Origin of the sequence: Xanthomonas hortorum (assembly GCF_040279205.1) — a bacterium.
Classification (GTDB): Bacteria; Pseudomonadota; Gammaproteobacteria; order Xanthomonadales; family Xanthomonadaceae; genus Xanthomonas; species Xanthomonas hortorum_F.
The window spans coordinates 1-56,674 of record NZ_JBEOLS010000010.1; the positions used below are offsets into that span (position 1 = coordinate 1).

The following is a 56,674-nucleotide window of genomic DNA, read 5'->3' on the forward strand; positions in this document are numbered from 1 at the left end:
GCAGGTTGGTCATGCTGACATTGCCGCGCTGCGCCGGCAGGCAGTGTTCGATCAGAGAAAATTGTGCTGGCGTGATCTCCATGCACGATAGTTTAATCGCTCGGGCCATTAGTGTTAACAGGCCCTAGGAAGGAATGGAGCGTTGAGGTGTGCTCAAGGCATGGCAAAGCCGTCGTTGCGCGCGTCGGCGCAATCGGGCGATGTGCTGCGTTGTCGTGATGCGTTGCGTTGAAGGGTTACGGCGACAACGCGCGTGTTGTGGCGTGTCGCCGCACCTGCTCGATCAATCGATCAATCGGTACGCCGGCACGGTGAGGAAGTCGGCCAGTTCATCGGCGCGGCTGAGTGTTTCCAGTAAGGCAATGGCGTCGTCGATGCGCGCAGCGCCAGGCAGTGCGTTGGTCGCGCCCAGGCGTGCCGGCAGCGCACGCAACGCGGTCTGCAATAACTGCTGATCGATGGCAGTGCCGTCGTCCAGATGCTGGCCGTGATGCAGCCACTGCCATAGCTGCGCGCGGCTGATTTCTGCAGTGGCGGCGTCTTCCATCAGGTTGTGGATCGGCACGCAGCCATTGCCGTCCAGCCAGGCGGCCAGGTAGCGCACGCACACTTCCACATTGCCTTCGAACCCTGCGCGAGTGACGTTGCCCGGCGAGGGGGCGATCAACATGTCGCGCGTCACCTGCACATCGTTGCGCAAGACGTGATGTTGATGCGCGGTGGGCATGTGCTCGTCGAACAATTTCATCGCCACCGGAATCAAGGCCGGATGCGCTACCCAGGTGCCATCGTGGCCTGCGGTGACTTCGCGCAGCTTGTCGGCGCGCACGCGGGCCATCGCCTGCTCGTTGGCGGCTTCGTCGTGATTGATCGGAATCTGCGCGGCCATGCCGCCCATCGCATGCGCGCCACGGCGATGGCAGGTCTTGATCAACAGTTCCGAATACGCCTTCAAAAACGGCTGGGTCATGGTGACCTGACCACGCTCAGGCAGTACGCGGTCGCGATGCCCGCGGAAGGTTTTCAGATACGAAAAGATGTAATCCCAGCGCCCGCAGTTCAGCCCGACAATGCGATCGCGCAGCGCGTGCAGGATCTCGTCCATCTCGAACACCGCCGGCAGCGTTTCGATCAGCACGGTCACCTTGATCTGCCCATGCGGCAGGCCGAGCATCGCTTCGATATGCGCCAGCGCGGTCTCCCACAGCGCTGCTTCTTCCATGCTCTGCAGCTTGGGCAGATACAGATACGGGCCGCGGTCCTTGGCCAGCAGCGCACGGCCGTTATGGAAGGCGAACACCGCAGCATCGAACAAGCCGCCGGCCAGCGGCTGGCCATCGATGAGCACGTGCTTCTCGTCCAGATGCCAGCCGCGCGGGCGCACGATCAACACCGCACGCTCGGCTTCCGGGCGCAGCGCGTAGTGCTTGCCGTTGGGCGCATCGAAGCTGAGATCGCCGCGCACCGCAGCGGCTAGCGTGCGCTGGCCGGCCAGCAGGTTGCGCCAGGTCGGCGCGGTGGAATCTTCGAAGTCGGCCATGAACACCTTGGCGCCGGAATTCAGCGCGTTGATGACCATCTTCGGATCGGTGGGGCCAGTGATCTCGACGCGGCGGTCCTGCAGCGCCGCCGGCAGCGCGGCCACGCGCCAGTCGCCGGCGCGGATGGCGCGGGTGTCGGGGCGGAAGTCCGGCAACTGGCCGGCGTCGAACTCGGCCTGGCGCACCCGCCGCTGGGCGAGGCGCTGCTGGCGACCGGGTTCGATCGCCCGGTGCAGCGATACCAACAGTGCCAGCGCAGCGGCCGGCAGCAGTTCCGCCTGGCCGGCCACCTGCATGGTCAGCGACAGACCGGGAGTGGCGCGTTCGGTGGAGCGTGGAGCGAAAGCGGTGGCAGACATGGCGTAAGTCCTTTGCATCCGGACCTGCACCGTGCGCCGCCAGCAACTATTTGACAAAGCAGTTTTATCAATGCTGTAAATAAGCTGAGCTTATAGTGGACTGTCGTACACACTCAAATGGCGCCAACCCCTCGATTTTCCTACAAATCCGACCGACTCAAGCCGCTGCGTGCGTTCTGCCAGACGGTTAGATTAGGCTCGGTCTCACGGGCGGCTGAGGCGCTTTATGTCAGCCAGCCGGCGGTGACGCTGCAATTGCAGGCGCTGGAACGCGACCTGGGCGTGGCCTTGTTCGAGCGCTCCGGGCGACGGATGACACCCAGCCGCGAGGGCCAGCTGCTCTACGACATGGCACTGCCGCTGGTGGAAAGCCTGGACGGCCTGGAGGCGAGCTTTCGCGAGAAGGTGCGCGGGCTGGATGCGGGCGAGCTCAATATCGCCGCCAACAGTTCCACCATCCTGTATCTGCTGCCGCGCATCGTGGCGAACTTTCGCGCGCGCCATCCGGACGTGCGGCTGACCCTGCACAACGCCATCAGCGCCGACGGCACCGACCTGTTGCGCGAAGATGCGGTGGACCTGGCAGTCGGCTCGATGCTGGACGTGCCGGCCGACCTCAACTACGCGCCGGTGTATCGCTTCGAACAACTGTTGATCACTCCGCCCGATCACCCGCTGGCCAGCAAGCCCACCGTCACGTTGCAGGATCTGTCGCCGTATCCGCTGATCCTGCCGCCGCGCCGGCAGGTGACCTATCGGCTGGTCGATCTGGTCTTCCAGCAGGCACGCGTGCCCTACACCGTGGCCTTGGAAGTGGGCGGTTGGGAGGTGATCAAGCAATACGTGGCGATGGGCATGGGCATTTCCATCGTCACCGCAATCTGCGTCACCGATGCCGACCGCGACAAACTCGCCACGCGCTCGCTCAAGGATTATTTCCCCACCCGCAGCTACGGTGTTGTGGTGCGCAAGGGCAAATATCTCTCGCCGCAGGCGCGCGCGTTTATCGAGTTGATCCAACCGGATCTGTTCACGCCGCGCGGGTATGACGAAAGTGGCGATTCGGAGCGGTGAGTTTCTGCGGCCTGCTGCGTGCTGATCTGCTTGCATCGCAACAATGCCTGGTCTGACAACCACTGTGCATGCGATAGCCACATGCAATATCGACAACGGTTCGTGCAGCCTGTTGCGGTAACGGCACGGGAATGCAGAATTGCGTTGATTCCTGCAGCGAACATGCCACGCGAAAAGACGGCAGATGGCAGGCAGGTCCAGGCAGATGCCGCAGCATGCATGCGTGCACTCATTCGCGCCCGTACAACCCCAAAAACATCGCCACGGCCGATTCGGCAACCTGGGTCTGTTGCTCCGGCGACAACGGCGGCTGGCCCATGGTGAGCTGCGGCCAGAACGCGAAGCCTTTGATCAGTGCCTGCAGCTGCTGTGAGGCGAAGTCCGCCTCCACGCCGGCCAGACGGCCGTCGGCCAGTGCGGCGCGCAGCCAGGTGGTGGTGCCTTCTTCCTTGCTGCCCAGCTGCGATATCAGTTCGCGGGCCCTCGCCGGCGAGTGGATGCCCTCGGCGAGGGCCACACGCGACAGATCGATAAACGCCGGGTCGTCGAGCAGGCGCAGCTTCTGCTGCAGCAACGTTATCAACTGCGCGCGCAATGGCTGGTCGGGCCGGTAGACCAGATTCACCGCATCGGCGCTGCGTTGCCACAGCCCACGCAGGATCTCGCCGAACAGCGCGTCCTTGCTGGGGAAATGGTTGTAGACGGTGCGCTTGGACACCCCGGCGGTGGCCGCCACGCGGTCCATGCTGGTGGCCTCGAAACCGTGCTGGCGGAACTCGGCAATGGCCGCTTCCACGATGGCGTGACGCTTGCGGTCGGTCAGCCGCTGCGGCACGGCTGGAGGAGAAGAGGCAGTCGACATTTGCCGATTTTACACCCAGCAGTTTACTTTCACAGAAATAAAACTACACTGTGTAGTGTAATCTCGGCAGTCAGCAGCGCGACACGCTAGTGTCACGCGGGCGCAGCCGGCGCGTAGGAACCGCAGCGTACGAACGGTCTCTGCAGATCCTCAGCGCCGAGCACAGCCCATCTGGCGGTCGCGCAGTCCTGTTTGGGTCGCTCGTATTCCTTATCGCTATTCCCACGTCTCGGTCGGACTCTCCTATGGCTTCTCCTCGCCCTTCCCCCTATGCCGCCTCGCCGCAGTTCCGCGGTGGCCGGTTTCGCAATGTGCTGCCGCTGCCGACTGTCACGCTGAGCCTACGCGAGCAGATCGGCCTGCTGTGGAGAGTCTTCTTCGCCAAGCCCAGCACCACGGTGCCGTCCGCGCCGCTGCCGGTGCAGCCGCTGACGCGCGCGCAGTTGCTTGCCGCGCCCGATCGCAGTTTGTATCGCCTGGGCCATTCCACCGTGCTGATGAAGCTGGCCGGCGGGTGGTGGCTGACCGACCCGGTGTTCTCCAAGCGCGCCTCGCCGGTGCCGTTCGCCGGGCCCAAGCGTTTCCACGCGCCGCCGATCGCGCTGGACGATGTGCCGCCGCTGGCCGGGGTGATCCTGTCGCACAACCATTACGACCATCTCGACCGCGCCTCCATCCGCGTGCTGGCCGACCGCGTGGGCGTGTTCGTCGCACCGCTGGGTGTGGGCGATCTGCTGGTGCGCTGGGGCGTGGACCCGGCCAAGGTGCGTCAGCTGGATTGGTGGGACTCCATCACCGTCGGTGGCGTGCAACTCACTGCTACTCCATCGCAGCATTTTTCCGGGCGCGGGCTGTTCGATAGCGGGCGGTCGCTGTGGTGTTCCTGGGCGATCCAGGACCGGGACCTGCGCGTGTTCTTCAGCGGCGACGGCGGCTATGGCCCGCATTTCAAGACCATCGGCGAGCAGCTCGGCCCGTTCGACGTGGCGCTGATCGAAAACGGCGCCTACGACCAGCAGTGGCCGCATGTGCACATGCAACCGGAGCAGAGTCTGCAGGCGTATCTGGACGTGGGCGGGCAGACGCTGCTGCCGATCCACAACGGCACCTTCGATCTGGCCATGCACGCGTGGCAGGAGCCGCTGGACCGGATCGTGGCGTTGGCCGATAGCGCTGGCGTTGCGCTGGTGACGCCATGCATGGGCGAGCGGGTGGATCTGAAGGCGCCGGCCAATCGCGTGCGTTGGTGGCGGCAGGATGCCGGCGCGACGGCTGCGGATGGGTTGGTGGTGACGCGGTAACTGGCCTGAGGCATGCCGACGCGTTGCCATGACGTTTTGATGGCACACCTCGCACGCGGATGCGCGCGGCACCCGTCGCCGCGTGACGCTTCACCAACCCTGCACTAGCAAGTGGCGCACCCGACCTCGGCGCCCACACCACCGGGGGATTCGGGCGCAGCGACGTCGGTTCTGCTATCCGGCAAAGATGCCCCCTGTAGAGTGGTTCAATCCCCGAGCAATGCGATCCGCAGTTTGGATATTTCATCTCGGCAACGGTTTCGTCGCGTGCTTGAACTCGATGCTCTTTTCGAGCAATGGCAACCACGACGCCCGTCGACAATGCGCCCAGCTCCGGGCTGCGCGGAGATCGCATTCCTCGGCACCGGCCATTGATCGATGCCGCCACTGCATCAAGCGCCAGGAGAAATCTGATGAAACCTGCTGCATCCGCCCATCCGCCCAGTCGCACTGGGTCAGCGTCGAGTGCGCACATCCATGAGATCGAAAAAGAAACGTCCCCGGGTGCCTCGACCAGCCATTTGGATGCCCAGCCCGGTGGCCCATTGACCAAGCTATCCGGCCGCCCGAGCAAGCGCGGCAAGGACACCGCAGACGCCACTGCGCACGCATCTCATACGGCTAGCCACCTAGACCCGGTTGGTCTGCAGATTTCGCAGCCTGTAATGCCGTCGCATCCTGGCGGAGCGTCGCTGGTGCGACTCAAAGAGAAACTGGCTGCCGACAACCACCGTGCCGTCGAGCCGCAACTGGCCGCCGAATTGATCAACAAGGTCAGGCCGATGAAACTGCCGGACACCACCGGCGTGCAGGAACGCGCAGCGACACACACAGATTTGTTGAACCGCATAAACGAAACGGATGCGATGGCTTGGTACAAAGCGCAGGGATTGAGCGAAGTCGAGGTTTCCGACTTGCGACGCACCGCGCTGTTGTCCGGCATGCCCAATCCCACCGGTAGTTTTCTAAACAATGCGATGCAGTTCATCGTTTCGCCGTGGATCAACTACGCAACCCGTCAGCCATGGGCAGGCGCAGGGTTCGGCTTTGCAACAGCGGCCATCGCCGCACCGATGAATGCGGTCCAGCAGTCGGCGGTGGTCAGTCTATGCGAATCCATCCGCGAGCATGGCGGTCATGTCATCGTGCCGGACAAGAATCAGATCAACGATAAGCATTGGCTACCGGACCTCGCGAAGGCGCTGGAACGCCACATCGAAGAATTCAGTGGGTGCTGCGACAGGTTCCGAGAACTCAAGCACGCCGCAGACCAGCGACCAACGGCGACGTCAGCTGAACAGCTTACCGAGGCCGCTGACCACTTGCTGCAAGCCGAAGCGCGCCTGCATCAGGCGCAGCACAACTTTGTCATGACCCAGGGCGCGCACGACCGGCAATGGATGGGCAATCGCTGGCAGGCCGTCCCGCGCATCCTGCGTTCGCCATTGGCGGGCACGCTGGGCCTGCTGAGCAAAACCGGCGCAATGCGGGCGCTGTCGCCGACCGCGCAGACCGTCGGTGCCCTGTTGATGACAGCTGCGCAGCATGTGGCCGCCGGCTTCGACGAACAGGCAAAACAGGACTACAACAACAAGCTCAATCTGCTGTACGCCGATGTATTGACCGACACAGGTAAATTGAAACTTGCACGTGGCGAGCCGGTTGCGGCAGAGGAGATCGATCAGATCAAACTGCGCAAACTGATCCAGTCGCCCACGCAGGCTCTGGTGAAACGCGTCATCAACGGACTGGTGTCGATGGAAAAAGCGCTCAACGCGGAACTAGCCGCGTCGCCCTCGCCGCAGGGGACGGCGGACGCCGACAACCTGGATCTGGAAGCGGGCCACGGCGCCGGCCCGGCGAAGGCACTGAAACGGCTGAGCCAGGATCTGCAAGCCTTGCGCGAAGGCAAGTTGGACGAACTCGATCCAGACGGTGTCGCTGCAGCGGTGCTGCTCGGCGCCAAGAAGTCGGTGGTGTCGGAGCAACTGATCAACGATATCGCCAAGAAGTACACCTCGCGCGAGTTCTCCGCACAGACCGCCCAACGCATTGGCCAGATGTTCCATCTCGGCGTGCTGGGCAGCGCGGCATCCTCGGTGATCGGCAAGGCCAGCTCTGCGGCGCAGGGTGGAACGCGCAACGTGCCGGCCGCACAGACCCTGGCGATCTCTGCCCTGTCCGGAACCATGGCTACGGTCGGCGCGCTGAATCAGCACACCGCCATCACCGTCAAGAACAATCGCCGCGAGGGTGATACCGACATCGGATTGAAGCAGCAAGTCTTACGTGGCGTGATGGGGGGGGCCAACGAAGCGCTGTCCCAGCGTCGGGCGACCAAGGCGAGCCGAGCGATCAACGCGCTACTGCAAGGCAACGATGTGGAACAGCTGTTGGACCAGGCCAAGGCACTCACCCAACCGCCCGGTGCCACGTCCTCCGCAGCGCAGGCCGCGCCGTCGCTGACCCTGCCGCAGGCAGTGGAGCGGCTGCGTCCGGGAGCAGCGTCCACATCGCAGTCGCACGAAGTGATCGTGCAGATCGGGGACGATCAGGCGCCGCAACCGGCATGATGCGGCGCCGACCGCGGCGCATCAAAAGCGACGCAACAAAAACGGGATGGCCTTGCGGCCATCCCGTTTCGATTGCTAACCGCATGCACTACACGCGCATACGTCAACGACCCACGCGCATCACTTACTCGGTCAACCCGCGGTTTTCCAGCAGCGCCTTGACGCTGGGATCCTTGCCGCGGAAATCGCGGTACAGCGTGGCAAGGTCCACCGTGTTGCCGCGCGAAAGGATCTTGGCGCGGAAGATATCGCCGTTCTTGCGATCCAGGCCGCCGTTTTCCTTGAACCATTCGAATGCGTCGTCGTCGAGCACTTCCGACCAGAAGTAGGCGTAGTAACCGGCCGAATAACCGCCGCCCCAGATGTGGTCGAAATAGCTGCTGCGATAACGTGGCGGCACCTCGGCCAGGTCGACCTTGAAGCGCTTCAACGCGTCGGCTTCGAACTTGCTCACGTCCTGCAGCGGCGCGTCGGCAGGCTGGGTGTGCCAGGCCAGATCGAGCAACGCGGCCGACAGGTACTCGGTGGTGGCGTAGCCGCTGTTGAAGGTCTTGGCCTTCTTGATCTTCTCCACCAGCTCGGCCGGCATCGCCGCCCCGGTCTGGTAGTGCTTGGCGTAGTTGGCGAAGACCTTGGGATCGGACGCCCAGTGCTCGTTGAACTGCGAGGGGAACTCGACAAAGTCGCGCGAGGTGCTGGTGCCGGCGATCGAGGGGTACTTCACCTTGGAGAACATGCCGTGCAGCGCGTGGCCGAACTCATGGAACAGCGTGGTGACGTCGTCGAAGCTCAGCAGCGCCGGCTGGCCGGCGGCCGGCTTGGTGAAGTTGCAGACGTTGTAGACCACCGGCTTGGCACCGGTGAGACCATCCTGCTCGACGAACACGTCCATCCAGGCGCCGCCGGACTTGCTGTCGCGCTTGAAGTAGTCGGTGTAGAACAGCGCCATCGAGGTGCCGTCCGCGTCGAACACTTCATACACCTTCATGTCCGCGTGATAGGTCGGGATGTCGGTGCGCTGCTTGAAGGTGATGCCGTACAACTGCGTGGCCGCGTAGAAGACGCCGTTCTGCAGCACGTTGTCCAGCTCGAAGTACGGCTTGATCTGCGCCTCGTCCAGGTCGTACTTGGCCTTGCGCACCTGCTCGGCGTAGACGTCCCAATCGGAGGCGGCGAGTTTGAAACCACCCTTCTGTGCATCGATCACCTTCTGCATTTCGGCCACTTCGCGGCGCGCCTTGGCGGTGGCCGCCGGCACGGTGTCGGTCAGCAGCTTGAGCGCGGCGTCCGGGCTCTTGGCCATCTGGTCGCCCAGGCTGTAGGCGGCGTAGTTGTCGAAGCCGAGCAGCTTGGCCTTCTGTGCGCGCAGCTGCGCCAGGCGCTGGATGGTCTGGCGGGTGTCGTTGGCATCGCCCTTTTCCGCGCGCGTCTCCGAAGCCTTGAGTACCTCGGCGCGCAGCTGGCGGTCCTTCAGCGAGGCCAGCACCGGTTGCTGGGTGGTGTTCTGCAAGGTGAGCAGGTACTTGCCATCGAGCTTGCGCGCCTTGGCGGCATCGGCGGCGGCGGCGATATCGCCTTCGCTCAGGCCATCGAGTTTGGCCTTGTCGTCCACCACCACCGCAGCGGCGGCCGAGGCGGCCACCAGACGGGTGTGAAACTGGGTGGAGAGCGTGGTCTCTTCGATATTGAGCTTGCGCAGGCTGGCCTTGTCGGCCTCCGACAGCTGCGCACCGGCGCGCACGAGTTCTTCGTAATCGCGCTCGACCAGGCGCTTCTGCTCCGGCTCCAGGTTCAGCGTGTCGCGCTGGTCGTAGAGGGTTTTAACGCGTGCAAAGAGCTTGGGATCGAGATTGATCTCGTCCTGATGCGCAGCCAGCTTGGGCGCGATCTCTTCCTGGATCTTCTGGCGTGCGTCGCTGGTATCGGCCTGCACCAGTCCGAAGAAAATGCGCGACACGCGCGTGAGCGTTTCGCCGCTGCGCTCCATCGCCTCGATGGTGTTGTCGAAGCTGGGCGGCTCGGGGTTGTCGGCGATTTTGCGGATGTCGGCCAGGTGCAGGCGCATGCCTTCTTCGAAGGCCGGCAGGTAATCGGCGTCCTTGATCTTGTCGAACGGCGGCGCCTGGAACGGCAGCGTGCTGGCGGTCAGCAGCGGGTTCGGCGCAGCATCCGCGGCCGGGGTGGTGGCGGTCTTTTCGGGCACGGTGGTGGACTCCTTACCGGACGAATCGTTTCCAGAACAAGCAGCCAGTGCCAGGGTGATGGCAGCGGCCAGAACGACGGTACGCGACATGGCGTGTGATTCCTGAGTGGGTAGCGCAGCCAGTCACGCTAGCGGGTTTGCGCAGCGTCGGCATGTGCCGTTGGATTGGGAAGATGGGTGCGGTTGAGGATGCGCGCGCTACAGCGTCTCGTCCTTGAAGATCGCCACGTGCGGGCTGCCGTCGGCGCCGATCCAGCCGCGGTACATGCCTTCGGTATTGAACGGGAATGCGGCGTTGCCCTGCGCATCCAGCGCGATGGCACCGCCGTCGCCGCCGGCCTTGGGAATCTCCTGGTCGATCACCGTGTCGGCGGCCTGTTGCAACGACTGCCCGGCGTATTTCATGCGTGCACAGATGTCGTAGGCGGCCACCGCGCGGATGTAGAACTCGCCCCAGCCGGTGCCGGACACCGCACACTGGCTGTTGGCATAGGTGCCGGCGCCGATGATCGGCGCATCGCCGACGCGGCCATAGCGCTTGTTGGTCATGCCGCCGGTGGAGGTGCCGGCGGCCAGGTGTCCCGCGCGATCCAGCGCCAGCGCGCCCACGGTGCCGAAATGCTTGGCGGTTTCCAGGTCCAGTTCGGCCTGCGCCTGACGGTCGCCGGCTTCGGCCTTGCGCGCTTTCTGCAGCTGCTGCCAGCGCTTGTCGGTGCGGAAATAGCTCGGGTCGACCAGAGTCACGCCCTGCTCGCGCGCGAACTGTTCGGCGCCGTCGCCGGCCAGCATCACGTGCTTGGAATGATCCATGACGCTGCGTGCCAGCTGGATCGGGTTCTTGACCGTGTGCACGCCGGCAATCGCGCCGGCCTTGCCGGTGGCGCCGTCCATGATTGCGGCATCCAGTTCGTTCTTGCCGTCATGGGTGAACACCGCACCGCGCCCGGCGTTGAACTGCGGCGCATCCTCCAGCACGGTGATGGTGGCCGCCACCGCATCCACCGCGGTGCCGCCACCTTGCAGCACCGCATGCCCGGCGCGCAGCGCGCGTTGCATCGCCTCGCGCGCCTGCGCCTGTTCCTCGCTGGAAAGGCTGGATTTTTCCACCCCGGCGCCGCCGTGGATCACCAGCATCGGCGTGGCCGCCAGCACCGGGCCAGCAGCAAGCAGGAGCGAGAGCGACAAACACAGTGCGCGTGCGGACAAGCCCATCATGATGTTTCCTCGGTGGAGGCAGCGAGGTGCCCGGCGGCGCCGGTCATGAATGCAGGCGACCGGCAGCGACAAAACCTTTCAAGCGCGCGGCCGCATTCTCACAACGTATCGCGATGCTTGCCGCGCCACGGCCGGTACCAGGTGCGGATGGCGGCGATATCGGAGGCCATGTCGGTACCGGTCCAGAATGGCTCACCGATGCCCACGGTCTTGCTGGGGTAGTCGAAATACACCGGCAGGATCGGCACCTTGGAATCGGAGGCAATCTTCCAGAAGCCGGCCTTCCAGTGCTCCACCCGCTTGCGGGTACCCTCGGGGGTAATCACGTACCACATCTGTTCGGAATTGCGGATCAGCCGCACCGCCTGGCCGATGGTGCCCTGCGGCGAGCTGCGGTCCAGCGGGATGGCGCCGAGCTTGCGCAGCAGCGGACCCAGCGGCCACCAGAACAGCTGCGCCTTGCCCAGCACGCGCACGTCGAAGCCCAGCGCGAACTTGGCCGCAAAGCCCAGGAAGCCGTCCCAGTTGGACGAATGCGGGGCGACGATCATCACCAGCTTGGGTTCGTCGGGCAGCCGCCCGAGCAGGCGCCAGCCGGTCAGGCGCAGTGCCGTGCGCCCCAGCCAGCGGCCGAAGCGGCCATGGGCGCGTGGCATTCTGGGGGGAGAGGGCTGCAGCAGGATGTTGGCCTGTGTTACCGGTGGCAACGACGGGTCGGTGTGACTCACGCTTACTCCCAGTGGGACGCAGAGCGTCCACGCTTGATATGGCTGCGCTCACGCTTGGCATCCAGCCGCCGCAGCTTGGCACCATGACTCGGTTTGGTGGCGACCCGGCGCTTGGGCACCGACAGGCAGGCACTGATGATCTCGACCAGCCGCTCGCGCGCATCCTCGCGGTTGCGGTCCTGGGTGCGGAAGCGCTGCGCGTCGATCACCAGCACGCCCTCGGCGGTCATGCGGCGGTCGCGCCGCGACAGCAGCCGTGCGCGCAGGGGTTCGGGCAGCGAGGGCGATCCGGCCACGTCGAAACGCAGCTCCACCGCAGTGGAGACCTTGTTGACGTTCTGCCCGCCCGCGCCGCTGGCGCGCACGAAGCGTTCGACGATCTCGCTGGGCGGGATCGTCAGGCTGGGGGTGATCTGGATCGGGTCGCTGGCCATCGGGCCGATTGTATCGGCACCGGCATGGACGCGCGCGCGAACGCCGGCTTCCCGTATGCTGCGGCCGGTTCCCCCGACTGTGCAGGATGCTCCGATGACACCACCTCGTTCCGTTGCCACCGTCCGCGCCTTCGCGCGCCGTCTGATCGTGCTGGCCGCGCTGGCGCTGGCCACGCCCGCCGCGTTTGCGCAGGCGCCCAGCGATGCCGACATCAACCGCCTGCTGGCCGCCTCGCGCGCGCAGACCATGCTGGACACGATGCTGCCGCAGATCGAAGCGATGCAGCAGCAGCAATTCGCCCAGCTCACCGCGCAGCGCCAACTCGACGCCGCCCAACAGGCGCAGTTGCAGCGCATCCAGGACCGCACCCACCAGACCGTACGCAAGGCGCTGTCGTGGTCGGAGCTGCGCCCGATGTATGTGGACATCTACAAGCGCTCGTTCTCGCGCGAGGACGTGCTGGCCATGGCCGAGTTCTACGAGAGCTCGGCTGGCCAGAGCCTGCTCGACAAGACCCCGGCACTGACCCAGAACCTGATGGGCGCGATCCAGCAGAAGATGCTGCCGCTGTTTGCCGATCTGCAGAAGGATCTGGAGAAGATCGTCAATGAGCCGGCGGCGGCGCAGAAGCCCTGAAGGGCTGGGATTGGGGAATCGGGAATCGGGATTGGGGATTCGTAACAGCGTGGTTCCTGCAACGGATGCGGATGCTAGGTCGATTGCGTTGACGATTCCGGCGGTGCCCCAGCTTTCCTCCAGTGGGAGAAGCCTGCTCCAGCCCCTCTCCGACAGGAGAGGGAGTTGGGGTGATGAGGGTAAGAGGCGAAGCCGCGCGTGCATCCAAACTCCACCAGGCTTCGCTCGCACCCTCATCCGCCCCTACGGGCACCTTCTCCCGATGGGAGAAGGACAGCAGTCGCCCCTCTCCCGCCGGGCGAGGGGTTGGGGTGAGGGTACGGCTGCCTGAAAACGTTGCCGCTCGACGTTGGTGCACTGACAGATCGACGTTGATGCACTGACACATCCATGACCACGCCGCATCACTGCACGTGTGTCGTGCCTTGCAACCCCGCCACGTCCCACCCGAACAATGCACACGCTTTCGCAAACTCCAGATCCAACGGCGCCACCACGCTGAGACGCCGCCCATCGGCCGGATGCGGAAACCCCAAGCGCTCGGCGTGCAGCAACATACGGTGGATCCCCAGCATGCGAAAACTCCGGTTATGCCGGCCATCGCCATGGCTGGTGTCGCCGATCATGTGATGCGACAGGTGCTTCATGTGCCGGCGGATCTGCCGGAAACGCCCGGTCTGCGGCTGGCAGCGCAGCAGCGCATAGCGCGAGGTGGCGAAGCCGGTGGAGGGAATCTCCAGCTCGCCGGTGGCCAGCCGCTGGAAATGGGTCACCGCCGGCTTCTTGACCGGCTTGCCGGGGCCACCGTCCAGATCGTGATCGACGATGAAGCGCTGCTCGGCCGGCCAGCCGCGGCACACCGTCAGATAGTCCTTCTCCAATTCGCCGGCCATCAAGGCCTTGCCCAGCGCACTGGCGCTCTCGCGATCGAACGCAAGCAGCAAGCAACCGCTGGTGGCGCGATCGAGCCGGTGCACCAGAAAGATCGGCCGGCCCAGCTGCTCGCGCAGGCGGTCGGCCAGAAAGTCGTCCTCACCGCGCGCCAGCTTGCTGTCGTGGACCATCAGGCCCGCGGGTTTATTGACGACGGCCAGGACATCGTCCTGGTAGAGAATCTGCAGATGCTTGGGGGATGTGCTCACCGGCGGATTATCCGCATCGCTGACAGCGCATGCCACTGCGTTGCCGCGCCACGACGCGAAGGCCGCGCTGGTGCCCCGCTGCACTGCCGAAATGCAGCCGCATGCAGCGGGCCACCTATCGCAATGTGTCAGCGACGCAGCCAGGCGATCAGCAAGGCCACCGAGCCGGCTGTGCCACTGACCCAGCTCCACACCGGCACAGTGCCCAGATACCAGCCGTTCGGGTGCAGGCCATACAGCACGGCGGCGACCACCAGCAGGCCGCTGCCGGTGATGGCAGTGACCACGCGCGTCTGCAACTTGCGCAGGCTCACATCCAGCGCGCGCAACTCGGCCGAGCGGATATCGAGCTGATGGCGGCCTTCCACCTGCTGCTTCAACCAGCTGTGCACCAGGCGCGGCATGTCCGGCGCATGCGTCATGATTTCCGGCAACCGCTTGCGCAATTCGCCCAGCACCCGGCGTGGGCTATAACGCTCGCGCAGGATGCGTTCGAGCACCGGCCGCGCCACTGCCCAGATATCCAGCTTGGGATCGAGCTGGCGGCCGACGCCTTCGATGTTGAGCAAGGTCTTCTGCAACAGGATCAGCTGCGGCTGCAGCGTCAATTCGTAACGCTGCGCGACGCGGAACAATTTGATCAGCACTTCGGCCAGCGAAATCTCCGACAACGGCCGGGTGAAGTACGGCTCGCACACCGAGCGCGCGGCCGCTTCCAGTTCGTCGATGCGCACGTTGTCCGGCATCCAGCCCGCCTCCACGTGCAATTCGGCCATGCGGCGATAATCCTTGTGGAAGATCGCCATGAAGTTCTCGGCTAGGTAGTACTGATCTTCCTGCGAGAGCTGGCCCATGATGCCGAAATCCAGCGCGATGAAGCGCGGATTGAGCCGGCGCTCGGGATCACTGTCGACCCAGATGTTGCCTGCGTGCGCATCGGCATGAAAGAAATTGTCGCGGAACACCTGCGTGTAGAACACGCGCACGCCCTTGGCCGCCAGCGCCTTGCGATCGATACCGGCCGCATCGAGCTTGGCGATGTCGTCGGAGGGAATGCCGTACACGCGCTCCAGCGTGAGCGCCCGCTCGGCGGTGTGCGACCAGATCACCTCGGGCACGTACAAATCGTCCGAGCCTTCCCAGAAGCGGCGCAGCACGCTGGCGTTGGCGCCTTCGCGTTGCAGATCCAGTTCGGCCGACAAGGTGGCTTCGATCTCGGCCACCACTTCGCGCGGGCGGATCTTGTCCGCGCGCGGGTGGGTGCGCTCGACCAGGGTGGCCAACGAATGCAGCAACGCAATATCGGCATCGATCTGGCGCTCGATGTCCGGGCGCAGCACCTTGACCACCACTTCGCGGCGCACGCCGTTGGCATCCGGCGGCAACGTGGCCGCATGCACCTGCGCGATCGAAGCCGAGGCCAGCGGCACGGTGTCGAACGCGGCAAACGCCACGCTCACCGGCAGGCCCAGCGCGCGCTCGACGATCAGCCGCGCCGCTTCGCCGTCGAAGGGCTTGACGCGGTCCTGCAGCAGGGTCAGTTCATCGGCCACATCGGCCGGAATCAGGTCGCGCCGGGTCGACAGGATCTGCCCGAACTTGACGAAGATCGGCCCCAGTTCCTGCAACGCCAGCCGCAGCCGCGCACCGCGCGATTGCGCGGCGATTTCGGCGCTGGCACGCGGCACGAATGGCTTGGCCAGGCGCAGCCAGCGCTCGGCCGGCGTGCCTTGCAGCAAGACGTCCAGCCGATAGCGCAGGATCACCCGGCCGATGCGGCTTGCACGCAGCAGCGCCTTCATGCCGCACCTCCGGCAGCACGCAGGCGGGTGACGCGTGCGGCCAGACGTTCGACGTCGTCGCGCAGTTCGTCGACATCGTCGTGGAAGGCTTCGAGTTCGGCGCGCGGTACCACGTCGCGCGATTCTTCGGTCACGAATTCGGCCGCGCTATGCGCCAGATCCACTGCACTGCGCCGCGCCTGTTGCAGCGCTGCACGCACCGCGCCGGCGATCTGCACGCCCAGGATGTCGCCGAACACCGCCACGAACGGCAGTTGCCAATCCGGATCGAACCGCCCTGCCAGTTGCTGCAGCTGGCGCGCCAGCTCGGCATCGCCGGAGACCTTGAGCCGGCCCGCCGGGGCGCCGCTACGGCGCGCATTGGCCAGAAACGGCAGCTGGCCGAGCAGGCCGGCCAAGGTGCTGCGCACGGCGAGGTCTGGCTCCTGCGTTTGGTCCACCGGGCCGACCAGCAGCCGGCGCTCGTGCACGCGGATCTGCAAGGCCAAGGCAGGCGCGTCCAGGGTCAGCGCGATGCGCTGGCCTTCCAGCGGCAACAGGGCGTCGCGGGTATCCGGGTCCAGCGCCAGCGCGCGATTGAGCGCGGCTTGCAGGGCCTGGCCGGCGAGCGGCTTGAGTGAGTTGAGCAGTGATCCGGGCATGGGCCCATTCTACCGTCCCCGCATGTCGCAACTGCTTGATGGTGAGCTGGCGAGTGCACGCCGGAGGCGGACGCGGCGGTCATGACAGGTCGCCTTGGTGGCAAGGCCGCTTGCGTCGGTCGTGGAGGGCTTCCTTCAGCGCGCCGGCCGCGGGCATGCTGGCGACCTCATTGAACAGGTGGCAGGAGCAGGCGATGCGCAAGATCCGGGTCGGTCTGATCTTCGGCGGCAAATCGGCCGAGCACGAGGTCTCGCTGCAATCGGCGAGAAATATTCTGGATGCGCTCGATCCGCAGCGCTTCGAGCCGGTGCTGATCGGCATCGACAAGCAAGGCCAGTGGCACGTCAACGACCCCGACAGCTTCCTGCTCAATGCCGACGACCCGGCGCGCATCGCCTTGCATCGCAGCGGTCGCGGCGTGGCGCTGCTGCCGGGTGCGCACCAGCAGCAATTGCGTCCGACCCAGCCGGAGCAGGCGCTGGCGCAGATCGATGTAGTGTTTCCGATCGTGCACGGCACGCTGGGCGAAGACGGCTCGCTGCAAGGGTTGTTGCGCATGGCCAATCTGCCCTTCGTCGGCTCCGGCGTGCTCGGCTCGGCAGTGGCGATGGACAAAGACATGGCCAAACGCGTGCTGCGCGATGCCGGGCTGGAGGTGGCGCCGTTCGTGTGCTTCAACCGCCACACCGCCGCACACGCCGACGTGCATGCGTTGGTTGCGCAGTTCGGTTTGCCGTTGTTCGTCAAACCGGCCAATCAAGGCTCATCGGTCGGCGTCAGCCAGGTGCGCACTGCGGAGGAGTTTGCCGCCGCACTCGCGTTGGCGCTGGCGTATGACCACAAGGTGCTGGTGGAAGCAGCGGTGACCGGGCGCGAGATCGAATGCGCCGTACTGGGCAATGCCACGCCGCAGGCCAGCGTATGCGGCGAAGTAGTGGTGCACGATGCGTTTTACTCTTACCAGACCAAGTACATCAGCGAACACGGCGCCGAGATCGTGATTCCGGCCAACATCGATGCGCAGACGCAGCAGCGCATCCAGCAGATTGCCGTGCAGGCTTACCAGGCGCTGGACTGCGCCGGCATGGCGCGTGTGGACGTGTTTCTCTGCGCAGATGGCCGCATCGTGATCAACGAGGTCAACACGCTGCCGGGTTTCACCCGGATCAGCATGTATCCCAAGCTATGGCAGGCAAGCGGGCTGGACTATCGGAGTTTGATCACGCAGTTGATCGAGCTGGCGTTGCAGCGGCACGCTGACGATCAACTGCTGCGTAGTGCGGTGGAACCGCGCTGATGAGTCCATCGCAGGTGCGCGAGGTGCAGTTGCACGATCATCCGGCACTGCTTGCACTCAACAATGCGCATGCCACCGAATTGTCGTTCAGCAGGCACGTGCAATATCTCGAAAAACTGCTTTAAAACAGCCACAACACAGCTGTAGAGCCCTCATAACGCAGATGGCCCACCTCCTTGCGGAAGCGGGCCATCTGAGCATCAATCGGCAGCGCCGCTGCCGTGACGTATCGCAGCTAAGTGGTTAAACCTTGCCGCGACGGAACATCGAGATCACTGCCAGGATCAGGAACACCACGAACAGGATCCAGGCGATGTTGGTCGCCGCACCGGCGATACCACTGAAGCCCAGCACAGCGGCGATGATGGCGATGACGAAGAAAATGATGGCGTAATGCAGCATGGCAAGGATTCCAGAAGTTGTCGTGCCGAATCGGCGCAGACGTATCCTGAAGATATGGCGGTCTTTACCGGGTGATGGCGATGTCGTTGGAAGATGAGGATCGCAGCCGCTGTAGGCCTTCTTCGATGCTGATACTAGGTATATAACCAAAGTCGCGACGCGCCGGTTCCATGCTGTACCAATGCGGCGTGCACAGCTGCTCCACCAGAAAACGCGTCAACGGCACTTCGCCTGGCAGACGCAACAGTGGCCACAGGGTCTCGCACACCGCACCGATTCTGTAGGCGGTCTTGAACGACAGCGAACGCGTCACTGCCGGTGCATCCACCGCGGCCAGCAAGCGATTGAGCAACTCGCGCATCGGCAACGGTTCGCCATTGGAAATGAAGTACGCCTTGCCTGCGCAGGCAGCCCCGTGCGCGAGGTGCTCGAACGCATCGAAGTGCGCTTGTGCGGCGTTGTCGATGTAGGTGCTGTCAACCAGGTTGCTGCCGTCGCCGACCATGCGCAGGCGACCGGCACGCGCACGCGCTGCCAGGCGCGGCAGCAGGTGATTGTCGCCCGGCCCCCAGATCAGACGCGGACGCAAGGCCACCGTCGCCAGCTGCGCATCGTTGGCCGCCAGCACCGCACGCTCGGCGATCGCCTTGGTGGCCGCATACGCTGCACGCAGGTCTTCGCCGTAAGGCACTTCGTCGGCGCCCAGACCTTCCACCGGATTGGTGGCGCGATGGGTGACGCTGGGTGTGGAGGTGTAGATCAGGCGCGGCACGCCATTGGTACGACACGCGTCGATCACGTTCTGCGTACCGACCACATTGGCCTGGTGATAGCTGTCGTAGCTGCCCCATGCACCGGCCTTGGCCGCGTTGTGGAAGACCGCATCGATACCGACGAAGGCGTGCCGCACCGCTTGCGGGTCGGCCAGGTCGCCACGGATCTGGCCCACACCCAAGGTCTGCAGAATCGGGTAATCGCCGCGCTGGAAACTCACTACCTCATGCCCGCGCGCGCGCAGGCCGCGGCACAACGCCTGGCCGAGAAAGCCACCACCACCGGTCACCAGCACCTTCATTGCGCCACATCCATTGTTCCTGCAGGGCGCACACAATAGCCGGACCGGACCGTTATCGCGATGCGACGCGCACAGGCAACCGCCTGCGGCTTTCGCAAACCATTGATCGCAAAGAGCTTCATAAATCTTCATCGAGACATCAGGCAGTTCATTCGCGCTGCTGGCGTCATGGCCGGACCCTGGATCGCTGGAGTCACCATGACCCGCCTGTCGCTGCTGTTGTCCGCCCTGTTGGTTGTCTCTCCGCTGCATGCCGCGCCGCCTGGTGCCTCTGCAAAAGCCGCCTCTCCAAGAGCTGCTACTCCAGGAGCTGCCACTCCAACCGCCGACAGTCGACCGACTGCCACGTCACCGGCTGTGCCTGCAGCGACCACCACGCCACCCGCGCTGGATGACGGCTGGCCAGTCGCCAGCACTGCCGCTGGCGGCTGGAACCTGCCCGTGCTTGCACAGATGGAACAGGCACTGGCGGGCGATCTGGCGCCATCCACCACCAGCGTGCTGATCGTGCGCGATGGCGTGCTGGTCTACGAACACTACTTGGGCGATGCCGATCACCAGACCTTGCACGACACCCGCTCGTTGACCAAGAGCGTCACCGGGCTGCTGGTCGGTGCGGCGATCGAGCGCAAGTTGATCCCCAACGCGCAAGCCAAGGTCTACGACTACTTCGGCGATCGCCAATGGCAGCATCCCGATCCGCGCAAGCGCGACATCACCATCGAAGACCTGCTCACGATGAGCTCGCAGCTGGAATGCAAGGACGACAACGCCTTCTCCGCCGGCAACGAAGAACGCATGTACGTGAGCGCCGACTGGACGCAGTTCGCGCTGGATCTGCCGATCCGTGGCTACGCGCCATGGATGCGCCGGCCTGCGCAAAGCCCGCATGGCCGCGCGTTCTCGTATTGCACCGCAGGCTCCTTCCTACTCGGTGCGGTACTGGAAAAAGCCAGCGGACAGCGGCTGCAGGCGTTCTCCGCACAAGCCCTCGAAAAGCCGCTCGGGATCAATCACGCGCAGTGGAATGTGTCGTCCGAGGGCGTGGGCATGGGGGGTGGCGGCACGCGTTATCGCAGTCGCGACCTGGCCAAGCTCGGCCAGTTGCTGCTTGCGCAAGGGCGCTGGCAGGGCCGCCAGGTGATTGCCGCCAACTGGATACGCGCGATGACCAGCGTGCATGCGCAGGCACGCGAGGACGCCGATTATGGCTACCAACTCTGGCACTTCCTGTTTCCGGTGCACGGCGTGCAACGCGACACCTGGGCGATGTCCGGCAATGGCGGCAACTATGTGTTCGTCGTGCCTGCAGAGCGGTTGGTGGTGGTGCTCACGCGCAGTGCCTACAACACCCGGCAGATGCACCAGCAATCGCATCGGTTGCTGACCGACTATGTGCTCATGGCGCTGCCTGAGAGCAACCAGGCGCGCTGACAGAACATCTCTGACGCTGTCTCGATGGCGGCAGCGCATTGGCCACACTCGCCTGCGTTGACGAGTGGAGTGATGCAGGGAGTGGCAGTGACATTGCTCGGATCGAACGCAACTGATCACCGCCCCTCATCAGACGGCATGCACTGCATACACTGCTTGCAACCACGCATACCGACCATCTCCACTGGTCCTTGCCCGCCCACCGTCGCGGGACCTTACGCGGCATGGATGCCGCGTAAGAGCTTACAAGGACGTACTTGCAGCGTGTCCCGCGATGGTGGGCGGGCAAGGGCCCTGCAACCAAGCCGCAGATCATGCGCTCTGCACCTGACGCATTCGTAAGTTCAATCAACTCCCAAGGCGAACCAGATCTTGAGCTTCAGCATCGTTTGGATGTTCAAAGCCGAGCTGGTCGAGGGCGCGATGCCCTCACCGCTTGCAGGACACGCCGTGAACCCGTCCCTGGGGGCTCGGTGGCGGCATCCATGCCGCCACACGGTCCCGCAAGCGGTGAGGACATCGCACCTGCCAACATGGTCGTGTGCTGATGGGAAAACACAAAGCCGGCCGCGCCCGGCTAGCAGTGTGTGTAGCAATTTTCCGAGGTGGCTTACTGCACGACTACGCCATGAGTAGCGAGCGCAGTTGCTCTATGCGGCATGCAGCACATGCAGCACATGCACTGCGATTTGAGCGCGCAGCGGGCCCAACCGCATCATTGCAGTGTCTTAGCCCCGCTCGGACATCGCGTCTGCAGGCAGCAGATTGCGAGCACGCAGTTTCCCACGCTGGGCAGCAAGATCGGCATCGATGCGTGCCAGCAACCCGGCAAATTCCGGCACGGTGCGCAGCGGCTGCAGCAGCGGCGACTGACGCAGATAACCGGCGTTACGGTAGCCGGCAGCTTCGGCACTCAGCAGGGCGCGTATTGCAGCTTCCGGCGCATCCGCGCAGAGCAGCAGCATGGCCGCATCCACTGCATCGAACGGGTCGCCGCCGCCCTCCACGCTGACCAGTAATTCCTGCGCGCGCGCATGCAGTGTTGCGACTTCCGGTAGCGGCTGCGCCTGCAGCGTCCACGCCACCGTCTGCGCGAAGCTGCCTTGTGGTCGAAGCTGCACCGCACGAAGCGCCGCTACACGCGCAAGCGCCTTGTCACCATGCAGCCACGCAAGCTCGGCCTGTAGCAACGACAGCCCTGCGTACTCGGTACCGCGGCTCTGCGCCTCGTTCAACGCCGTCTGCGCTTCGGCCGCGCGGCCATGTTCGAACAGGAACGTAGGCCAGGCCAGATTGGAGAACGGATCGTCCGGGTACAGCTGAAAATTCTTTCGGTAACGCGCCTCGGCCGCACTCGCATAGCCGAGCACACTAAGATTGCTGGCGATCTGGATCGGCAAAAATCGCACGCGCGTCGGGTCGCGCACCGCCAGATTGGCCGACAGCGCCTGCACCAATTTTCCCTGGCGCTCGTACAGATAGGCAGCCGAGCCGCGCACCGCGTCGGCACCGGGATCCAGCTGCAACGCCTGTTCGTAGGCGGCCAAGGCATCGCCATTGCGACCCTGGCAATCCAGCGCATAACCACGCGCGGCGTGCGCTGCCGCAAGGCCCGGTTGCACGACCACAACAGCATCGGCCAGTCGCAAGGCCTGCAGCGCAAACGCTGCATCCCCATCGTACTGGCACACGCGCGCACTGTAGGCGCGGCTGAGGCCGAGTTGCGCCTGTCGGTCGTCCGGCGCTTCCTGCAGGCGTTGACGATACAAGCCGATGGCGCGTTCGTTGTCGTCGCGCTGGCCGATGCCGGCGTAGTAATCGGCACGCTGCAACAATGCGGCTTGCGCTGATGGCGCATCACGCGTTTGCAGCCACCAGGTCGCGCCAACGCCAACGCAGAGCAGCAGCGCACCTGCCGCAACGATCCAGGCACCACGGCGCGGCACCGCACACGCAGGCGGTGCTTCGTCCAACTGCACCGGCACGCACAGCTGATAACCCTGCCCGCGTACCGAGCGCAGGTAACGCGGTTGCCGCGAGTCGTCGCCCAAGGCCTGCCGCAACAGGCGCACACGCTGGGTGACGGTTTCTTCGTTGACCAGCGCTGGTGCCCACACGTTCTGGATCAACTCGTCGAAATCGACTACCCGCTGCCCCTGCTGCAGCAAATAGTGCAGCAGGCGGAAACTCAGCCCGCCAACCTCGAGCGCGACACCGCCGCGCTCCACGCGCTGACGCGCCACATCGATGCGCAGGTCATCCAGACGATAACGCGCGCGCATCGTTGGGCCCAGCGCTACTGCTGCGCCGCCCAGATCGCCAGCTTCTCGCGACCGATCTTGGCGTTGTGGCGGATATCCACCGGAAACCCGGAATGGCGCAGAAACCGCGCGACTCCTGCAGTGTGCGGGTGCGCAGCGCCCAGCGCACGCAATGCGGTTTCCACTTGCGCAAACGCCGATGCCGACACACCCGGCTGCAATTCCACGCACAGCACCGGTTGCTGTTGTCCGGCTGCGCCCACACCAACCAACGCGGTGCGCCGCACCTGCGGATGCACGTTAAAGACCGGCTCCACCTGCTCGGTGTAGAGCGGGCCCGTTGCAGTTTCCACGCGATGGGTCTTGCGCCCGCAGAACCACAAGCGCCCTTCGGCATCGAAATAGCCCACATCGCCCATGCGATGCACGATGCGCTCGCTGCCATCACTGCTGCGCTCACGGATCTTGGCGATCCGCGTGGCCGCGTCGCGGTTGAAGTAGGTATCGGTGGTGGTGGGACCGGCAACGGTGATCTCGCCGACCTCGCCAACCGCCAGCACGCGCACGCCGCTCCACTCGGGAATGGCCGCATCGTCGATGGCGATGATGCGCACTTCATTGGGCGCGACCACGTGGCCCACGCAGGTGCCGGCGCCTGCCTCGGTGGCTGCGCGGGTGGCATCCAGGGTGCGGCCTTCGATCGCTGCCACCGGCAGACATTCGGTGGCACCGTACGGCGTCCAGAATTGCGCATCTGCCGGTAGCAGCGCGCGGATCTTGGCCACCACATCCGGCGGCACCGGCGCACCGGCCGAGGTGGCCAGGCGCACGTTGGGCAGTGGCTGGCCATAGTCCGCCAACACACGCATCAATGCCGGCGAGCCGAACAACTGCGTCACACCGAAGCGGTTGATCGCATCGTGCAATTTGCGCGGATCGGCGGTGGCCGGGCGGGTCGGATCCATGTCCGGAATCACCGAGGTCAGCCCCAACGCCGGATCGAACAACGCAAACGGCGGGAACGTCGGCAGATCCACACCACCGGGCTGCATGTCGAAGGCATTACGCAGCAACTCGATCTGCCCGACGAAATGCCGGTGCCGATACACCACACCCTTCGGCACGCCGGTGGAGCCGCTGGTGAAAAGAATAGCCGCCACATCGTCCGGCGCAGTGTCGGCCAATTGACTGCCGGCGCTGGCACCATCGCGCTCCACACGCGCCAGCGTCACCCCGCCCCAGCCGTAGCGGCCACCGACGGTGACGATCTGCTTGGCAGAGCGCGCCCAACGCAACAAACGACGTGCCAGCTGCGCCAGCGGAATGCCGATAAACGCCTGCGGCTGCGCTTCGTCCAGGCATTGCTTGAGCGCGCGCTTGTCGATACCCGGATCCACCAGTACCGGCACCGCACCGGCCTTAAACAACGCAAACATCAACAAAAAGAATTCCGGCGAAGGCCGCACCATCACCACCGCGCGCGCGCCACGTCCGATGCCATGCAGTGCCAGCCCGGCGGCGATCGCATCGCTGCGCGCGTCCAGCTCGGCATAGCTCAAGGTCACATCGTAGGCAGCAAATCCGTTGGCGGCGCGACGGCCCGGGCAGCGGATGGCGATCTGCTCGGGGCGCTCGCGCGCGAGTTCCGGCAGGGTGGCAGCGATATTGCAGAGAAGAGTCGTCATTGCCGCATTATCACCCATGTGCCGACGGTGCCGCCCCGCCTGTGTCATTTCAAAACGTCATACGCCCGATGGAGCGCGCCGGCATCGCCTATCCCGAGTTCCCCTGCTGACGCGCCATGCGGCCATAGCGATGCGGCGCAGTTCGCACTAAATTTCCTGCCCAATATGCGACTCGCCCCATCGTGTACATGCGCTTGCCCAACTTACGCGGATGAACCGCTAACAGGCGCGCGTCCGTGCCACTTGTATCGTGGCGTGGTTCAGTCAAAATGCCGCGCTCTCCACGTTGTTTCGCCGCGCAAGGCCCGGCATGCCATGGCACATCCCTGCCTCACCTGCGGCGCTTGCTGCGCCTACTTCCGCGTCAGTTTCCACTGGAGCGAAGCCGATCCCGCATTGGGCGGCAGGGTGCCGATCGAGCTGACCGAGTCATTGCGCACGCACGAGCGCGTTATGCGCGGCACCTCGCAATCGCAGCCGCGCTGCATCGCACTGGACGCGGACATCGGTCGCTACAGCCGCTGCAGCATCCACGACCGCCGCCCCTCCTCCTGCGCCGCCGTGCCGGCCTCGCTGGAGTTTGGGGAGCGCAGCGCGCAATGCGACAAGTCGCGATTGGCGCACGGCCTGCACGCGCTCACCGAGGCCGATTGGCTCGGCGTGGACGACGCACAGCGCAATCCGCTGCCGCCGCAGTAACGGCTGATCGCTGCGATTAAGTGCGGCATCCACTCGCAGCGACCCACAGAACGACTGCGTGGCCGATTCTCTCCACTTGTCCATCCGCTTTTTGCGCGCAGCTTGCACCGCGCCTGCTGTGCGCCTGCATGAGTAAACCAGCGGCGCTTACAGTGGATTGCGCTCCAAAAACGCACGGATCGCCGGCACCAGCACTACGTGCTTGTCTTCCAGCACGTAGTGATTGGCATCGTCGAACGCGGTGACTTCGGCATTCGGCAGCGCCTTACGGAAGCCCGCCAGAAAGTGCTTGTCGAAGCAGATATCGCGCAGCCCCCACGCGATGAACGCCGGGCGGTCGGCAAACGAGGGCAATGCCTGCGCCGAGCGTTCCAGCAGCGACCACGCCTGGTCGTCAGGCGACAGCGGAATGTCCTGCATGAAGCGAATGGTGGAGATGCGGTTGCGCCAGTTGTTGTACGGCGCCACGTACGCGCGACGCACCTCGGCCGGCATCCGCCGCGATACGCCAAACCACGAAGCGCCGGACGAAAACGCATTGAACGTGCGGATAAACCACTCGCCCGGCCGCCAATGCCGGCCCATTGCGATCTGCCACGGCATCGGCTTTTCCGGCGGCAACGGGAACGCAGCGGTGTTGGTGATCACCAGCCGCCTGACCTGCGCGTGATGCGACAACGCCCAGCCAAAGCCGATCATGCCGCCCCAATCGTGCACCGCCAGCGTGATCGGCCCGCTGATATCCAGATGCCGCAACAGCGTGTCCAGATCGTCCACGCGCGACTGCAGCGTATACGCGTAACGCGGCTGCGCGTCGGGCGCATCGTCCGGCTTGTCGGACAGCCCCATGCCGATATGGTCGGGCACGATGCAGCGGTAACGATCCGACAGGCCACTCACCAGGTGCCGCCACAGATAACTCCACGACGGATTGCCGTGCAGCATCACGACCACCTCGCCATCGCGCGGACCTTCGTCCAGATACGACATCGCAATGCCGGGACGCACCTCAAGGCGCTTGGGAGTGAAGGGATAGCCGGGGTAGGTCATGGCAAAGGTATCCAATTCGTTTCAAGAGAAGCTGCGTGATGCAGATGTTGACGTGGCACGTACAGACGAGGAGCACCACGGTGATCGCCGCATTGCGACATCTCCAACGCGTGGCAGATGTAGGAGTACACAGTCAGCGTCACTCCGCTTCCCGCAAATGCATCCGATAAGTCGGCAGTTGGTGCCCATCACTGGATAGCAGGTGCAGAAACGCCGGATGCAGGAACAATTTTTCTTTACCCAAGCGCTGCTCTTGCAGCATGCCGATATCTACCAGTTCCTTGAGATGGCGTGCAGCGGTCTGCCGGGTGACGCCCATCACGTTCACCACATTCTGGATGCGGCAGTACGGCTGATTGAAGATCACTTCAACGAGTTCGCGGCTGTAGGCCTTGGGAGCGTGTTCTCGCACGTGGTCACGCGCCTGCGTCTCCAATTCGCGGATTGCCTGGATCTTTGCCGTCGTCCATGCAGCGGTCTCGGCAACAGCTGCGAGCATGTACTGAATCCATTCGGCCCAGCGACCATGCTGTGTGACATCCAGCAGCAAGCGGTAGTAGTCGCTGCGATGGCGGATGATGTAGCGCGACAGGTACAGCACGGGAACATCGAGCAACCCTTGCTCGATCAGTATCAGCAGATTCAAGACACGTCCGGTGCGCCCATTGCCATCGGTGAACGGGTGGATCGCTTCGAACTGGTAGTGCGCCACCGCCATCCGGATCAGCGGATCGATGTCGGTGTGCTCGTGAATAAAGCGCTCCCAGTTCGCCAGCTTGTCGCGCAGCAATGCCTCGCCAACGGGCGGGGTATAGATGATCTGATGGATCTGCTCATTGGCCAACGCAGTCCCGGGCACGCGCCGGATCTGCATCTGCACGGCCTTGATGCGGCTGCACACCACCACGGCGGTGTCGGTACATAGCGGTCGCCGCCGCAGCGACTGGAACCCTTCGTAGAGCGCGCTGCGGTAACGCAGAGCTTCTTTGGTTGCCGGGTTCTGGGCGCGTTCCTGGTCGTCTGCATAACGGAACAAATCGTCCGTTGTGGTGACGATATTCTCGATCTCCGAACTGGCCTGTGCTTCCAGGATCGGGATCGTGTTGATGAGCACTGCCGGATTGGGCAACAGCGCGGTGGCCTGCTTCAGCTCGGCCAACGCGGTGCGTGCAACGATGCAGGCCTTGAGCAGGCTGCGCGTTTCGATGTCTCCCGCCGGAGGAAGCGGCGGGAGCGCGTTGTACGGCTGCTCGGGGTTGAACACCAGCGTGTCGTCCATGCCTACATCGCTCATGTTGCAAGAACGAACATGATGCAATGACGTGTACTAAAAATCCATTTTTTTTTACACGTCGCTAGGTGCAACTCACCAAACCACTTCCGCCATCGAGCAATTCAGCCCCGACCCAATGCCCATCAGCGCGATGCGGTCGCCCTTCTTCAGGCGGCCCAGTTCCTTGAGCTTGCTGAGCACGATCGGCACCGACGCCGGGCCGATATTGCCGTGCTCGCCGAAGATGGTCATGACCTTGGCCGGATCGATGCCGAACGACTTCACGAACGAGGCGGTATGCGGGCGGCTGACCTGGTGGATGACGAACTGGTCCAGCTCGTCCACCGCCCAGCCCATCGCCTGCTTGGCGGCCAGGAAGGTCTTCTGCGCCAGCTTGATGCCTTCGATCAGCAGCAGCCGGGTGTCGGTGACCATGCGGTCCAGGTTGCCCCGACACAGCTTGTTCCACTCGGTGGCCGAGCGGGTCACGCCGCCCTTGTAGCGCGGCGCGTCGGGCACCAGCTCGGTGCGCGCCATCACCATGGCCGCAGCGCCGCAACCCAGGGTCAGCGCGGCGAGTTCGTTGCGGAACTCTTCCTCGGTGACGTCCGGCGAGGTCATGCGCTCCAGCGTCTTTTCGTAGACCAGGTTGGCGGTCTCGCCATCCACGACCAGCGCGTAGTCGATCTCGCCACGCTCCAGCATGCGGGCGGCGATGTCCATGCCGTTGATGAAGGCGAGGCAGGCGTTGGCCACGTCGAAGGTGACGCAGTGGTCGCCGACCCCCAGGTTGCCGGACACGATGGAGGCCGTGGACGGCTCCAGGTAGTCGCGGCTCACCGAGGTGTTGACCAGCAGGCCGATCTTTTCGATGCCGATGCCGGCGTCGAGCAGTGCCTTGCGCGCGGCCTGGGTGGCGGCGTCCGAGGCCTGGACATCCTGGTCCCACAGGCGCCGTGCATGGATACCGGCAACGTCGCCCAACACGTCGGTCCTGATGCCGAGGCGGTCGTAGGTCGGTTGCAGGCGCTCGTTGATTTCCTTGGAAGTCAGCGTGTGCGGCGCATCAATATGCGCCAGTCCCGCGATGGAGACATTCTGGAAGAGCATCGAAATAGCGCCATGGCGTCAGGCGAGGGGGCGTCAGTCTAGCTGCTGGCCGCTTTTACCGCATCTTTACAATTGAACCTGCCTCGCTCTAGCCCAACGGTTCAGCGCGGCGGGCAGCGGAACGCGTTGAAACGCTGGCTGCCATCGGCCGGCTGGCCCTGCGCCTGGACCGTGTTGGCATTGGCGCCCGGGGCCTCGTTGCGTGCCAGCGTCTCCAGCTCTTCCTGCACCCGCAACGGGTTGCGGTTATAGAAGCCGACCTTGCTCTTGACCGACACCACGACCTCGCCCTGCTGCTGACAGCCAGCTGGCACAGGGCCTGCGGGCAGGACCTGCACGCTCTTGCCGCTTTGTTCGATCGGCACCCAGGTGCAGGCCGCGGTGGTAGCGGCAACCAGAACAGACAGCATGAGCACGCGCATAAGTCTTAGACACCTGTGGGTAAAGCCGGATTGTGCCGCAGTTGTCTGCCGGCAATCAGCGCGTGCCGTGTGCCCGCCATCGAGTCATTCAGCGCGCCGAATATCACCTCCATCGCGCTGACGACCTCTCCGCTGCGCTGTCCGCAGGCGCCGCGCGTCCGGGTGTCCGGACGCGGACACTGCCGCGAACAACAAATCCCTTTGAAATCAATGCACTGATGCTGGCACGCCATTTGCTCTAGTTCATCGGCAAGCAGCCAGCACATCACGCATCCACTTGAATCTGACTTCCAGCTGAATAAATAAAAGAACACCCAGAAAGTTCTTGCGCATACCGAAATGGTGTTCTACATTACTACCACACCACTTATCACCTACACCAAGAGACCTCGCCATGAAGACCCAGACCCTGCGCATCGCCCTCTCCGCCGCCCTGCTCGCCGGCACCGCCCTGGCCGGCTTTGCCCAGGCCGCCAGCCTGACCACGCTGGACACCGTGCAGGTTCGCCCGGCCGCCGACCAGATCGCCCAGCAGACACTGGAGCGCAGCAGCGACATCCGCACCCTGAGCGCCGTGCAGGTGCGTCCGTCAGCCGAGCAACTGGCCGCACTCGCCGCCGAACAGGCCGGCCCACGCATCGTCACCCTGGCGACCGTCCAGGTCCGCCCCTCGGCCGAACAGCGCGCCGACCTGGTGGTCCGCAGCACCGCCGCCAGTGCACAGACCGCTTCGGGCCAGGCCGCTGCCGCCATCGGCGCGCTGATGGGGCAGGTCATCGTCAACCTGCCGGTGCCGCAGCTGCAGCCGGCGCCGGTCGAGCTGGAAGCGCTGGTCAACGCCACCCTCGGCCTTTAAGCAAGCGCGCAGCTACACTTGCGCGCATGTCAGCACCCGCCCTCGATGTCATCCTGTTTCAACCCGAAATTCCGCCCAACACGGGCAATGTGATTCGCTTGTGCGCCAACACCGGCGCGCGCCTGCACCTGATCGAGCCGCTCGGCTTCGACCTCAGCGACAAGCAGCTCAAACGCGCCGGCCTGGACTATCACGAGTACGCAACCCTGCAGGTGTATGCCGACCTGCCCACCGCACTCGCCGCAATTGCGCCCAAGCGCGTGTTTGCACTGAGTACGCGTAGCAGCGTGCGTTACGACACACCGCAGTTCGCAGATGGCGATGCCTTTTTGTTTGGCCCGGAAACCCGCGGCCTGCCGGCCGATGTACTGGAATCCATCCCGCCACAGCACCGGCTGCGTGTGCCGATGCGACCGGACAACCGCAGCCTCAATCTGTCCAACACCGTCGCGGTCATGGTGTTCGAAGCTTGGCGGCAGTGGGACTTCAGCGGCGGTCGGTAAGTAGCAATGATCGATACGACTGCACAACTGACTGGCGGCTGATCGCCGCCGGAAAGCGGCGTATCGCGCGCGACGGTGATGGTTCTGCGCGCAATCCGCACCACTCGATGGTTGCTTGCGATGTTGTGCCTGGGCGCCGCGCTCATGCCACCGCTTCACTGCACCGCTTGCACATCGATCGCTGACCGCAACATGCCGCGGCAGCCTGCCCACAGCGCCACCGCCAACAACGCGATCGCGCCCAGCGCCAGAAACGCGATGCGATAGCCGAAGGCGTGCGCCAGCCAGCCACCGAATGCCGGGCTCAGCGCCGCGCCCACACCTTGCACCGTCATCACCGCACCCTGACCGACATTGACGCGCCCGGTGCCCTGCAGCAAACGCGCCACCAGCGCCGGCACCACCACGGCCTGCAGGCCGGCACCGAGTCCATCGAGCATCTGCACCGGAAACACGCCCCAGCCCTGGATCAGCGATGCGGCGACCAGCGCACGCAATGGCAACGCCATGAACGCCACCAGCAATACCCACCAATGTCCGTGCACGCGGATCCAGCGCATCGCCAACAACGCCACCACCACCATCGTGGCCTGCGCAACCACGATGGTGGTGGCCGTCAGCGCACTCGGGTCGCCCGCATGCGCGGCCACGATCGCCATGCCGTAGAGCGGCAACATCGCTGCATTGCCCAGATGGAACAGCCCCAGGGTGACGGCCAGCAACGCCAGCGGTCGGCAGGTCAACAAGACGCGCCAACCACTGAGAGTGTCCGCGCCATCGGTGTTGCCCAGACCGCGCGCGGCGCGATGGTCGATGGCCGCCGACGGAATCAGCCACACCGCCACGATCGCCAGCATGCCGAAAGCTGCGGTGAGCACAAAGATCGCCGCAAACCCGTACCGCCATCCCAGCCAGCCGGCCAACAGTGCAGCCAGCATGTTGCCGGCATGGTTGGCGACCTGATTGCGCGCCAGTTGATGATCGAACCCACGCGCATGCACCAGCCCCAAGGTGATGCCGGTGAGCGCCGGGCCGATACCGGCTGCCGCCAACGCCGAGACGATCTGTGCGGCGACCACACCGGAGGACGTCGGCCGCAGCCAGATCAGTGCAGTGGCCAGCAGAATCGCCAGACAGCCGACCACCACCACGGCGCGCTTGCGCCGGGTGGTATCGACCAGGGCGCCGGCCGGCGTGGTGGCAAGCATGCCGGCAATACCGCCCACACTCATCACCGTACCGATCGCCGCCACCGACCAGCCCTTGGATTGCAAAAACACGCTGAGAAACGGCCCCAGCCCGTCCTGCACATCGGCCACGCTGAAATGCAGCGCCTCCAGTGCGCGGCTGCCTCGTGGGCGCGGTGTGCTCATGCGCATCGGCGTTCTCCGTTACACGATGGAAAGCGACTGCGCACGCTGGCGTGCATGGCCGACCCAATTGCGATCGCATCGCGCCAACGCGGCAGCCGCATCGCGGGCACCTAGTGCTTGGGCTTTGGTTTATGTGCGCCCGGGCCATGCGGATGCTCGATCTGCTTCAGCGACGCGGCCTTGGCGCCCAACGCATGCGCGTGGATCAGCACGCCGTGCGGCGTCGCCTGGGTATCGCCTTCTGCCACCAGCGCCTTGCCAACGATCAGCTGCTTGCAAAAGTCGGCGCCAGCATGTGGTGGAAACCGCACCGTGACCCCGTCATCCAGCAACACGCCATGCACTTGCCCATGCGGGCCGTGCAGCAACCGCGCAATGCTGCCGCTGTGCTGGGTACGTTGCGGCTTAGGCGGCTTGCTGGCAGGCGGTTTGGGCTTGGGTTTGACATGCGGCCCATGCGGGCCTTCATCGAGAATGCGCTTGCCGCCTTCCGGATCGATCGCCAGTGCCACCAGCATGTCCACATCGCGCGGCTTGAGGCCACGCACGCTCAACGTGCTGCCGGGCTTGAGCGCCTTGAGCAAGGCCGCGGACAGATGCGGCGGCGTGTGCACTTCGGTGCCGTCGGTCAGCAGCAGGCCATCGATATCGGCCTTGGGATTGAGCAGAAAGCGCGCCAGCGTGCCGCGGGTTTCGGGAAGGAAATCAGGATCGACCCAATGCATGAAAGAACTCCAACGAAAGTAGGACCGGCCAACGCCGGCAAGCCGCGCCCGTCGCCACGCATGACACGTGGCAGGAAAGGCGCATAGAGAGAAACGGTGTGAGCGCCGCCGCGTGTGCAACGGCGCTCTGGATCAACGCGGCGCCGGAGCCGGCGGGACAGGCGGCGCCGGTGGTGCAGGCGGCACCGGACCATCCGGGCGCGGAGGACTGAACAAAGCGCGCTGCGAGGCACGATCGCGACCCAACTGCGTGGCTTCGATGGCGCGGCCGGCCTTCGTGGCGACACCGAATCCGCTCACGCTCAATGGCGCGCCGGTGCGCAACAAATCGCCGAACTGCAGCGCCAGATGCGGCGGCATCCGCACCAGCGTGCCATCGCTCAGCAATGCGCCATTGGTCTCGCCACCGGGGCCGTAGACCAACCGCTCGATGCGTCCCTCAGCCTGCAACGGCGTCAATGCGGTAGGCGCCGGAGGCGCGGGCGGCATGGCGGCGGTCGTCGGCGGTCGGTCGACCACCTCGCGCCCACCACGCGTGGAACGGATGCTGCTGGCACGTAGCACCGGCAGGCTGCCCAGACGATAACCCTGCACGGTGACCGCATCGCCACGGCGCACGGCTGCCTGCAGTTCGCCGGACAGATGCGGCGCAAACGCCACCTGGGTGCCATCGCGCAACCACAGGCCATCGACCTCGCCATTGGGATTGAGCATGAAGCGCTCGACGGTGCCGGTCACACTCACCGGGGTAGCGGCTACCGGTGCAGGTGGCGCGGGCGGCATCGGCGGCGCCGGTGGTGGCGTGCCAACCGGCGGACGCGGGGCAACCGGTGCGGCCGGCGCTGCAGGAACCTGCGCGGCAGCGGTCGCCACGCTGCAGGCCAGTGCGAAAGCGAGTGCGGTCTGACGAATCATGTGATGTCTCCAGGGCGGCAGGAGCGCCGCTTGCCCTGAAGACAAAGCAGCAATCGTGCCAACGTCGAATGCGTTGTTTTTCAAGGGTTTTGTACATGCAGTTGGACGAATGAGCGTCTGCGTTTCATACACCACTGTCCGCTTTGCAGACACTTTTCAGCCTCGTTATGCATGACTGTGCGAAAGCAAGCACTCTCCCGGCGCAAGATCTGCTATGAACATCAGTGGCCAAGCACTACGTGTGGCAACGGCGGCATGCAATCACCCACATGTGCGCGTGTTGCTGTGCGCGTACTGCATCGCAGCCAAAACACCGACTACGCCATCCTGCAAACATCGCATTCGGGTTTTATCGCTGCGACTACTGCAACCCATACTCATCGAGCTTGCGATACAGCAGCTGGCGATGAATGCCGAGCCGGCGCGCGGCTTCGGCGCGGTTACCGCCACTGTGCGCCAATGCGTTCTGGATCATCTGCTTTTCCAGTCGCGCTACTGCCTCGGGTAAGGTGCCTTCCTGCGGCGCCGTCGTCACGGGTTGCTCGGCACTGTGACCAAGCGCCTCGTCCAGATCCTCGGCGGTGATGCTGTGGCCACGCACCAGCAGCTGACTGCGTTGCATGACATTCCGTAGCTCGCGCACGTTGCCGGGCCACGGATAGGCCAGCAGCCGCGCTTGCGCGTCCGGCGGTAGCGCACGCGCTGCGCCTTCGCCGGTGCGCAGAAAATACTGCGCAAGCAGCACGATGTCCTGCCCGCGTTCGCGCAGCGGCGGCAGCTCGATCGGCACCACATTCAGGCGATAACGCAGGTCGCTGCGAAACTGCCCAGCCGCCACCCGCGCGGCCAGATCGCGATGCGTGGCCGCCAGCACGCGCACATCCACTTTCTGCGCGCCGCGGCCACCCAGCGGCGTCACTTCGCCTTCCTGCAGGAAGCGCAGCAACTTGGCCTGCATCGGCAGCGGCATGTCGCCGATCTCGTCCAGAAACAGCGTGCCGCCATCGGCCTCGCGAATCAGGCCGATGCGGTCGCCGGTCGCCCCGGAAAACGCGCCCTTGCGATGGCCGAACAACTCGCTCTCCATCAGCTCCAACGGAATCGCCGCGCAATTGACCGCCGCGAACGCCGCATTCGCGCGTGCGCTGGCACGATGCAAGGCGCGCGCAGCCAGCTCCTTGCCGGTGCCGGTCTCGCCGGTGACCAACACCGGCAAATCGGAGGCTGCCGCCAACCCGATGCGTTTGTGCACGTTACGCATCGCTGGGCTGTGGCCGACCAGGGCGTCGTCGTCTTCAGGCAGCTCGGTCGCCGCGGTATCGGCGTCGGTGTCAGCGCGACTTGCCAATGCACGCTCCACCACCTCGACGATATCGGCACGCCCCACCGGTTTGACCAGGTGATCGAACGCACCCAGCGTCATCGCTTCGATGGTGTTGCCGCTGGACGCGTACGCGGTGAGCATCACCAACGGCACCTGACGCGCACGGGCATCGTCCGCCCGCGCGCGCAACACCGCAATGCCATCCATCCCGGGCATGCGGAAGTCCACGAACGCCAGCTCGATACCGCCCTCGTTCAAGCGCGCCAATCCATCGGCGCCGTTATCGACCGCAATCACCGTATGGCCGAGCGAGCGCAGCGTGGCCTGCAAGGTGGCAAGAAACGCCGTGTCGTCATCGATGATCAGGATGCGCGCCATGGCAGCTCCACAATGAAATGGGTCATGCCGTCGGCATGTACGTAACGCACCTGCCCGCCATGCGCGCGTGCGATCTCGCGCACCAGGGCAAGGCCGAGGCCATTGCCATCGCTGCGACCGCTGACGAACGGCTCGAACAACTGCGCTGCAATGGTGTCGGCAATCGCCGCGCCACGATTGCAGACCTGTAGCTGCAACAAATCATCGCTGGCGCTGGCCTCCAACGTCACCGTGCTGCCTGCGTCTGCATGCTGCAACGCGTTGCGCAGCAGATTGTGCACGGCGCGCCCGAGCTGCTGCGGGTCGAGCGTCCATTGCAACGGCATAGCAGGCACGCGCAACTGTGGCGCAGGGGTGCCTGGCGGTAGCAAGGCCGGATCGAGCAAGGTCGCCAACCAGTCCTGCACCATCACCGTTTCTAACTGCAGACGGATCGGCTGCACCATGCCGAGCAGACTTTCGACCACCCCATCCAGGCGACGGATCTGCCCCAGCATCAGCTCGCCATGTGCTGCATCGTCCGGCGTGCTCTGGCGTCTGGCGATGTCGTTTTCCACCGCCAGACGCATGGTGGCGATCGGGTTGCGAATCTCATGCGCCACCGTCGCTGTCAGGCGGCCCAGCGCGGCCAGACGTTCGTGCCGGGATAGCTCGTCGGCCAACCGTCGTGTCTGCGCCAGCGCTTGCGCATTACGCTGTGCGTAGTCGCTCACCGCAGCGCCCAACCGATCCAGCTCGGGTGCGCCGGTGACCGGAATCTGCGGGAGCTCGGTATCGGCGGCGAGCGCCTGCTGGATCCGCTGCAAGCGCTGACTCCAACGCCGTACCACCACGCCTAACGCAATCGCCGACACCGCCACCATGGCGAAGATCAGCAGCATGCCGATCACCAACGGCCGCCAGGCATCGGAGGTACTCGCCGGCACCCGCGACATGGTCCATGCGGCGGTGCCCGAAGCCAGCGGGCAGGCGCTGATCAACACCACTTCGCGGCTGCCATCGCGGCGAAATTCCACCGCCTTGTTGCCCATCGCACTTTGCCGTGCGGTACTGACAATCGTGGTCCATTCGGCGGCGGGGATATCGGTCTTGTGATCGCTGCCGTCGTAAGTGGGATAGGCGTACGCAATAAATCCCTTGTCGAGATTCCACACCCCACCTTCCACGCCGGGCGCGTCGGCCAGCACCAACTGCACCACCACCGCCGCCAGCCCGGCCCCATTGTCGCCACTGCGCGCGGACTCGCTTGCACCGGCGTAGCGCTGCACGATGCGCGTGCACTGCGCGGTCAATTGCTGGCGCGCTTCGTCCAACCGCACGCCTTCTGTCTGTCGGTACAGGCCATACAACATCGTGGCCACGCCCACGCAGGCGGCCAGGATCACCACCCAGATCAATAGCAATTGGCGCAGCAACGAACGAGGCATGCAAAAGAGTCCGATGAAGACGTGCAGTGGTGAACGCGGCGATGGCGTTAACGCATATTGGTCTTGACCAGATCGATGACTTCATCGCCGCGCCCACTCATCACCGCCTTGAGCAGATACAGGCCCATGCCCTTGGCCTGTTCCAACTTGATCGCCGGCGGCACCGCCAGTTCCTGCGTAGCGATGCGTACGTCCACCAACGCCGGGCCGGAATGTGCGAAGGCCTGCCGCAATGCACGTTCCAGCTGCGACGACTCATCGACACGGATGCCCAAAATACCCATCGCATTGCTCATCGCAGCGAAGTCCGGATTGCGCAACTCGGTGCCGGTATCCAGATAGCCGGCAGCCTTCATCTCCATCGCCACAAATCCCAGCGAGGAATTGTTGAACACCACGATCTTCACCGGCAGACGCAGCTGCGCCAGCGAGATGAAATCGCCCATCAACATCGCAAAGGCGCCATCACCAGACAGCGAAATCACCTGACGACCCGGAAACGCCGCTTGCGCACCCAGCGCCTGCGGCATCGCATTGGCCATCGAACCGTGATTGAACGAGCCAAGCAAGCGGCGTTGTCCGTTCATGCGCAGATAGCGCGCGGCCCACACCGTCGGCGTGCCGACATCGCAGGTAAACACTGCGTCCTGGTCGGCGATCTGGCTGATCATCCGCGCCACGAATTGCGGATGCAGCGGCTCGCCCGGGTCTGCCGGCACCGCCAGATCGTCCAGCCCTTCGCGCGCCTTGCGATAATGCGCAAGCGATTTCTCCAGGAAGTCGCGCTTCTCGCGTCGCTGCAAGTGCGGCAGCAAGGCGGCAATGGTTTCGCCCACATCCGCTGCGATACCCAGTTGCAAGGGCGTGCGCCGTCCCAATGCGCTCGGGTCGCGATCCACCTGCACAATGGTCGCGTCCTTCGGGTAGAACTGCCGATATGGAAAATCCGTGCCCAGCATGATCAAGGTGTCGCAGTTGAGCATCGCGTGGTAGCCGGAACTAAAACCGATCAAACCGGTCATGCCGACATCGAACGGGTTCTCCCACTCCACATGTTCCTTGCCGCGCAAGGCATGCACGATCGGCGCGCCCAGGGTGTCGGCCAATGCCACCACCGCATCGTGTGCGCCCGCGCAACCGCTGCCGCACAACAGCGTGATCGCCTCGCTTTGCTGCAACAGCTCGGCCAACTGCGCCACGTCTTCGGCGGCTGGCAGCACGCGCGGCTGGCGCAGTTGCGGCCAGGCACTGGACACGTGCTTGTCCATTTCCAGCAGCGCGATATCGCCGGGAATCACCACCACCGCCACACCTTGCTGCAGGATGGCGGTGCGCATCGCCCGATGCAGCACTTCCGGCAGCTGCGCCGGGTTGGTCACCAACTCCACGAAGTGACTGCACTCGCGGAACAACTCCTGCGGATGGGTCTCCTGAAAATAACTCAGCCCGATCTCGGACGAGGGAATATGCGCGGCGATCGCCAGCACCGGCTGACGGCTGCGATGGCAATCGAACAGCCCGTTGATCAAGTGCAGATTGCCCGGCCCGCAGCTGCCCGCGCACACGGACAGCTGGCCGGTCACCGCCGCCTCGGCGCCAGCGGCGAATGCGGCGACTTCTTCGTGGCGCACATGCATCCATTCGATCGTCTGCATCTCACGCAAGGCATCGGTCAAGCCGTTAAGGCTGTCGCCAGTCACACCCCAGATCCGCTCCACACCCGCGCTCTGCAGCGTCTCGGCCAGAAACCGCGCCAACGTCTTTTTCTTCGCCACGATGCAGCTCCAAAGATGTTCAACAAGCCTGCATGGTCCCAGCCGCAGCGTCAGTACAATGTCCTCGCCTCGATAGCAGATGGCAAAAATCGCTGCAAAACAGGTACTTCTACACGCGCATCTCACATTGGCGCGAGGTAACTCACACCGCATCACGCTTTGCGTGTGCGCTACACGCATTGCAGCTTGATGACAAAAACCGGAACTGAACCAGGCGCGATGATTCATGCACCAGTCAGTTCAAAATTCATGTCGCGTTCCATCGAATAACGGAGAATTTACATCTCGGCAGCGAACGGCATCCGCCTCAGCGCCGGCCCAAATCAATAAGTACAGGTATCTCGATCATGAAGACTTCTTTGCTGGCCCTCGGCCTTCTCGCAGCTCTGCCGTTTGCGGCCTCCGCTGCTGAAAACATCTCCTACAACTTCGTCGAAGGCGACTATGTGCGCACTCCGACCGAAGGTCGCGACGCCGATGGTTGGGGCGTGAAGGGCTCCTACGCCATCACCCCGAACATCCACGTGTTCGGCGATTACAGCAAGCAGAACGCTGACGACAACAACAACGTGTTCGAAAGCTCCAACACCGACTTCCAGCAATGGGGCGTGGGCGTGGGCTACAACTACGAAGTGGCCACCAGCACCGACCTGCTGGCGCGCGTTGCCTACCGCAAGCTGGACCTGGACACCCCGAACATCAATTTCGATGGTTTCAGCGTCGAAGCTGGCCTGCGTAACTCGTTCGGCGAGCATTTTGAAGTCTACGCTCTGGCTGGCTACGAAGATTTCTCCAAGAAGCGTGGCATCGATCTGGATGACACCTTCTACGGCCGCCTTGGCGCCCAGGTGAAGTTGAACCAGAACTGGGGCATCAACGGCGACATCCGTATGGATGGCGACGGCAACAAGGAATGGTCGGTCGGCCCGCGTTTCAGCTGGTAAGCCGCACGTTGAACGCAACGCGACTCTCTCTCCCGCGTTGCATTGGAAGCCCGGTCCCACGACCGGGCTTCTTTCTTTTGTGCGATTGGATGATTGCGATGCAGCGCACTCGATCGCTAGATGCCGTGTGTACGGGCTGTTACGCCGGAACGTAACGCGCAGCACGTTTACGTGGTTGCGACGCGACAAGCTTTTGCCTTGATGCACGCAACGACAAGTGCGCAACCACAAAAAAGCCCGGCATTGCCGGGCTTTTTAGTGTCTTCACTCCACCACGCGACGCGCGAGGCGCGTTACCGACCAATCAGGTAAACAACGCCTGCGGATACTCGGGCTTGCGCTCGCGCGCCAACAGTTCCTTCAATGCGGCTTCCGGTGTGATCTCGCCATGCAATACGGCACGCACCGCGTTGGAGATCGCCAGCTCGATGCCGTGATGCTCGGCCTGGCGCATGACTTCATCGGCGGTTTGCACCGACTCGACCACCTGACCGATCTCGCGGATCGCATCGTTCAAGCTCTGGCCACGCCCCAATGCCAATCCCAGCCGCCGGTTGCGCGACAGATCGCCGGTGCAGGTCAGCACCAGATCGCCCAATCCGGCCAGGCCCATCAAGGTCTCCGGACGCGCACCGATCACCGCCGCCAGGCGCAGCATCTCGTTCAAGCCACGCGTGATCAGACCGGCGCGTGCATTGAGGCCCAGCTGCATACCATCGGCCACGCCGGTGGCCACGGCCAGCACGTTCTTCATCGCGCCACCGAGCTCGGCGCCCACCATGTCATCGCCGGTATAGGCGCGAAAGGTGGGGCCATGCATGGCATCGGCCACGACCTGCGCGAACGCCGCATCGTCGCCGTGCACGGTGATGGCGGTCGGCAAGCCAAGCGTGACTTCCTTGGCGAAGGACGGCCCGGTCACAACGGCCAGTGGCACGCTGGGGCCGAGGATGGCGCGCGCCACTTCGTGCAGGAACCGCCCGGAACCGGGTTCGAATCCCTTGGTCGCCCACGCTACGCCGGCACCGGCCGGACGCAACGGTGCAATCAACTGGATCGTTTCGGTAAACGCATGCGAGGGCACCACGACCAGGATCCAGCTTGCATCGGCAACGGCCAGCTGCAGGTCGGTGGTCGCGCGCAAGCTCTCGGGCAGTGGAATGCCCGGCAGATACCGCACGTTTTCGTGATTGCGGTCGATGGCATCCACCATCGCCGCATCGCGCCCCCAGAGCACGGTCGGGTGACCGTGTCTGGCGAGCAGCGCGGCCAGGGCCGTGCCCCAGGAACCGGCGCCGAGGACGGCGATCTTGTGCTTCGAATCGCTCATCGGCGCACGCAACGCTTAGGCGTTGCCAGCCGGCTCGGAATCGGCCAGCGAGGTGCCTTCGCCCTGCGAGCGCTGGCGCAGGGTTTCTGCGTACAGGGCTTCGAAGTTGATCGGCTGCAGGTAGAACGGCGGGAAGCCGCCGGCCTGGATCAGGTCGCTGACCAGGGTGCGCACATACGGGAACAGGATGTTCGGGCACTGGGTGCCGAGCAGCACGTCGATCGCCTGCGGCTCCAGGCCGACCAGGCCGAACACGCCGGCCTGCTGCACTTCGGCCACGTAGGCGGTCTTGCCACCGGCGGTGCAGGTCAGGGTCACGGCCAGCACGACTTCGAAGGCATTGTCGTTGAGGCGCTGTACCTTCTGATTGAGGTTCAGCTGCAGCTCGGGCTGGTTGGCGTCGTTGAAGACGGCCGGTGCGTTCGGCGATTCGAAAGAAACGTCCTTGACGTAAATCTTCTCGATGGTGAAAGCGGGGCCAGCAGCGGCGTCGGCCGGCGCAACGGCGCCGTTGATGATTTCGTCGGACATTCCTAACTCCAAAAAACGGTTCGGTGGATGCAGCGTTGAATGATGCAGGCGTGAAAGCGCGAGTCTCTCACGCAAGCAATGGGGACTTGCCTGCCGCCGTACAAGGTGAGATCAGGCGCGACCCTTGACCAGCGGCAGTTCGGCGATCTGCCAGGCAGCCACACCGCCATCGAGCCAGTACACCTTCTCGAAGCCGGCCTTCTTGAGCGTCTTGGCCGCGCCTGCCGAGGCGTTGCCGTTACGGCAGACCACCACCACGGGGGTGGCCTTGGCGTTGGCAAGCAATTTGCCGGCCGGGTCGAACTTGGCCAGCGCCACATTGCGGCTGCCGGCGATATGGCCTTTTTCGAAATCGGCAGTGGGCGACAGGTCGATCACCAGCGCATTCTCGCTGTTGATCAAACGGGTCAGCTCAGCCGGCGTGAGTGCGCGATACCCACGGAACAGGCGCGCGACCTCGGTGACGATCAGGGCGATGGTCAGGCCCACCAGGGCCAGCGACAACATGGGGTTGCGGCCGACAAAGGCCTGCAGCTCTTCGAAATTCACGGGGTCAGGGTCGTTCAAGCGGGCGGGAATTGTCGCACAGCTGGCGCACGCGACGGCCAGGGCGCAGCGGTGCGGGCTACTGGCCCTGCCACAGATCGGGCAGGCCGCTGGCCAGCCACCAGCGTTTGCGCTCGGCGTCCCAGCGCCACAGCTCGATGCTGCGCACCAGCCGCTCGGCCTGGGTATTGCGGTTGATCACGCGCAACTCGACCTCGCGGCGCAGGTCGCCGGCGGCATCTTCGCCCACCCGCACCTCGCGGTAGCCGGAGATCTGCACCTGTTCGTAGCGCGAGCGCTCCAGATCGCTGAGCGGATGCGCCAAGGCATACGTGGGTTCGACAAAGCCCTGCGCGGCGTCGAAGTCGCTCCAGCGTACGGCGGCCGTGTAGGCGGCCTGGGTGGTCTCCAGCGCGCGCGCCTGGGCACGGCTGCCGGCAGACACCACACCGCTCACCATCGCCAGCCCGAGCAACAGCATTGCCCCGATCACTGCACGCATGCGCATTACCCCCTTGAATCCAGCCCGCATCCTACCGTTTTGGAAACGCCACGAAGCGCCCGCTCAGCGTCGCCGCCGCCGCGCCCGACCCCAGCTCAATCTGCGCACGCATGCCGATACGCGCCTTGCCGCGTTGGCGGAAGGTGGCCAGAAACGCATCCCAACTCCCCATCTCGGATGGCTCGGCATTGGCGACCAGGTCTTCGTACACCGGTGCGACATAGCGCAGCTGGCTGTCGGCCACATACACATCGGCGCTGTGCCCGGCCAATTGCAGCTGCAGGGTCAGCCAGCCCCAACTGGCCAGCGTCATCAGCGAGGCCAGGCTGCCGCCGAACGCGTTGGCCTTGTCGTTGACGTTGGCCTGCAGCGGCGCACGCAAGCGCAGCGCGCCGTCATGCAAGCCATCGACGGCGATGCCCATCGACAGCACCGGCGGCATGGCAATGAATTGCTGCTGCAGCGACTGCAGGGCGGATGCGAGCGTGCACGAAGGAGTCATCGGCGAAGGCTGAAAGACGGCGAAGGGCGGCATCATGCCGCAATGTTCTGCGAGCGTCTTGTGCACTGAAATACATGCGGTACCGCATGGTAAAACACGTTCAGCGCTGTCTCGTTGCAGGCCTTCGCTATCGCGCCGCTCAGGGCGCGAACACCACCTTGCGATAGCCCTGCGCCACACGCAACAACGCGGTCGCTTTCGCTTTCCAATGCGCACTGCGCTGCTTCTGCGCCTGCGTCAGCGGCGCATCGATGGTGCTGGTGAATACGATCTGCTCCGGGGCGTTGTGGAAGAACTTGTCCTGGATGCAGGCCGCCGGCGAGAGCTGATAGGTGGACAACTGCTGTGCCACCGGCGATTCGTTCCAGCCGAACAGAAAAATATCGGCCATGGTGTGCCAGCGCGCTTCGGCGGCCAGCAACAAGCGTGCCGCATCGCGGCTGATGATCAGCGCGCCGGCGCACACCGGCCAGCAGTGCTGATAGGTGGATGGACGCACCAGGCGCAGCTGACGCCCGCCGATGTCGGCGACCTTGCTATCGAGCTTGATGCGGTTGTAGGACGGTTCCAGCCGCACGATGCTGTTGCCCGCCGGTAGCCACTCGGTGCTGCGCAACAGCACCGGCAGCGCGTCGGACAGATGCATGTCGTCTTCGAAGATGGCGGTGTAGGCGTCATCGGAGTCCGCCGCGATGCGCCACGCAGCCTGATGGCTCAGAAAGCAGCCGATGTTGGAAGCGGTCCACTTGCGCGGGCCGGTGCTGAAGCCATCCCCGGAACCTTCCAGCGGGCGTTCGCGCACGAAATCGGCGATCTGCTCGGGCGTCAGCGTGGCGCCGTCGAAGGCGGGAATGCGCTCGAACGGCATGCCCAGCGCCTGGAACCGCGCCGACATGGCCTGCAAACGGTCGCTACTGCGCTGCATGTTGATGAGGTAGGACTTGATCACGGTACTACTCCGGCGTGGCTGTCGAGGCGGATCGTGGCCGGATCCACGAGATTTACAAGAGGTTACGAAATGAGACGCACGTCTCATTCATGAACGCAGGCGATTTCGCCTGCAAACGCTGCTGCGAGTGACGGCATCCGGTCCGATGAGATCGCCACCGGCGACATCGGCGCGGTGCCATCTCGCCCTGACGCCGCAACGTTCTCGCATAATCGTGAGATGACCCGGCCCACCTCCTCGACCGACGCCTGGACCCTGATCTCGCTGCGACCCAGCGGTGAGCACGCGCCACTGCGGCGGGCCGCCGCCCGGCATGGCGGACGGCTGCTCGCGCTGTCGCCGTGGCGCCTGCAGACCAACGACACCGCACAGGCACGGGCTGCACTGGAGCAAGCGCTGCAGGCACCGATCGCGGTATTCACCAGCCCGGCAGCGGTCCACGCCGCGCAGCGTCTTTCACCGCTGCAGCGGCCAGCGCAGGCGCAATGGGTGAGCGTGGGAGACGGCACCGCGCGCGCACTGCAGGCCTACGGGATCGATGCAGTGGTGCGCCCTGCGCGCATGGATAGCGAAGGACTGCTGGCACTGCCACTGTTCGAGCCGCCATTGCAGACAGTTGCACTGATCACTGCGCCAGGCGGGCGCGGCATGCTGGCACCGGCATTGGAGCAGCGTGGCGCCCATGTCCTGCGCGCCGATGTCTATCAACGCGTCGCGCTGCGATTGCGCGCATCGGCGGTGCAGGCCCTGGCCAGTGCACTGCCGCGCAGCGTGCTGGCATTGAGCAGCGCCGAAGCGCTATCGCTGGTGTTAGAGCAATTGCCCGCAGCGTTGGTCGATGCCTGGCGACTCCATCCGGTGGTGGCCTCCAGCGAGCGCATACGCGCATCCGCGCATGCCGCCGGCTTCACGCATGTGGTGCGCGCCGCAGGTCCACTGCCCGAGCAATTGGCCGCCGCCGCTGCAGCGATCGTGACACCATCACGACCTTGCTGAACTCCGAATCCATCCAGCGCTTGCGGGCGTCTGCTGCCGCACGCCATGCTGTACCAGATGACTGCGGCGCATGCGCCAGTCGTGACCGCCCGAGGATGTCCCAATGACTGAAATGCCCGCTTCCACGCGACGCTTCCCCGTGGCCTGGCTGCTGCTTGCGGTTGCCGTGGCTGCAGTGGGCGTGGCGCTGTTTCTGGGCTGGCGCGCATGGCAGACCTATCAAAGCGGGCAGCTGCAGGCGGCACAAGTGCAGCAGCAACGCTGGGATGGCACCCAGCAGATGCTGGAAACCTTGCGCCGCGATCAGCGCCTGGCCAACGAGCGCCTGCAGGATGCCGCAGCGACCAATCGTGTCTTACGCGATGAAATGCTCGGGCTGAGCCAGCGCAGCGCGTTGCTTGAAGAAACCGTGCAAAAACTGGCCGATCCCAATCGACATGGCGCGCAGGCGCTGCGTCTGGATGAAGTGGAACTGCTGCTGCGGCTCGGCCAGCAACGCCTGAGTATTGCCGGCGACGCCGACGGCGCACGCCGTGCCTATGCGCTGGCCAATGCCGCACTCAACGGCGTGGACGACCCGGGCTACCTCAATCTGCGCCAGGCGCTGGTGCAAGAACGCGACGCACTGGACCGCCTCGGCGCTGGCCCGCAAGCGCAAGCCGGTCAATTGCTGGACAAACTCGCCGCCGATCTGCAGCGCTTGCCGGAACACACCGCGCAAGAGAACGAAGCCGCGCAGCCGTGGTGGCAGAAAGTGCTCGCACCGCTGGTGGACATTCGCCCCAGCCGTGGCGATGCACTGCTCGTCGGCGGCGACCGCAACGCCGCGCGCGATGCCTTGCAGATCGAAGTCAGCCTGGCCCGCGCTGCCGCCGAACGCGGCGATGTCGATGGCTTCGCCCAATCGCTGCGGCGCGTGGACACCTGGACCACCCGGCTGTGGCCGGATTCCCCACAACGTCGCCAGGCCCGCACGCGCCTGCGCACCTTGCAACAAGCGCCACTGCGTCCGCGCCTGCCGGAACTGGGCACCACCCTGCTGCAACTGCAGGCCATGCGTGAAGGGAGATCCACCCAATGAAAGTGTTGCGTACCGTCTTGATCCTGTTGGTTGCCGTGGCGCTGGGCGTGCTCGGTGCGCAATGGTTGTCGCATCAAAACAGTTACGACCTGGGCAATGTGGTGGTCAGCGCCGGCGGCAACGACTACCGCGCGGCGATGCCGCAGGCGCTGCTGATCCTGATCATCGCGCTGCTGGTGTTGTGGTTGGCGTGGACGCTGATCAGCCTGCCGTTCCGGGTCTGGGGCAAGTACCGCCGCAAGAAGGGCCGCGCCCGCCTGATCGAAGGCCTGCGCGCGGCCGATCACGGCCAGTGGCAGCGTGCCGAGCGCCTGCTGGTCACTGCCAGCGAGGACGACGACGTCAGCGGTATCGCACTGGCAAGTGCAGTCCGTGTGGCCGATGCGCGCGGCGATGACGCCTCGGCCACTGCGCTGGCCCAGCAACTGGCCGAGCGCGACCCCACCGCACATGCGCTGCTGCAGGGCGAACGGCATCTGGCGCGGCAACGTCCGGTCGAGGCGATCAATGCGCTCGATAATGCCAACGCGCAACCGCTGCCGGCACGCGGGCTATTGCTGCGCACGCAGGCCCTGGCGCAGATCGGCCGTGCCGACGAGGCCTACGGTCAACTCGGCGCATTGCGTCAGCAGGCGGTGCTGGCCCCCGATGCCTACAACGCGCTGGAGGCCACGCTGGCCGAACAGACGCTGTTGCAGGCCGGCGATGCCAATGCCCTGGCCGAACGCTGGGAAGCGCTGCCCAAGCCGCTGCGCACCTATCCGGCAGTCGTCGGCGCCTATGCACAGCGCGCGGCGATTCTGCATTGGGACGATGCGGCCGTACACAGCCTGGAACAAGCGCTGGATACGCAATGGGACGAATCGCTGGTGCGTCTGTACGGCGTGCTGCCGCTGGAAAAATACGACTCGCGCCGCGCCAGTGCGCAGCGTTGGCTGACCCAGTACCCGGACAGCCCGGGCCTGTTGTTGACGATGGCGCGCCTGGCGCGTCACCAGCAGCAGTGGTCGCAGGCCGAAGAATTCCTGCATCGCGCCGTGGCCAATGGCGCCGGCAGCGAGGCCTGGGAAGAACTCGGGCATGGCTTTGCCGCAGCCGGCGATCTGCTGTCTGCGCAGCACTGCTACGCCAATGCCCTGCGCGCTGCACGCGGCGAACCGGTGCATGAGGGTTTGCCGCAGCAATCGCTGCGTGGACCGATCGTCTCGGCGTATGCAACACCGCCGGCCGACTCGCTCGCGCCGGACGATCGGGTGCTGTAATCGATCACGCTGTCATCGATCACAGCTGATCGATTCTGCGGCGATGTGTGGATTAACTGAAAAGCCCCGGCATGTCCGGGGCTTTTTTGTTTTGTGGATCTGAGCGGGAGTGCCACTCCCAACGTTCACCGGGCCTGCGAAGGTCTGCGAAGATCGCGACACAAGGCCTCGGGATAGGTAATGTCCTGATTCGCAAAATTAAGAGCTTTGCACTTACGAATCCCCAATCCCGAATGCCTAATCCCGCTGCGCAGCAGCGTCAGCGCTCGACGATGGCGACCACGCCCATGCCGCCGGCCGTACAGATCGAAATCAACGCACGCCCGCCGCCGCGTTCTTCCAGCTGTTTGGCGGCGGTTGCCACCACGCGCGCGCCGGTGGCGGCGAACGGGTGGCCGGTCGCCAGCGACGAGCCCAGTGGGTTGATCTTGTCCGGGTCGATACGGCCCAGCGGCGCATCCAGACCAAGGCGATTGCGGCAGTAATCTTCGCTTTCCCAGGCGCGCAGCGTGCACAACACTTGGGCGGCGAACGCCTCGTGGATCTCGTAGATGTCGAAGTCCTGCAAGGTCAGGCCCTGGCGCGCCAGCATCTGCGGCACTGCAATGGTCGGCGCCATCAGCAGGCCTTCGCCATGCACGAAATCCACCGCCGCCACCTGTGCATCGCGCAGATAGGCCATCGGGGTGTGGCCGTGCGCCAGCGCCCAGGCTTCGCTGGACAACAGCACCGCAGCGGCGCCGTCGGTGAGCGGGGTGGAATTGGCTGCGGTCAGCGTGCCGCGGCCGGAAGTCTTGTCGAACGCCGGGCGCAGCGTGGCGAGTTTTTCCAGCGAGGTGTCGGCACGCAAAATATTGTCGCGCGAGACACCGCGGAACGGGGCGATCAACGAATCGAAGAAGCCGCGCTCATACGCTGCCGCCAGCTTGTGATGCGAGGCCACCGCCCACGCGTCCTGCGAATCGCGCGCGATGTTCCATTCCTTGGCCATGTCCTCGCAGTGGTCGCCCATGCTCTTGCCGGTGCGCGGCTCGGCCACGCCGGGGAACTCGGGCTTGAGCTCGCCGAACTTGAAGCCACGCAGCAGCGCCTTGAGCTTGTCGCCGGTGGCTTTGGCCCGGTTGGCGGCCAGCAGCCGCGCGCGCAGCTTCTTGCCGTAGACGATCGGCACTTCGGACGTCGTGTCCGAACCGCCGCCGATGCCCGAATCGATCTGGCCCAGCGCAATCTTGTTGGCGATGGTGATCACCGAATCCAGGCTGGTGCCGCAGGCGCGCTGCAGGGTGATGCCCGGCGTCAGCGGCGACAGGCCGGACGACAGCGCCGCCTCGCGGGCCAGATTCCAGTCCGAGGAGTGCTTGATCACCGCCCCCATCGCCACTTCGCCCAGTTGCTGCCCATGCAGCCCGAAGCGCTCGACCAGCGCGCCCAGCGTGCGCACCGACATGCCCAGGTTGCCCACATCCGCGTATGCGGTGTTCTGACGACAGAACGGGATACGAACGCCGCCCAAGATGGCGACGGGACGGGCTGCTGGCATCGGTTGACCTGGCATGGAGGACTCGGGGACATGGCCTGCACAGGGCCGGCAGGCATAATGGCCGCAGTGTAGCTTCGACCCCGTGATGGGCCAACCGCGAATCATGAGCAAGACCGAACACGGCGTGACCGCCATGGGTGTGATGGCGCTGGAATTGACGGGCGGCAGCGCCCCCGAGCGCGGCGCCTTGGCGCCCGAGCAGGCCGGCATGCTGGCCGAACGTATCGGCCGCGACCTGGCGCAGTGGATCCCGGAGATCCGCGCGCTGGAGCTGAGCGTGGCGATGGCGCATTTCGACCCGGCCGAAGTGCTGCGGCCGGGCTGGCCGCTGCATCGCCGGCTGGAAGAGCTGCAGGCGCGCGCACCAGGACGCGATCAGGGCCCGCGCGTGCTGGCCTTCGGTGCCGATGCGCAGGGCGAGATTCCGTTGCCGTTCCAGGCCGATGCACAACTCACTGGGGGCGGCCTGCGCGTGCTGCCGTTCCTGTTGTCTGGCGATCCGGACATCGTCGCCACCGTGGCCGATGCGATGGAGGAAGTGCTGCTGGCCCAGGGCATGGCGCAGGCCGATACCGCGCTGCTGGCGCAAGAAAGCTTCGGCGCACGCATCGAACACGCGCGGTATCTCACCGCGAACGATCTGGCCGCGATGATTTCGATGCAGTACGACAACCAGGGCCTGGCCCCGTTGTGGCCGCTGATCGAAGCCGCCCTGCTGGCGCCGCATACCGAAGAGTGGCTGGAGCAGACGCCCGAGCCGGTGCTGCGCTATGTCGACGGCGAAGTGCGTATCGCGCTGTTCGACCCGGCCGGCTGGTGCGATTACTACACGCACGATCGCGAAAACTGCGAGCGTCTGCGCGGCGTCTACGAGCAATACCTCTCCCGCCAGCGACAGATGGCCGCCGTGCTGGAGGCGCATGGGCTGCCAGTGCTGTATGTGCATGTGGAACCGGGGCAGGATCCGCGTCAGGCGTTGGCTGCGTAAGCAACGCACCGGTTACTTTGAACGTTGAACTGTTGGCGCGTACTGGAAAACCGGCGTTTTCAGTGACGGACGTGGCACGCGTCTAAGCGCCTTACATCCATGTGCTGAACTGGTCCGTGCACTGAAACCAGCACCAATGCTTGGCAGGTGTGTACCAAACAAATAACGCCGCAGTGATCGATCACTGCGGCGTCTGTTTGTCTGCCCGTTTCTTTGGCTTACTTGGTCGCAGCCGGCGCGTTGTCGGTGGTGATCACGCCGCAGGCCAGACGGCCGCCGGCGTTGCCGGTGGGCTGGGTTTTGTAGTCGTCCGCGTCGGCATGCACGATCACGGCGTGGCCGGCGATATCGAACTGGTCGGCCTTGCCGAGATTGACGTTGCTCGAGACCGGGCCATCGATGCTGGCATTGCCCTGCGCGTCGGCCTTGATGTTGGGCATGTCGCCACCGTGATGCGGGTCGGCGCTGACGGTGCCGTGGTCGGATTGGGCCGGGTTGAAATGCCCGCCGGCACTGCTGCCGTCCGGTGCGCTGCAATCGCCCTTTTCGTGGATGTGGAAGCCGTGCTCGCTGTTGGGCTTGAGGCCGCTCAGTTGGCCGGTGACGCGCAGCGCGCCGTCGACGGTCTTGAAGCTCACCGTGCCCTTGACCTCATTGCCCTTGGTCGGCTTGAGCTCGGCGGTTGCGGTGGTGGTGGCTGCCGCTTCGGTGACCATGGAGGCGGCATGCTCGCCACCATGCGCCGCTTCGGCTGGCGTGCCGGCCTGCGGTGCGGGTGCGGGATCGGCCGGTGCCGGTTCGTCGCGCTTGCACGCGGTCAGCACCAACGCAGTGGCCAGGAACAACGTCGTGGGAAGAATGCGCATGAAAAAACTCCTGTAGAGAGGCCGCAGTTGCGGCCATGGATGCCCCAACTCAGGGCTGCGAAGGGGGTGTGCGCCATTGGGTGACGCGAATGACGCCGCAGGCCAGACGTGCGCCGGCATTGCCACTGGGCTGGCTGCGATAGTCGTCTGGATCGGCATGCACGATCAGCGCCTTGCCGATCACATCGGTGGGCGCGGCATCGCCCAGGGTGATGCCGGCAATGATCATGTCCAGGTGCGCAATGCCTTCGGCATCGGCGCGCAGATTGTCCATGTCGCCCGCGTGGTGGGGATTGCTACCGGCGCGCCCGTGCGGTGCACCGGTCGGATTGAAATGCGCGCCCGCGCTGCTGGCATCGGCGGCACTGCAATCGCCGCGCTCGTGGACATGGAAGCCGGCAACACCGCCCGGGCGCAGGCCACCGACGGTGCCGGTGATGCGGATTCCCTGTAACGCAGGTACCAGCACCACCCGACCGCTGACCAGACTGCCCGAGGCCGAGGCCAGCACCGCTTCGGCCTGTTGCACCGGACGGGTGGGCACGACACGCGCCACTGGCGGTGGCGGTGTCTTCGGCGGGGGTGGCGTGCTGCTGCAGGCGGCCAGCGCCAGAGCGGTGAGGGCGACGATCGTGGACGACCGGTAACGCATCGAGCTGTTCTCCTGATCAGGCTGGAAACCTATGCGGGCACATGTTCACGTGTCATGAAATGCGCTTGCCGGCTGATCGGGAGTTTACGGGGTTGGTGTGGGTGGTCGGGTTGTTTTGAGGTGCGGGTCGACGGATGCGCGGTAGCACCGATGTGCGATTGCGATAAGCCTGGATCGCGTGCGTTGTTTCCTTCTCCCGCCGGGAGAAGGTGGCGCGTAGCGCCGGATGAGGGTGCGGGCGAAGCGCTAATGAAGTTTGGGTGCGTGAGGCATCGCCCCGTACCCTCACCCCAACCCCTCTCCCGGCGGGAGAGGGGCTCAACTCCGCGTGCGGTCTGATGCACGATTGCGGTAAGCCTGTATCGCTTACGCGCCGTTCCTTCTTCCAGCGCAGCGGGCTTTAGCCGGGGCCAGGCGATACATCAGCGGCGTTTGCGCCCTGGGCCGAGTTTGCGGGTGACGGTGTTGCGGCCTAAGCCCAAGCGTGCGGCGGCCTCGGCGCGGCGGCCCTGGGTGAGTTGCAGGGCGGCTTCGAGCAGGGTCTTGTCGAGGCGTTCGCGGGCCTCGGCGTGCAGGCCCTGGGCGCCTTCGCTCAGGCGTTGCGCGGCCCAGCTGGACAGCATCTCGTCCCATTGCCCGTCGCTGCGCCCGGCGCGTTGGCGACGGCCGCCACGCGCCAATGCGGCTTCCACATCGACCACGTCGATGATGTCGGCGGTGGCCAAGGCGGCCAGGCGCCAGCAGACGTTTTCCAGTTCGCGCACGTTGCCGGGCCAGTCGTAGTGGCGCAGGCCTTCCAAGGCGGCCGACGACAGCCGTTTGGGCAGCATGTCGAGCTTGCGACCGGCCATGGCCAGGAAGTTTTCTGCCAGTTGCGCGATGTCGCCGCGGCGTTCGCGCAGCGGCGGTAATTGCAGACGCACCACGTCCAGGCGATGCAACAAGTCGGCACGGAAGCGGCCTTGTTCGACCAGCGCTTCCAGGTCCTGGTGGGTGGCGGCGATCACGCGCACGTCGACACGGATGAGTTCGCGCCCACCGACACGGAAGAATTCGTTCTCTGCCAGCACGCGCAGCAAACGGGTCTGCAGCGGCAGCGGCATGTCGCCGATTTCGTCCAGAAACAGCGTGCCGCCATCGGCTTGTTCGAAGCGGCCGATGTGCCGTTTGGTGGCACCGGTGAAAGCGCCGGTTTCGTGGCCGAACAATTCGCTTTCCAGCAGCTCTGCGGGGATGGCGGCGGTATTGAGTGCGACGAAGGATTTGCGCGCGCGCGGCGATTCGTTGTGCAGGGCGCGTGCGACCAGTTCCTTGCCGGTGCCGGTTTCGCCGTTGATCAGCACCGACAGCGGTGCCTGCGCGAGCCGGCCGATGGCGCGAAACAATGCCTGCATCGCGGGGGTGTCGCCGATCAGCGCGGCCGAGCCTTGCGCCACCGGCACGCCGACCAATGCGTCGACGCCGGCATCGGCATCCGGCAGCGCACGTGCGGCCAGGGCCACCGCGTCATCCAGGTCGAACGGCTTGGAGAGGAACTCGTGCGCGCCGCCGCGAAACGCGCCGGCAGTGCTGGCCACATCGGTGTACGCCGACATCACGATCACCGGCAATTGCGGGTGCTTGGACTTGAGTTTGTCGAGCAGGGTCAGGCCGTCTTCGCCGGGCATGCGCACATCGGTAAACAGCAAATCGGGCGTGGGCCGCATGGCCAGTGCCTGCAGCGCAGCGGCGGCACTCTCGAAGCCATCCACGGCGTAGCCCGCATCGCGCAAAGCAGTGGACAGCACGAAGCGGACCGAACGGTCGTCGTCGACCACCCAGATATGGTGGGATGCGGCGGCGGCCTCAGCCATGCAGATGCTCCTTGTCGTGATCGCCGGCCAGCTCGGGCAGCAGCAGGGTGAAAACGGTATGGCCGGCACGCGAGCGGTAGGTCAGGGTGCCGTGGTGTTCACGCGAGACCTGCTGGGCCAGCGCCAGGCCCAGGCCACTGCCTTCGGCGCGCCCGCTGACCAGCGGCAGGAACAGGTGTTCGGCCAGTTCTTCGGGCACACCGCCGCCGTCGTCAATGATCTCCAGCCGCAGCGACATCGCATGCACGCGGTCGCGGATGCGCTGGCCATGTTCGACGCGGGTGCGCAACGTCACCCGGGTGGCGCCGGCCTGGAACGCGTTGCGCACCAGATTCCAGACCGCCTGGGTGAGGCGATCGCCATCGCCAAGGATGTCGGGAATGCTGGGGTCGTAATCGCGTTGCACCTGCACCGACCACCCCCCCTCGGCCTCGGCCAGGCGCAATACTCGCTCGAGCACGACGTGGATGTTGAGGCGGTCGTGCGGGCGCGCCGGCGTGGGCGAGAGCAAGCGTTCGAGCAAGGTGTTGAGGCGTTCGATCTCGGTGCCGATCAACTCGATCAGCTCGCGCTCGTCCTCGTCGCGCCCGGCCGAACGGCGTGCCAGCAGCTGTGCGGCGCCCTTTAACCCGGCCAGCGGATTACGCAGCTCGTGCGCCAGACCCTTGAGCGCAGCGCTGAGGGCGTTAGGCAGTGCATGGGTGGGATCCAGCGCGGGGAATTCGTCGACCGGGTGGGTTTCCAGCAGCCAACCGCCGTCGTCCAGCCGCGACAGCCAGCCTTCGGCAAAGCGCGGTGCGTCGTTGGGCAGGCCCAGGGCCAGCCGATGAAGACGCAGCACATCGCGTTCGTCGTTGAGCAGGAAGCGGGCGAGCGCATCGCCCTGTACTTCCAGCGCGGCCAGCGGTTGATCGACCAGTCGCCGTGCGCTGACGCCAAGCCAGCGCGCGAAGGCTGGATTGACGCCCAGCACACGGCCCTCGCGGTCGGCCCAGGCCACCGGGGTGCCCAGGCTGTCCAGCGATGGCATCGAAGAAGAAATCACCATTGCACCAATTTAGTGCAAGCAGAATCGACGTGCGCGGATGTCGCGCTTGACGAAGCATGCAGAGAAGAATTCGGGGCAGAAGCGCGGTGGCGTGCATCGATCCAGCGCACATCCGCGCCGACAGGGACAGGCGTGGGGCTGGTCATGCAGACACCTCGGCAGTTGACCCGCGCCAACCAGCGCCGCGGGAAAAAACGGACCCGGCGGGCAGTCCCGGCCGGGTCGTCGTGCCACCCGCAGCGGCATGGCTGCGGGTGTTCATGCTCAAGACTCGTATGCGGCTTCGCCGTGCGAGGTGATGTCCAACCCCTCACGCTCGGCTTCTTCGGTGACGCGCAGGCCGAATACCAGCTTGGCCACCAGGAACCCCACCACCGAGACCACGCCGATCCACACCAGGGTGATGCCTACGCCCAGTGCCTGGATGCCGACCTGATGCACGATGTCGTAATCACCGCCCTTCTGGCCGCCCAGCGAGGCCGCCGAAAACACGCCGGTCAGGATCGCGCCGATGATGCCGCCCAGGCCATGCACGCCGAACACGTCCAGGCTGTCGTCGGCACCGAGCAGGCGCTTGAGACCGGTGACACCCCACACGCACAGCACGCCGGCGGCCAGGCCAATCACGATCGCGCCGAACGGACCCACCGTGCCGCAGGCCGGGGTGATGCCGACCAGGCCGGCAACCATGCCCGAAGCCACACCCAGAGCGGAGGACTTGCCCTTGATGATCTTTTCGGTCAACGACCAGCCCAGCACCGCTGCAGCAGTAGCCAGCAAGGTGTTGAGGAAGGCCAGCGCCGCACCGGCATTGGCTTCCAGGTTGGAGCCGGCATTGAAGCCGAACCAGCCCACCCACAGCAGCGAGGCGCCGACGAAGGTCAGGGTCACGTTGTGCGGCTTGATCGCCTCACGCCCCAACCCGGCACGCTTGCCGACGAAGTAGGCGCCGACCAGACCGGCGATACCGGCGTTGATGTGCACCACCGTGCCACCGGCAAAATCCAGCGCACCCAGCCCGAACAGATAGCCACCGGTGGCCCAGACCATGTGCGCCAGCGGCAGATAGCCGAAGGTGAACCAGATCACCGAGAACAGCAGCACCGCGGCGAACTTGGCGCGTTCGGCAAAGGCACCGACGATCAGCGCGCCAGTGATGCCGGCAAAGGTCGCCTGGAACGCCACGAACACGTATTCCGGCAGGCTGACACCCTTGGTGAAGGTGGCCGACAGGGTTTCGATGGTCACGCCCTTGAGCAGTGCCTTGTCCAGATTGCCGATCCACGGACCTTCGCCGGAGAACGCCAGGCTATAGCCGTAGAGCACCCACAGGATGGTCAGCAGTGAAAACACCACAGCGACCTGGATCAGCACCGACAGCACGTTCTTGGCGCGCACCATGCCGCCATAGAACAGCGCCAGACCCGGCACCACCATCAGCAATACCAACAACGTGGAAGTCAGCATCCAGGCGACATCGCCCTTCTCGACCACGGGTGCAGCCTCGGCGGCCGCCACGGGAGCGGCTTCCGGCTGCGCGGACGGCAGCGGTTCGGTGGTGACCGGCTCGGTCGGCAACGGGGTGACCTGCGGGGTGGATTGCGCATGCGCGCTACTCATGCCGCCCACCACCAGCGCACTGAACAGCATCAGCATGCAGACGCTGTAGAACCGGGCTTTCCACCCGGCGAAAAGACCTGTCTTCATAAGGACTCCTGGGGTGGGGGATTCAGAGCGCATCGGCGCCGATCTCGCCGGTACGGATGCGCACGACTTGCTCGATCGCGGTCACGAAGATCTTGCCGTCGCCGATCTTGCCGGTGCCGGCGGCGTTCTGGATCGCCTCGACCACCGCATCCAGCCGGTCGTCGGTCACCACCGTCTCGATTTTGATCTTGGGCAGGAAGTCGACGACGTACTCGGCGCCGCGGTACAGCTCGGTGTGGCCTTTCTGGCGTCCGAAACCCTTGACCTCGGTCACGGTGATGCCCGACACGCCCGCTGCGGACAAGGCCTCACGGACCTCGTCGAGCTTGAACGGCCGGATGATGGCGGTGATCAATTTCATGCGCATACCCCGAATGGTGGAAAAAACCGGCCGGCATTGCGCCGCCCGGCGGTGTCATTCCCCTGGATGCCAACCCCGGCATCCGCTCGTTCGCGAGCACGCAGACCCCAGCGGATGCCAGTGCATCCGCCTCGTGGGAGAGGTCAGGCCCGCGCGTCGCGATCCAGTGCTCTCTCAATACCCTTATCAAGACCCCTGCAAGTCCACGGCATGGACCATGGACCTATCGAACATGGGCGGCGATGGCGGAGGTGGGAGGGGGGGCCTCCGCCATCACCGCGGTGGAACTCAGTTGCCGTAGTACAGCTGGTACTCCAACGGATGGGTCGCAGCACGGAACTTGGTGACTTCCTGCATCTTCAGCGCGATGTAGCCGTCGATGAAGTCGTCGCTCATGACGCCGCCGGCCTTGAGGAACTCGCGGTCCTTGTCCAGCGCTTCCAGCGCCTGGTCCAGGCTGGAACAGACCTGCGGGATCAGCTTTTCTTCTTCCGGCGGCAGGTCGTACAGATCCTTGTC

The 56,674-nt window shown here is 64.9% G+C and carries 52 protein-coding genes (1 of these 52 cut by a window edge); 15 read left to right on the forward strand and 37 right to left on the reverse strand.

The window, feature by feature from the left end; all coding sequences use genetic code 11:
* Nucleotides 1–283: 283 nt before the first annotated feature.
* Complete coding sequence (gene aceB, locus ABS769_RS06245; RefSeq protein WP_317060817.1) at nt 284–1,900, reverse strand: malate synthase A; 1,617 nt, start codon at nt 1,898–1,900, stop codon at nt 284–286.
* A 117-nt stretch (nt 1,901–2,017) separates the two neighbouring features.
* On the opposite strand from aceB, the gene ABS769_RS06250 reads away from it, so the two are divergent.
* Nucleotides 2,018–2,974 (forward strand): LysR family transcriptional regulator, encoded by a 957-nt coding sequence (locus ABS769_RS06250; RefSeq protein WP_317060818.1) that lies wholly within the window; start codon nt 2,018–2,020, stop codon nt 2,972–2,974.
* Between the two features lie 229 nt (nt 2,975–3,203).
* Here the strand turns inward: ABS769_RS06250 and ABS769_RS06255 are convergent, their stop codons facing one another.
* Entirely contained in the window at nt 3,204–3,836 is a 633-nt protein-coding gene (locus ABS769_RS06255) for a TetR/AcrR family transcriptional regulator (protein WP_317060819.1), read from the reverse strand.
* A gap of 245 nt (nt 3,837–4,081) precedes the next feature.
* Here ABS769_RS06255 and ABS769_RS06260 point away from each other — a divergent pair, with 245 nt between their 5' ends.
* Both ABS769_RS06260 and xopN read left to right on the forward strand, forming a co-directional pair.
* Complete coding sequence (locus ABS769_RS06260) at nt 4,082–5,137, forward strand: MBL fold metallo-hydrolase (RefSeq protein ID WP_317060820.1); 1,056 nt, start codon at nt 4,082–4,084, stop codon at nt 5,135–5,137.
* A 413-nt stretch (nt 5,138–5,550) separates the two neighbouring features.
* Entirely contained in the window at nt 5,551–7,710 is a 2,160-nt protein-coding gene (gene xopN, locus ABS769_RS06265) for a type III secretion system effector XopN (protein WP_317060821.1), read from the forward strand.
* A 124-nt stretch (nt 7,711–7,834) separates the two neighbouring features.
* On the opposite strand, the gene dcp is transcribed toward xopN, so the two are convergent.
* From dcp to arfB, 4 genes are all read right to left on the reverse strand, one after another.
* Nucleotides 7,835–10,003 carry a peptidyl-dipeptidase Dcp gene (gene dcp, locus ABS769_RS06270; RefSeq protein WP_317060822.1) on the reverse strand — a complete coding sequence of 723 codons (2,169 nt, stop codon included), beginning with the start codon at nt 10,001–10,003 and terminating at the stop codon, nt 7,835–7,837.
* A 108-nt stretch (nt 10,004–10,111) separates the two neighbouring features.
* Nucleotides 10,112–11,128, reverse strand: a complete 1,017-nt coding sequence (locus ABS769_RS06275) for an isoaspartyl peptidase/L-asparaginase family protein (RefSeq protein ID WP_317060823.1) — start codon at nt 11,126–11,128, stop codon at nt 10,112–10,114.
* Between the two features lie 98 nt (nt 11,129–11,226).
* Nucleotides 11,227–11,856: a lysophosphatidylcholine acyltransferase gene (locus ABS769_RS06280; RefSeq protein ID WP_317060824.1), complete on the reverse strand. Its 630-nt coding sequence runs from the start codon at nt 11,854–11,856 to the stop codon at nt 11,227–11,229.
* Nucleotides 11,857–11,858: 2 nt separating this feature from the next.
* Complete coding sequence (gene arfB / locus ABS769_RS06285; protein ID WP_268213729.1) at nt 11,859–12,290, reverse strand: alternative ribosome rescue aminoacyl-tRNA hydrolase ArfB; 432 nt, start codon at nt 12,288–12,290, stop codon at nt 11,859–11,861.
* 55 nt (nt 12,291–12,345) lie between these two features.
* On the opposite strand from arfB, the gene ABS769_RS06290 reads away from it, so the two are divergent.
* Nucleotides 12,346–12,927, forward strand: a complete 582-nt coding sequence (locus tag ABS769_RS06290; protein ID WP_317060825.1) for a DUF2059 domain-containing protein — start codon at nt 12,346–12,348, stop codon at nt 12,925–12,927.
* 404 nt (nt 12,928–13,331) lie between these two features.
* Here the strand turns inward: ABS769_RS06290 and ABS769_RS06295 are convergent, their stop codons facing one another.
* From ABS769_RS06295 to ABS769_RS06305, 3 genes are read right to left on the reverse strand one after another with little or no spacing between them, the layout of a single operon-like run.
* Nucleotides 13,332–14,162 carry a pseudouridine synthase gene (locus ABS769_RS06295; protein ID WP_430544141.1) on the reverse strand — a complete coding sequence of 277 codons (831 nt, stop codon included), beginning with the start codon at nt 14,160–14,162 and terminating at the stop codon, nt 13,332–13,334.
* 35 nt (nt 14,163–14,197) lie between these two features.
* Nucleotides 14,198–15,871: a ubiquinone biosynthesis regulatory protein kinase UbiB gene (gene ubiB / locus ABS769_RS06300; protein WP_104549556.1), complete on the reverse strand. Its 1,674-nt coding sequence runs from the start codon at nt 15,869–15,871 to the stop codon at nt 14,198–14,200.
* Complete coding sequence (locus tag ABS769_RS06305) at nt 15,868–16,512, reverse strand: ubiquinone biosynthesis accessory factor UbiJ (protein WP_317060827.1); 645 nt, start codon at nt 16,510–16,512, stop codon at nt 15,868–15,870. The genes ubiB and ABS769_RS06305 overlap by 4 nt, the downstream gene beginning before the upstream one ends.
* Before the next feature lie 194 nt (nt 16,513–16,706).
* Here ABS769_RS06305 and ddlA point away from each other — a divergent pair, with 194 nt between their 5' ends.
* Nucleotides 16,707–17,810, forward strand: coding sequence for a D-alanine--D-alanine ligase (ddlA, locus tag ABS769_RS06310; protein WP_317060828.1), 1,104 nt, complete (start codon nt 16,707–16,709; stop codon nt 17,808–17,810).
* Complete coding sequence (locus tag ABS769_RS06315) at nt 17,810–17,935, forward strand: hypothetical protein (protein WP_255086373.1); 126 nt, start codon at nt 17,810–17,812, stop codon at nt 17,933–17,935. The genes ddlA and ABS769_RS06315 overlap by 1 nt, the downstream gene beginning before the upstream one ends.
* 118 nt (nt 17,936–18,053) lie before the next feature.
* On the opposite strand, the gene ABS769_RS06320 is transcribed toward ABS769_RS06315, so the two are convergent.
* Nucleotides 18,054–18,212 (reverse strand): DUF1328 domain-containing protein, encoded by a 159-nt coding sequence (locus tag ABS769_RS06320; protein WP_003468167.1) that lies wholly within the window; start codon nt 18,210–18,212, stop codon nt 18,054–18,056.
* A 64-nt stretch (nt 18,213–18,276) separates the two neighbouring features.
* Nucleotides 18,277–19,287 (reverse strand): 2-alkyl-3-oxoalkanoate reductase, encoded by a 1,011-nt coding sequence (oleD, locus tag ABS769_RS06325; RefSeq protein ID WP_317060829.1) that lies wholly within the window; start codon nt 19,285–19,287, stop codon nt 18,277–18,279.
* A gap of 198 nt (nt 19,288–19,485) precedes the next feature.
* On the opposite strand from oleD, the gene ABS769_RS06330 reads away from it, so the two are divergent.
* Complete coding sequence (locus tag ABS769_RS06330; RefSeq protein WP_317060830.1) at nt 19,486–20,721, forward strand: serine hydrolase domain-containing protein; 1,236 nt, start codon at nt 19,486–19,488, stop codon at nt 20,719–20,721.
* 728 nt (nt 20,722–21,449) lie between these two features.
* On the opposite strand, the gene ABS769_RS06335 is transcribed toward ABS769_RS06330, so the two are convergent.
* Nucleotides 21,450–23,003: a winged helix-turn-helix domain-containing protein gene (locus tag ABS769_RS06335; protein ID WP_317060831.1), complete on the reverse strand. Its 1,554-nt coding sequence runs from the start codon at nt 23,001–23,003 to the stop codon at nt 21,450–21,452.
* Nucleotides 23,004–23,017: 14 nt separating this feature from the next.
* Complete coding sequence (oleC, locus tag ABS769_RS06340) at nt 23,018–24,667, reverse strand: olefin beta-lactone synthetase (protein ID WP_317060832.1); 1,650 nt, start codon at nt 24,665–24,667, stop codon at nt 23,018–23,020.
* A 315-nt stretch (nt 24,668–24,982) separates the two neighbouring features.
* On the opposite strand from oleC, the gene ABS769_RS06345 reads away from it, so the two are divergent.
* Entirely contained in the window at nt 24,983–25,366 is a 384-nt protein-coding gene (locus ABS769_RS06345) for a YkgJ family cysteine cluster protein (RefSeq protein ID WP_115037089.1), read from the forward strand.
* A gap of 147 nt (nt 25,367–25,513) precedes the next feature.
* On the opposite strand, the gene ABS769_RS06350 is transcribed toward ABS769_RS06345, so the two are convergent.
* From ABS769_RS06350 to ABS769_RS06365, 4 genes are all read right to left on the reverse strand, one after another.
* Nucleotides 25,514–26,416: an alpha/beta fold hydrolase gene (locus tag ABS769_RS06350; protein ID WP_317060833.1), complete on the reverse strand. Its 903-nt coding sequence runs from the start codon at nt 26,414–26,416 to the stop codon at nt 25,514–25,516.
* A 139-nt stretch (nt 26,417–26,555) separates the two neighbouring features.
* Nucleotides 26,556–27,695 carry a protein adenylyltransferase Fic gene (gene fic, locus ABS769_RS06355; RefSeq protein WP_430544139.1) on the reverse strand — a complete coding sequence of 380 codons (1,140 nt, stop codon included), beginning with the start codon at nt 27,693–27,695 and terminating at the stop codon, nt 26,556–26,558.
* A gap of 87 nt (nt 27,696–27,782) precedes the next feature.
* On the reverse strand, nt 27,783–28,799 hold the full coding sequence (locus ABS769_RS06360; RefSeq protein WP_016903994.1) for a 3-oxoacyl-ACP synthase III: 1,017 nt from the start codon (nt 28,797–28,799) through the stop codon (nt 27,783–27,785).
* A gap of 101 nt (nt 28,800–28,900) precedes the next feature.
* Nucleotides 28,901–29,221, reverse strand: coding sequence for a DUF4156 domain-containing protein (locus tag ABS769_RS06365; RefSeq protein WP_229011602.1), 321 nt, complete (start codon nt 29,219–29,221; stop codon nt 28,901–28,903).
* A 394-nt stretch (nt 29,222–29,615) separates the two neighbouring features.
* Here ABS769_RS06365 and ABS769_RS06370 point away from each other — a divergent pair, with 394 nt between their 5' ends.
* Nucleotides 29,616–30,077: a hypothetical protein gene (locus tag ABS769_RS06370; protein WP_317060835.1), complete on the forward strand. Its 462-nt coding sequence runs from the start codon at nt 29,616–29,618 to the stop codon at nt 30,075–30,077.
* Between the two features lie 26 nt (nt 30,078–30,103).
* Nucleotides 30,104–30,580 carry a tRNA (cytidine(34)-2'-O)-methyltransferase gene (locus ABS769_RS06375; protein WP_317060836.1) on the forward strand — a complete coding sequence of 159 codons (477 nt, stop codon included), beginning with the start codon at nt 30,104–30,106 and terminating at the stop codon, nt 30,578–30,580.
* A gap of 155 nt (nt 30,581–30,735) precedes the next feature.
* Here ABS769_RS06375 and ABS769_RS06380 read toward each other — a convergent pair whose 3' ends face one another.
* The 6 genes from ABS769_RS06380 to poxB all read right to left on the reverse strand — a co-directional run bounded on the left by ABS769_RS06380 (nt 30,736) and on the right by poxB (nt 38,479).
* Nucleotides 30,736–31,959 carry an MFS transporter gene (locus ABS769_RS06380; protein ID WP_317060837.1) on the reverse strand — a complete coding sequence of 408 codons (1,224 nt, stop codon included), beginning with the start codon at nt 31,957–31,959 and terminating at the stop codon, nt 30,736–30,738.
* A 104-nt stretch (nt 31,960–32,063) separates the two neighbouring features.
* Nucleotides 32,064–32,678 carry a hypothetical protein gene (locus ABS769_RS06385; protein WP_317060838.1) on the reverse strand — a complete coding sequence of 205 codons (615 nt, stop codon included), beginning with the start codon at nt 32,676–32,678 and terminating at the stop codon, nt 32,064–32,066.
* Nucleotides 32,679–32,810: 132 nt separating this feature from the next.
* Nucleotides 32,811–33,593: a hypothetical protein gene (locus tag ABS769_RS06390; protein WP_317060839.1), complete on the reverse strand. Its 783-nt coding sequence runs from the start codon at nt 33,591–33,593 to the stop codon at nt 32,811–32,813.
* A 361-nt stretch (nt 33,594–33,954) separates the two neighbouring features.
* Nucleotides 33,955–35,295, reverse strand: a complete 1,341-nt coding sequence (locus ABS769_RS06395) for a sigma-54-dependent transcriptional regulator (RefSeq protein ID WP_317060840.1) — start codon at nt 35,293–35,295, stop codon at nt 33,955–33,957.
* Nucleotides 35,280–36,722, reverse strand: a complete 1,443-nt coding sequence (locus tag ABS769_RS06400; RefSeq protein WP_317060841.1) for a sensor histidine kinase — start codon at nt 36,720–36,722, stop codon at nt 35,280–35,282. Before ABS769_RS06400 ends, ABS769_RS06395 begins: the two co-directional genes overlap by 16 nt.
* Nucleotides 36,723–36,769: 47 nt before the next feature.
* Nucleotides 36,770–38,479, reverse strand: coding sequence for a ubiquinone-dependent pyruvate dehydrogenase (poxB, locus tag ABS769_RS06405; protein WP_350498125.1), 1,710 nt, complete (start codon nt 38,477–38,479; stop codon nt 36,770–36,772).
* A 365-nt stretch (nt 38,480–38,844) separates the two neighbouring features.
* Between poxB and ABS769_RS06410 the strand changes: the two genes are divergently transcribed.
* Nucleotides 38,845–39,441, forward strand: coding sequence for an OmpO family porin (locus ABS769_RS06410; RefSeq protein ID WP_023902125.1), 597 nt, complete (start codon nt 38,845–38,847; stop codon nt 39,439–39,441).
* A gap of 304 nt (nt 39,442–39,745) precedes the next feature.
* Here ABS769_RS06410 and ABS769_RS06415 read toward each other — a convergent pair whose 3' ends face one another.
* From ABS769_RS06415 to ABS769_RS06440, 6 genes are all read right to left on the reverse strand, one after another.
* On the reverse strand, nt 39,746–40,771 hold the full coding sequence (locus tag ABS769_RS06415; protein ID WP_317060842.1) for an NAD(P)H-dependent glycerol-3-phosphate dehydrogenase: 1,026 nt from the start codon (nt 40,769–40,771) through the stop codon (nt 39,746–39,748).
* 15 nt (nt 40,772–40,786) lie between these two features.
* Nucleotides 40,787–41,302, reverse strand: coding sequence for a protein-export chaperone SecB (gene secB / locus ABS769_RS06420; protein WP_006451124.1), 516 nt, complete (start codon nt 41,300–41,302; stop codon nt 40,787–40,789).
* Nucleotides 41,303–41,413: 111 nt separating this feature from the next.
* Complete coding sequence (locus ABS769_RS06425; protein WP_317060843.1) at nt 41,414–41,851, reverse strand: rhodanese-like domain-containing protein; 438 nt, start codon at nt 41,849–41,851, stop codon at nt 41,414–41,416.
* A 76-nt stretch (nt 41,852–41,927) separates the two neighbouring features.
* Nucleotides 41,928–42,350, reverse strand: coding sequence for a hypothetical protein (locus tag ABS769_RS06430; protein WP_317060886.1), 423 nt, complete (start codon nt 42,348–42,350; stop codon nt 41,928–41,930).
* A gap of 31 nt (nt 42,351–42,381) precedes the next feature.
* On the reverse strand, nt 42,382–42,852 hold the full coding sequence (locus tag ABS769_RS06435) for a YiiD C-terminal domain-containing protein (protein ID WP_317060844.1): 471 nt from the start codon (nt 42,850–42,852) through the stop codon (nt 42,382–42,384).
* 139 nt (nt 42,853–42,991) lie between these two features.
* Complete coding sequence (locus ABS769_RS06440; protein ID WP_317060845.1) at nt 42,992–43,801, reverse strand: glycosyltransferase family 25 protein; 810 nt, start codon at nt 43,799–43,801, stop codon at nt 42,992–42,994.
* Nucleotides 43,802–44,020: 219 nt separating this feature from the next.
* On the opposite strand from ABS769_RS06440, the gene ABS769_RS06445 reads away from it, so the two are divergent.
* From ABS769_RS06445 to ABS769_RS06455, 3 genes are all read left to right on the forward strand, one after another.
* On the forward strand, nt 44,021–44,797 hold the full coding sequence (locus ABS769_RS06445; RefSeq protein ID WP_317060846.1) for a uroporphyrinogen-III synthase: 777 nt from the start codon (nt 44,021–44,023) through the stop codon (nt 44,795–44,797).
* A gap of 103 nt (nt 44,798–44,900) precedes the next feature.
* Complete coding sequence (locus tag ABS769_RS06450; RefSeq protein ID WP_317060847.1) at nt 44,901–45,878, forward strand: uroporphyrinogen-III C-methyltransferase; 978 nt, start codon at nt 44,901–44,903, stop codon at nt 45,876–45,878.
* Nucleotides 45,875–47,140: a heme biosynthesis protein HemY gene (locus ABS769_RS06455; RefSeq protein WP_317060848.1), complete on the forward strand. Its 1,266-nt coding sequence runs from the start codon at nt 45,875–45,877 to the stop codon at nt 47,138–47,140. Before ABS769_RS06450 ends, ABS769_RS06455 begins: the two co-directional genes overlap by 4 nt.
* A 259-nt stretch (nt 47,141–47,399) precedes the next feature.
* On the opposite strand, the gene ABS769_RS06460 is transcribed toward ABS769_RS06455, so the two are convergent.
* A complete protein-coding gene (locus ABS769_RS06460) occupies nt 47,400–48,695 on the reverse strand; it encodes an acetyl-CoA C-acetyltransferase (RefSeq protein WP_043888825.1) in 1,296 nt (431 codons plus the stop codon).
* An 88-nt stretch (nt 48,696–48,783) separates the two neighbouring features.
* Here ABS769_RS06460 and ABS769_RS06465 point away from each other — a divergent pair, with 88 nt between their 5' ends.
* Nucleotides 48,784–49,668 (forward strand): hypothetical protein, encoded by an 885-nt coding sequence (locus ABS769_RS06465; protein WP_317060849.1) that lies wholly within the window; start codon nt 48,784–48,786, stop codon nt 49,666–49,668.
* 218 nt (nt 49,669–49,886) lie between these two features.
* Here ABS769_RS06465 and ABS769_RS06470 read toward each other — a convergent pair whose 3' ends face one another.
* The 7 genes from ABS769_RS06470 to glnA all read right to left on the reverse strand — a co-directional run.
* Nucleotides 49,887–50,534, reverse strand: coding sequence for a superoxide dismutase family protein (locus tag ABS769_RS06470; RefSeq protein ID WP_115037068.1), 648 nt, complete (start codon nt 50,532–50,534; stop codon nt 49,887–49,889).
* A gap of 49 nt (nt 50,535–50,583) precedes the next feature.
* Nucleotides 50,584–51,186, reverse strand: a complete 603-nt coding sequence (locus ABS769_RS06475) for a superoxide dismutase family protein (protein WP_317060850.1) — start codon at nt 51,184–51,186, stop codon at nt 50,584–50,586.
* A gap of 422 nt (nt 51,187–51,608) precedes the next feature.
* The gene (ntrC, locus tag ABS769_RS06480; protein ID WP_006449207.1) at nt 51,609–53,039 is read right to left on the reverse strand and encodes a nitrogen regulation protein NR(I); all 1,431 of its coding nucleotides are present in this window, start codon (nt 53,037–53,039) and stop codon (nt 51,609–51,611) included.
* Nucleotides 53,032–54,087 carry a two-component system sensor histidine kinase NtrB gene (locus tag ABS769_RS06485; RefSeq protein WP_006449208.1) on the reverse strand — a complete coding sequence of 352 codons (1,056 nt, stop codon included), beginning with the start codon at nt 54,085–54,087 and terminating at the stop codon, nt 53,032–53,034. Before ABS769_RS06485 ends, ntrC begins: the two co-directional genes overlap by 8 nt.
* A gap of 264 nt (nt 54,088–54,351) precedes the next feature.
* Nucleotides 54,352–55,794, reverse strand: coding sequence for an ammonium transporter (locus ABS769_RS06490; protein ID WP_317060851.1), 1,443 nt, complete (start codon nt 55,792–55,794; stop codon nt 54,352–54,354).
* Nucleotides 55,795–55,816: 22 nt separating this feature from the next.
* A complete protein-coding gene (locus ABS769_RS06495; RefSeq protein WP_002808480.1) occupies nt 55,817–56,155 on the reverse strand; it encodes a P-II family nitrogen regulator in 339 nt (112 codons plus the stop codon).
* Between the two features lie 288 nt (nt 56,156–56,443).
* Nucleotides 56,444–56,674, reverse strand: the end of a protein-coding gene (glnA, locus tag ABS769_RS06500; RefSeq protein ID WP_006449210.1) for a type I glutamate--ammonia ligase. 1,179 nt of this gene lie beyond the right edge of the window; the window shows 231 of its 1,410 coding nt (coding positions 1,180–1,410); its start codon lies off the right edge, out of view; the stop codon is at nt 56,444–56,446.

Bases quoted from the DNA above. Each gene is read 5' to 3' on its own strand.
- aceB (WP_317060817.1), bottom strand. From the start codon at position 1,900: ATGTCTGCCACCGCTTTCGCTCCACGCTCCACCGAACGCGCCACTCCC.
- ABS769_RS06250 (WP_317060818.1), top strand. From the start codon at position 2,018: ATGGCGCCAACCCCTCGATTTTCCTACAAATCCGACCGACTCAAGCCG.
- ABS769_RS06255 (WP_317060819.1), bottom strand. From the start codon at position 3,836: ATGTCGACTGCCTCTTCTCCTCCAGCCGTGCCGCAGCGGCTGACCGAC.
- ABS769_RS06260 (WP_317060820.1), top strand. From the start codon at position 4,082: ATGGCTTCTCCTCGCCCTTCCCCCTATGCCGCCTCGCCGCAGTTCCGC.
- xopN (WP_317060821.1), top strand. From the start codon at position 5,551: ATGAAACCTGCTGCATCCGCCCATCCGCCCAGTCGCACTGGGTCAGCG.
- dcp (WP_317060822.1), bottom strand. From the start codon at position 10,003: ATGTCGCGTACCGTCGTTCTGGCCGCTGCCATCACCCTGGCACTGGCT.
- ABS769_RS06275 (WP_317060823.1), bottom strand. From the start codon at position 11,128: ATGATGGGCTTGTCCGCACGCGCACTGTGTTTGTCGCTCTCGCTCCTG.
- arfB (WP_268213729.1), bottom strand. From the start codon at position 12,290: ATGGCCAGCGACCCGATCCAGATCACCCCCAGCCTGACGATCCCGCCC.
- ABS769_RS06290 (WP_317060825.1), top strand. From the start codon at position 12,346: ATGCTGCGGCCGGTTCCCCCGACTGTGCAGGATGCTCCGATGACACCA.
- ubiB (WP_104549556.1), bottom strand. From the start codon at position 15,871: ATGAAGGCGCTGCTGCGTGCAAGCCGCATCGGCCGGGTGATCCTGCGC.
- ABS769_RS06305 (WP_317060827.1), bottom strand. From the start codon at position 16,512: ATGCCCGGATCACTGCTCAACTCACTCAAGCCGCTCGCCGGCCAGGCC.
- ddlA (WP_317060828.1), top strand. From the start codon at position 16,707: ATGCGCAAGATCCGGGTCGGTCTGATCTTCGGCGGCAAATCGGCCGAG.
- ABS769_RS06315 (WP_255086373.1), top strand. From the start codon at position 17,810: ATGAGTCCATCGCAGGTGCGCGAGGTGCAGTTGCACGATCATCCGGCA.
- ABS769_RS06320 (WP_003468167.1), bottom strand. From the start codon at position 18,212: ATGCTGCATTACGCCATCATTTTCTTCGTCATCGCCATCATCGCCGCT.
- oleD (WP_317060829.1), bottom strand. From the start codon at position 19,287: ATGAAGGTGCTGGTGACCGGTGGTGGTGGCTTTCTCGGCCAGGCGTTG.
- ABS769_RS06330 (WP_317060830.1), top strand. From the start codon at position 19,486: ATGACCCGCCTGTCGCTGCTGTTGTCCGCCCTGTTGGTTGTCTCTCCG.
- ABS769_RS06335 (WP_317060831.1), bottom strand. From the start codon at position 23,003: ATGCGCGCGCGTTATCGTCTGGATGACCTGCGCATCGATGTGGCGCGT.
- oleC (WP_317060832.1), bottom strand. From the start codon at position 24,667: ATGACGACTCTTCTCTGCAATATCGCTGCCACCCTGCCGGAACTCGCG.
- ABS769_RS06345 (WP_115037089.1), top strand. From the start codon at position 24,983: ATGGCACATCCCTGCCTCACCTGCGGCGCTTGCTGCGCCTACTTCCGC.
- ABS769_RS06350 (WP_317060833.1), bottom strand. From the start codon at position 26,416: ATGACCTACCCCGGCTATCCCTTCACTCCCAAGCGCCTTGAGGTGCGT.
- fic (WP_430544139.1), bottom strand. From the start codon at position 27,695: ATGGACGACACGCTGGTGTTCAACCCCGAGCAGCCGTACAACGCGCTC.
- ABS769_RS06360 (WP_016903994.1), bottom strand. From the start codon at position 28,799: ATGCTCTTCCAGAATGTCTCCATCGCGGGACTGGCGCATATTGATGCG.
- ABS769_RS06365 (WP_229011602.1), bottom strand. From the start codon at position 29,221: ATGCGCGTGCTCATGCTGTCTGTTCTGGTTGCCGCTACCACCGCGGCC.
- ABS769_RS06370 (WP_317060835.1), top strand. From the start codon at position 29,616: ATGAAGACCCAGACCCTGCGCATCGCCCTCTCCGCCGCCCTGCTCGCC.
- ABS769_RS06375 (WP_317060836.1), top strand. From the start codon at position 30,104: ATGTCAGCACCCGCCCTCGATGTCATCCTGTTTCAACCCGAAATTCCG.
- ABS769_RS06380 (WP_317060837.1), bottom strand. From the start codon at position 31,959: ATGCGCATGAGCACACCGCGCCCACGAGGCAGCCGCGCACTGGAGGCG.
- ABS769_RS06385 (WP_317060838.1), bottom strand. From the start codon at position 32,678: ATGCATTGGGTCGATCCTGATTTCCTTCCCGAAACCCGCGGCACGCTG.
- ABS769_RS06390 (WP_317060839.1), bottom strand. From the start codon at position 33,593: ATGATTCGTCAGACCGCACTCGCTTTCGCACTGGCCTGCAGCGTGGCG.
- ABS769_RS06395 (WP_317060840.1), bottom strand. From the start codon at position 35,295: ATGGCGCGCATCCTGATCATCGATGACGACACGGCGTTTCTTGCCACC.
- ABS769_RS06400 (WP_317060841.1), bottom strand. From the start codon at position 36,722: ATGCCTCGTTCGTTGCTGCGCCAATTGCTATTGATCTGGGTGGTGATC.
- ABS769_RS06410 (WP_023902125.1), top strand. From the start codon at position 38,845: ATGAAGACTTCTTTGCTGGCCCTCGGCCTTCTCGCAGCTCTGCCGTTT.
- ABS769_RS06415 (WP_317060842.1), bottom strand. From the start codon at position 40,771: ATGAGCGATTCGAAGCACAAGATCGCCGTCCTCGGCGCCGGTTCCTGG.
- secB (WP_006451124.1), bottom strand. From the start codon at position 41,302: ATGTCCGACGAAATCATCAACGGCGCCGTTGCGCCGGCCGACGCCGCT.
- ABS769_RS06430 (WP_317060886.1), bottom strand. From the start codon at position 42,350: ATGCGTGCAGTGATCGGGGCAATGCTGTTGCTCGGGCTGGCGATGGTG.
- ABS769_RS06435 (WP_317060844.1), bottom strand. From the start codon at position 42,852: ATGACTCCTTCGTGCACGCTCGCATCCGCCCTGCAGTCGCTGCAGCAG.
- ABS769_RS06445 (WP_317060846.1), top strand. From the start codon at position 44,021: ATGACCCGGCCCACCTCCTCGACCGACGCCTGGACCCTGATCTCGCTG.
- ABS769_RS06450 (WP_317060847.1), top strand. From the start codon at position 44,901: ATGACTGAAATGCCCGCTTCCACGCGACGCTTCCCCGTGGCCTGGCTG.
- ABS769_RS06455 (WP_317060848.1), top strand. From the start codon at position 45,875: ATGAAAGTGTTGCGTACCGTCTTGATCCTGTTGGTTGCCGTGGCGCTG.
- ABS769_RS06460 (WP_043888825.1), bottom strand. From the start codon at position 48,695: ATGCCAGGTCAACCGATGCCAGCAGCCCGTCCCGTCGCCATCTTGGGC.
- ABS769_RS06465 (WP_317060849.1), top strand. From the start codon at position 48,784: ATGAGCAAGACCGAACACGGCGTGACCGCCATGGGTGTGATGGCGCTG.
- ABS769_RS06470 (WP_115037068.1), bottom strand. From the start codon at position 50,534: ATGCGCATTCTTCCCACGACGTTGTTCCTGGCCACTGCGTTGGTGCTG.
- ABS769_RS06475 (WP_317060850.1), bottom strand. From the start codon at position 51,186: ATGCGTTACCGGTCGTCCACGATCGTCGCCCTCACCGCTCTGGCGCTG.
- ntrC (WP_006449207.1), bottom strand. From the start codon at position 53,039: ATGGCTGAGGCCGCCGCCGCATCCCACCATATCTGGGTGGTCGACGAC.
- ABS769_RS06485 (WP_006449208.1), bottom strand. From the start codon at position 54,087: ATGGTGATTTCTTCTTCGATGCCATCGCTGGACAGCCTGGGCACCCCG.
- ABS769_RS06490 (WP_317060851.1), bottom strand. From the start codon at position 55,794: ATGAAGACAGGTCTTTTCGCCGGGTGGAAAGCCCGGTTCTACAGCGTC.
- ABS769_RS06495 (WP_002808480.1), bottom strand. From the start codon at position 56,155: ATGAAATTGATCACCGCCATCATCCGGCCGTTCAAGCTCGACGAGGTC.